At 41.0% G+C, this 53,575-nt stretch carries 31 protein-coding genes and 2 pseudogenes; 17 read left to right on the forward strand and 16 right to left on the reverse strand.

From position 1 onward, the window contains the following. The 4 genes from CV014_RS18505 to CV014_RS18520 form a co-directional block, all read right to left on the reverse strand. Positions 1–1,182, reverse strand: a 1,182-nt coding sequence (locus CV014_RS18505) for a YcaO-like family protein (RefSeq protein ID WP_236143365.1), incomplete at its 3' end; no start/stop codon positions are given. 117 nt (positions 1,183–1,299) lie between these two features. Next, complete coding sequence (locus CV014_RS18510; RefSeq protein ID WP_236143366.1) at positions 1,300–1,485, reverse strand: hypothetical protein; 186 nt, start codon at positions 1,483–1,485, stop codon at positions 1,300–1,302. Between the two features lie 68 nt (positions 1,486–1,553). After that, entirely contained in the window at positions 1,554–1,919 is a 366-nt protein-coding gene (locus tag CV014_RS18515) for a hypothetical protein (RefSeq protein ID WP_236143367.1), read from the reverse strand. 245 nt (positions 1,920–2,164) lie between these two features. Then, positions 2,165–3,016: a thiopeptide-type bacteriocin biosynthesis protein gene (locus CV014_RS18520; RefSeq protein ID WP_236143368.1), complete on the reverse strand. Its 852-nt coding sequence runs from the start codon at positions 3,014–3,016 to the stop codon at positions 2,165–2,167. 130 nt (positions 3,017–3,146) lie between these two features. Here CV014_RS18520 and CV014_RS18525 point away from each other — a divergent pair, with 130 nt between their 5' ends. After that, positions 3,147–4,169 (forward strand): cupin-like domain-containing protein, encoded by a 1,023-nt coding sequence (locus CV014_RS18525; RefSeq protein ID WP_236143369.1) that lies wholly within the window; start codon positions 3,147–3,149, stop codon positions 4,167–4,169. A gap of 117 nt (positions 4,170–4,286) precedes the next feature. Here the strand turns inward: CV014_RS18525 and CV014_RS18530 are convergent. Next, a pseudogene (locus tag CV014_RS18530) lies at positions 4,287–4,394 on the reverse strand (zinc ribbon domain-containing protein); the annotation flags it as partial. A gap of 235 nt (positions 4,395–4,629) precedes the next feature. Between CV014_RS18530 and CV014_RS18535 the strand changes: the two are divergent. The 6 genes from CV014_RS18535 to CV014_RS18560 all read left to right on the forward strand — a co-directional run bounded on the left by CV014_RS18535 (position 4,630) and on the right by CV014_RS18560 (position 11,895). Beyond that, positions 4,630–5,262: a ParA family protein gene (locus CV014_RS18535; protein WP_236143370.1), complete on the forward strand. Its 633-nt coding sequence runs from the start codon at positions 4,630–4,632 to the stop codon at positions 5,260–5,262. After that, a complete protein-coding gene (locus tag CV014_RS18540) occupies positions 5,262–5,822 on the forward strand; it encodes a hypothetical protein (protein ID WP_236143371.1) in 561 nt (186 codons plus the stop codon). The genes CV014_RS18535 and CV014_RS18540 overlap by 1 nt, the downstream gene beginning before the upstream one ends. 640 nt (positions 5,823–6,462) lie before the next feature. After that, positions 6,463–8,163 (forward strand): hypothetical protein, encoded by a 1,701-nt coding sequence (locus CV014_RS18545; RefSeq protein ID WP_236143372.1) that lies wholly within the window; start codon positions 6,463–6,465, stop codon positions 8,161–8,163. Positions 8,164–9,182: 1,019 nt separating this feature from the next. After that, positions 9,183–11,159 (forward strand): AMP-dependent synthetase/ligase, encoded by a 1,977-nt coding sequence (locus CV014_RS18550; protein WP_236143373.1) that lies wholly within the window; start codon positions 9,183–9,185, stop codon positions 11,157–11,159. Positions 11,160–11,201: 42 nt separating this feature from the next. After that, positions 11,202–11,654 (forward strand): YlqD family protein, encoded by a 453-nt coding sequence (locus CV014_RS18555; RefSeq protein WP_103137400.1) that lies wholly within the window; start codon positions 11,202–11,204, stop codon positions 11,652–11,654. Between the two features lie 10 nt (positions 11,655–11,664). After that, positions 11,665–11,895: a hypothetical protein gene (locus tag CV014_RS18560; protein WP_236143374.1), complete on the forward strand. Its 231-nt coding sequence runs from the start codon at positions 11,665–11,667 to the stop codon at positions 11,893–11,895. Here the strand turns inward: CV014_RS18560 and CV014_RS18565 are convergent. From CV014_RS18565 to CV014_RS18575, 3 genes are all read right to left on the reverse strand, one after another. Next, the gene (locus CV014_RS18565; protein ID WP_236143375.1) at positions 11,845–12,210 is read right to left on the reverse strand and encodes a hypothetical protein; all 366 of its coding nucleotides are present in this window, start codon (positions 12,208–12,210) and stop codon (positions 11,845–11,847) included. The genes CV014_RS18560 and CV014_RS18565 overlap by 51 nt on opposite strands. After that, positions 12,176–12,415: a hypothetical protein gene (locus tag CV014_RS18570; protein WP_236143376.1), complete on the reverse strand. Its 240-nt coding sequence runs from the start codon at positions 12,413–12,415 to the stop codon at positions 12,176–12,178. The genes CV014_RS18565 and CV014_RS18570 overlap by 35 nt, the downstream gene beginning before the upstream one ends. A 171-nt stretch (positions 12,416–12,586) precedes the next feature. Continuing rightward, a complete protein-coding gene (locus CV014_RS18575) occupies positions 12,587–12,907 on the reverse strand; it encodes a hypothetical protein (protein ID WP_236143377.1) in 321 nt (106 codons plus the stop codon). Between the two features lie 131 nt (positions 12,908–13,038). Here CV014_RS18575 and CV014_RS18580 point away from each other — a divergent pair, with 131 nt between their 5' ends. The 3 genes from CV014_RS18580 (at position 13,039) to CV014_RS18590 (ending at position 17,216) form a co-directional block, all read left to right on the forward strand. Beyond that, complete coding sequence (locus CV014_RS18580; RefSeq protein WP_236143378.1) at positions 13,039–14,337, forward strand: dihydrolipoamide acetyltransferase family protein; 1,299 nt, start codon at positions 13,039–13,041, stop codon at positions 14,335–14,337. 161 nt (positions 14,338–14,498) lie between these two features. Next, a complete protein-coding gene (gene hcp / locus CV014_RS18585; protein ID WP_236143379.1) occupies positions 14,499–16,133 on the forward strand; it encodes a hydroxylamine reductase in 1,635 nt (544 codons plus the stop codon). Between the two features lie 72 nt (positions 16,134–16,205). Further along, complete coding sequence (locus CV014_RS18590) at positions 16,206–17,216, forward strand: formylglycine-generating enzyme family protein (RefSeq protein WP_442946923.1); 1,011 nt, start codon at positions 16,206–16,208, stop codon at positions 17,214–17,216. On the opposite strand, the gene CV014_RS18595 is transcribed toward CV014_RS18590, so the two are convergent. From CV014_RS18595 to CV014_RS18630, 8 genes are all read right to left on the reverse strand, one after another. After that, entirely contained in the window at positions 17,203–20,142 is a 2,940-nt protein-coding gene (locus CV014_RS18595; protein WP_236143380.1) for a poly(A) polymerase, read from the reverse strand. The two genes, CV014_RS18590 and CV014_RS18595, sit on opposite strands and share 14 nt — an antisense overlap. Positions 20,143–20,358: 216 nt before the next feature. Continuing rightward, the gene (locus CV014_RS18600; protein WP_236143381.1) at positions 20,359–22,362 is read right to left on the reverse strand and encodes an ABC transporter ATP-binding protein/permease; all 2,004 of its coding nucleotides are present in this window, start codon (positions 22,360–22,362) and stop codon (positions 20,359–20,361) included. A 75-nt stretch (positions 22,363–22,437) separates the two neighbouring features. After that, positions 22,438–22,671: a hypothetical protein gene (locus CV014_RS18605; protein WP_236143382.1), complete on the reverse strand. Its 234-nt coding sequence runs from the start codon at positions 22,669–22,671 to the stop codon at positions 22,438–22,440. A gap of 88 nt (positions 22,672–22,759) precedes the next feature. Further along, on the reverse strand, positions 22,760–23,374 hold the full coding sequence (locus CV014_RS18610) for an acyltransferase (RefSeq protein ID WP_236143383.1): 615 nt from the start codon (positions 23,372–23,374) through the stop codon (positions 22,760–22,762). 176 nt (positions 23,375–23,550) lie between these two features. Further along, positions 23,551–35,907, reverse strand: a complete 12,357-nt coding sequence (locus CV014_RS18615) for a non-ribosomal peptide synthetase (protein WP_236143384.1) — start codon at positions 35,905–35,907, stop codon at positions 23,551–23,553. A 1-nt stretch (position 35,908) separates the two neighbouring features. After that, the gene (locus tag CV014_RS18620; protein WP_236143385.1) at positions 35,909–40,099 is read right to left on the reverse strand and encodes an SDR family NAD(P)-dependent oxidoreductase; all 4,191 of its coding nucleotides are present in this window, start codon (positions 40,097–40,099) and stop codon (positions 35,909–35,911) included. Positions 40,100–40,948: 849 nt separating this feature from the next. After that, on the reverse strand, positions 40,949–41,764 hold the full coding sequence (locus CV014_RS18625; protein WP_236143386.1) for a DUF3598 family protein: 816 nt from the start codon (positions 41,762–41,764) through the stop codon (positions 40,949–40,951). 131 nt (positions 41,765–41,895) lie between these two features. Further along, the gene (locus CV014_RS18630; protein WP_236143387.1) at positions 41,896–42,801 is read right to left on the reverse strand and encodes a cell division protein FtsX; all 906 of its coding nucleotides are present in this window, start codon (positions 42,799–42,801) and stop codon (positions 41,896–41,898) included. Between the two features lie 167 nt (positions 42,802–42,968). Between CV014_RS18630 and def the strand changes: the two genes are divergently transcribed. The 7 genes and pseudogenes from def to CV014_RS18665 all read left to right on the forward strand — a co-directional run. Further along, complete coding sequence (gene def / locus CV014_RS18635) at positions 42,969–43,532, forward strand: peptide deformylase (protein ID WP_236143388.1); 564 nt, start codon at positions 42,969–42,971, stop codon at positions 43,530–43,532. 12 nt (positions 43,533–43,544) lie between these two features. Continuing rightward, positions 43,545–43,748: a hypothetical protein gene (locus CV014_RS18640; protein WP_103136319.1), complete on the forward strand. Its 204-nt coding sequence runs from the start codon at positions 43,545–43,547 to the stop codon at positions 43,746–43,748. A 271-nt stretch (positions 43,749–44,019) separates the two neighbouring features. Further along, positions 44,020–44,823: a PD-(D/E)XK nuclease family protein gene (locus tag CV014_RS18645; RefSeq protein ID WP_236143389.1), complete on the forward strand. Its 804-nt coding sequence runs from the start codon at positions 44,020–44,022 to the stop codon at positions 44,821–44,823. 147 nt (positions 44,824–44,970) lie between these two features. After that, positions 44,971–45,597, forward strand: a complete 627-nt coding sequence (locus CV014_RS18650) for a GNAT family N-acetyltransferase (protein WP_236143392.1) — start codon at positions 44,971–44,973, stop codon at positions 45,595–45,597. 319 nt (positions 45,598–45,916) lie between these two features. Then, positions 45,917–48,211 carry a single-stranded-DNA-specific exonuclease RecJ gene (gene recJ / locus CV014_RS18655; protein WP_236143390.1) on the forward strand — a complete coding sequence of 765 codons (2,295 nt, stop codon included), beginning with the start codon at positions 45,917–45,919 and terminating at the stop codon, positions 48,209–48,211. Between the two features lie 1,176 nt (positions 48,212–49,387). After that, a complete protein-coding gene (locus CV014_RS18660) occupies positions 49,388–51,361 on the forward strand; it encodes an HlyD family efflux transporter periplasmic adaptor subunit (RefSeq protein ID WP_236143391.1) in 1,974 nt (657 codons plus the stop codon). Positions 51,362–51,475: 114 nt separating this feature from the next. Further along, a pseudogene (locus CV014_RS18665) lies at positions 51,476–53,575 on the forward strand (peptidase domain-containing ABC transporter); the annotation flags it as partial.

Below are 53,575 nucleotides of genomic sequence, written 5' to 3' on the forward strand. Positions count from 1 at the left end.
AATAAGACCCAGGAAGATGCGTTCCCGGTACAACACATGAACTACTGGAAAGCCAAACTGCGATCGCGTGTGATTAACAAACACAGCTTGATGAAACCCCAGATTACTGAGACAGTCGAGGATTTGCTGAATTTCTGCTTCAAAAGTGGCGGTAGGGGGAAGTTCCGGCTGAGTTTCAAAATCAATCAGGGTGGCGGTTGGTCTTTTGCCGCTAAATTTGGGAGTTGGGCTGCCGGGTAACTTGAAGCGTCCTAGCGCATAACTTTCAGGATGAGTGTCATCCCGACTACCAGCAATCAGTGTGACGCGTGACTGAGCTGCTTCAGTAATTGCCCGTGCTAAGGCTATTTCTTTAGAACTATGACACCCCCACCCTACGGTTGTCGGTCGTCCATGCCAATTTTCAATATCACTAATCAGACATTTATAAGTAGGTATCCCCACCGTCAAGGATAAGTCTGTAATCACAGCTTTTGCCCCGGCCAGTTGAATTTGCTGGAGTAGTGATTGTAATAAAGGAGACTTAATACTTTGAATCTCCACCAAACAGTTAATCCGTTGCTCCATCGGCAATTGCCACCAACGCCACTCGGCTTCACGCTCTATAACTTCCAATAATCCATGTGCGATCGCCTCTAGCAAATGGTTGCCTGATGCTAGTCCATTGCTAGAAGTGCTGAATATCCCTGTATCACGTTTTTCTGTTGTAGTATCTAAATCAAGATAAGCCTGCGGAATATACACAGGTTGATTGGTGAATAAATCTGTCCCACAAATCCAATCTAAAGGTTTAGTAGGATCATAAGCTGCCCATCTTTTACCAGGTTCTAATTTATCAGGTGCGATCGCCTGATGATGCCGACATACTTCTTCATAGGAGGCGACTATCTCTGGCTCTGGCAGATTTTCAGCATGATAAGACTCTACTGACTCCATCGCGGCGGAAATCATCGCCAATAGCAGCGAAATTCCCTTACCTTGAGAACTAGAAAAGGCTTTCCCATTCGGACGAATCGCTTGAGCTACCGGAATCCCAATGCAGTCCAAGCCAGTAATATCCGCAACACGCGTGATGCCAAAAGCAGGTAAAAATTCTTGTAGCCGTTCCCAAGTCTGATGGGGTGCTTGTGTGCGGAAGGTACCATCAAGATTTAGCTTTGGTGCAGTCAGATTTTGCCACATTTGTTCATCCCAAGTTGCAGTCGAAGATGGTTAGGGACTTCCAACTTAAAAAATATATGGTCGTTGTGGTGAGCAGGGGGCAGGGAGCAGGGGAAAAAGAGATTTTTTTTGCGGCTATTAACCTTGCAAAGTCCTCTTGGAAGCCACTAGAGAGTCAGGATATTCCGTATAGTCTTCTTGATCAAAAGCACCTCCATTAGCCTTGATGGAAGTGCCTGGAAATATAATTGCTGTCAGGCATTGCACAATTGCGGTGTGATTGAGGTCGCTATCATCTAGCTGTTTTGTTGTCAGTCCAGACATATCTTGATTTAGTCAAGCCTTGAGTGACTGCAATCATCCGAACTTACACCGCCAACACGAAATCAAGACTACCAGCAACACATAATTGTAGATTTGGGAGTGTCAGAAGAAGCAAGCCCACCAGCTACGCTTTCCAATTCATCTTCTGATAATTCTCGGTTAGCTGGTCTAGCTTTAATACCATTAACACTCTCAATAGAGCGGATATTCACAGTTGGGGCAGAATTTGGTAAACCGAGAACCACTCTCTCGGCAGCAATCATCACGTCTCTCACATCATCAGCATTAAAATCAAAACCGTTGGCTGCACCTTGCTCAACAGCAATTCTGGCAAAATCACCTGCTTCCGAAGCATCTAAAGCTTCACGCAGAGCAGAATTAGCTGGTTGCCCTAAAAAATTTTCATAATATTCCACAAAACTCTGTTGAGACATTTTGAATTCTCCTTGAGATTTCAGAAAGTTGGTATGGGGAATCAACTAAATTAAGTATTTGTCCCATTAAAATGCTTTAACTTACACAGATTGATTGTATGTATACATAGATAAATCAATCATGATTAATACAATAATGGAGGTATATTCTTATGTCTAGAGAATTTTGATAAAATTTTGTGACAATAAATACAGAAAAATGACACTCTCACTGCAAAGATTACTTCTAACCTATTCTCTTATGGTCAATTTTCTCTACCTTCAAGAGTGCGGATGATAGCTTTAATCAGCTTTCCAGACCGTTGCCCATCAAACCCATGACGATGGAAAGTGAACATAGCTACAGCCGCAAGTATATCAGGCAAATCCTGGCATAATTGACCAATATCTCGGAAATTAACTAATTTTTGGGCAAGAATACTGTTACATTCTGTGTATACTTTCAATACATCTTTTTCTTGTTCTGTAACTGTGTACATCTGGTATAAATTATCCACCAAAAATAGTTCAACTTTGGGAATTGTGGCTTCAGGATCTGGGGGAATCAAAGCACCTAAACTGTGCCAAGCTGTCAAAACAGATGCCTGATCTGATATGCCACGGGTAAAGAGATCATGTAACAAGCTGGGAAGAAGTACATCTGTGGGGACAACACTCCGATGATGTTGATGGAGGTAGTCAAGGATGAGCCATTGGGAAGTATCTATGTCGAAGTGCTGATGAACCCATTGCATGGCTTTTGTGCCACCAAACCGCTCGGTTTCAGGCTGGTATTCGCTAAAGAAAAAGAGATGAATATAGTTTTCTTGTTGAAGAGAATACATTAGCTTGGATATTTCTGCGATCGCTTGTTGCTGATCCACTTTGGTAAAAAACCGGATTCGCACATCTGGCGGTTTTCTCATAAAGAAAAACCAACGCAACAAACCTTGACTCCGCCAGCTATTCACTAAAGGTACTATCTTGGCAAACAAGACACGCGCACTTGGTAGGGCATCACCCTGATGTCTGACAAGTCCTACATTGAGTTGTAGCCATTCTCCGGTTTCCCAGTGATCACTACTGGGTACTTGAGTTGTCTTTGATTCGTCAATCATAGAAAGCTTTTGATCACAGTTCGTTAGTGCTTGCCGATATAGAAGTTGATGTTAAGTCAAGAAAAGAAATATTGACAAAAGAAACTAGGTTACATCAGTATTGCGCCATATTAGCAACAAAGAAAATCAAGTGGTTCTCGACAACATTGAACGAATTACTGCACCTCCAAAGGATGTGTTTTACCGTGAGTATATCCTTGCCCAGCGTCCAGTGATTATCACTAATCTCTTTGAAACTTCATCACTGTGTAAAATGGATACGCTAGAAAAGGCCAGAACTGGACTTAGCGACATTCCGGTTCAAGTCTGTCCCAATTACATCGCTAATCTGCTGTATGCAAAATCAGCCGATGCGCCTCGGATGATGAACTTAGGTGCATATCTTGACTTTCTGCAAGCACAACCCACAAGTCTTGATATTTGTGTTGAGTATCCAACGCCCCAAACTTTGCAGGAGTTATTACCCCTGAATTTATATCAAGATTTAAGTGATGAGAATGATTTATATTCCAATATGTTTGTCGCTGGCAGTAACAACTATGCTCATCTCCACTACGATGCTGATCAACGTAACGTTTTGTTATTTCAAGTGTTTGGGACAAAGCGATTTATATTAATTCATCCCCGTGAAACTCACAAAGTAGATGCTATTGATCAGCCAAATTTATGCCGTACAAGTGGCTTATTTTTAGAAAATATGTCAGAAGCGGAGAAAACAGATTTTATCCGCTATACCAATGCTATTGATGTGGTACTTTATCCCGGTGAAACTATTTTTATGCCGATGATGATCTGGCATTACATTGAGTATTTAGAACCAGCTATGTCAATTGCTTACCGTTTGGGACGTAACTCTTATAATCGGCGATTGGCTCAAATGTTTCCTGCTCCGTCTGTTGATGTTCAGTCCTTGTCGCTGTTGCTGATGGACGAGACGGTTGCACAATCACATCATACAGAATGGTTAAACAAACTAGAACATACTAGTAATTTATTTGGCGAACATGAAAGCGATCGCAAAGCTGCCTTAAACTATCTTTGTCTCAAAATTCGTGGACAATATTTGGGTTTTGAGCCTATTAAGAACATGGGGGAATTGAGCAGACGGCAAATGATTCTGGAACAAGCTCCCTCATATAAGAATTCTATTTAATTTAGTCAACAGGCTAGGGGCGAGAAATTTAGGTTTTATATGTAGCAATTATGACCTTTACCTGATGGCGATCGCTCTCACGATTGTTTATGTAGTGGCGGAAAATTTCTGGCGTACCACGGCTGAACCTTCCGCCTTGAGCATTCTGATTCCCTCTGTTCTGATGTTGATAGCTGCGTTACCATCCCTATCATGATGAGTACCACCGTGAGGACAAGTCCAATCAGGTCAAGCTGTGGGCAAAGTCGTTGTCAGTTGGTAAGAGACACATACTGTAAACATATTGAATTGGATAGTTGACAGAGCGATCGCAATTTCGTCAGTCTTGATAGAGATGCGATCCTTTTTTGAGTTGCATCTGACCTAAAATCTATAAAAAATAATTTTCGGAAAATTTCAATTTTGGATTTTGAATTAAAGAAAGCGGTATATTCATGTAAGTCAGGGTCGGGAGTCAGCAGTGCCAAAAATCGTCGCTATTCTCAACGGTAAAGGAGGAGTCGGTAAAACGACTACCGCAGTTAATTTAGCTGCTCAGTTTGGGAAGAAGAAAAAAGTTATTCTCGTTGATACAGATATTCAAGGTTCAGCTAGTTGGTGGTTTGGGCGCAATCAGAATGGTATGGGATTTGACCTGTCGCAAGAAACCAATCCCCAACTTTTAAGCCGGTTAAAAACCATCCAAGGTTACGATTTAGTAGTAGTAGATACGCCACCGGCACTGCACTCAGAAGCCTTGACGACAGTAGTTGCGATCGCAGATTATCTAGTGTTACCTACACCTCCAGCCGCTATGGATTTAGCCGCCCTCATTGAAACCGTCAAAGCGGCTGTAGTTCCTGCTGGCGTTTCCCATCGGGTATTACTCACAAAAGTCGATACACGGAGTATAAATGAAGCAATAGAAGCCCAAAATACTCTCCAACGTTTAGGAATTCCGGCTTGCAAATCTTTCATTCGGATCTATAAAGCCCACGAACGAGCCGCTTTGGAGGGTGTAGCAATACATCAATGGCGAGGCAAAAACGCTAGAGAGGCGGAGTCAGACTACCGCCGCGTAGCAGAAGAAATACAGCGTGATTGGAGGAAATAATGGCTAGAAAACAGAGTCTTTCTGACTTAATTCAAGCAGAAGCACAAAAATTTGAACCACCAGCCGGCGAACCTACAATTGAGGTGTCGGCTCAAGCAGTAGAAGAAGAAGATACTAAACCAACAGCAGAAGCATCAGCTACTAAACGTAATAATCCCACCAAAGCTGATTTAGAAGTAACTATCAAGGAGTTACAAGCTAGTTTAGCCGCATCTCAACAAAACGAAAAAACTCTTCAGCAAGAAATAGCCAATTTGCAATCAGCCTTAGCTGAACACAAAGCGACGGTAGAAAGAGTCACAAAAGAACTCTACGAAACCAAACAAACCGCACTGCAACTTGCTGAAGCGAATTCTCAACTAATAGAAGAAAATAAATCTGTTAAACAAGAACAGGAAGCACAACTGCAAAAACAACAAGAAAAAGAAAAGGCAAAAGAACCAAAACCCTATCAACCAGTTCTTTACAGAAAATCTCATCGCACACCTGAACAATATCCAGTAGTGCAGACAAATGAATCAAAAGATGATTTTTCTTCAAATACTTGGTTGTATGACTAGAAAATAGGGCATTGGGAATAGGGCATTGGGAATAGGGAATAGGGCATTGGGAATAGGGAATAGGGCATTGGGTAAGAAATTCTCCCTTGTCTCCCTGCCCCCTGCCCCCTGCCTAGAAACCCCTTGCCTAGAAGTCCCCAATCTTTGTCCAACTGGATTAGAATTTAATTAGGTGCTAGAAGGTTTAGGACTGACTGAATTATCAAGTATTTTTTCATTGCGAAATCAGGTAAGCGATCGCACGAAAAAATTGTACTTGATTATGATGAAAAGTCCTGTGATTGCGGCGAGTTGCTTCAGTACCATAACATCAATTCATCATTACAAACCTAACCCCCTAACCCCCTTCCCTACAAGGGAATGGGGAACAAAACTCCCCTTTTTTTGCAAAGAAGGGGTTATTCTCAGAATAGTTAATTTGGTGTTCTAGGTGGTAATTTTATACCAATTTGAAAAAAGAATGCGACAGATGTACAGCCCCAAATGCTTGCTCTGTCTTGATTCTTAATTTTGAATTTTGAATTTTGTAGCTTGCTTACCGTAGGGTATTTTGAATTTTGAATTGGTATTACTGTGCAGATATTTTCAGGACTGAAGACTCGCAAGATTGATAACAGCTTCTAAATCCTGAGAATAGCTCATGAAATATTGGATATTGTCTATATTATTGCCTGTAGTGGTCATTGCTCATCCTTTCGCAGTACAGGCGGCTAGTAGTATAGTTATTGAACCTAGTAATCAATCACTTCAGATTACTGGTTGGTTGGGTGAAGAAAGTGCTTTAATTGGCAATTTGCGCTTGACTGCTCCAGGTGAAAATATTGAGAAAGTTGTATTTTTAACTTCCGATTTGCGCCGGAAAGAAGGCGGTGAAATCGTCAACCGTCAACAAATTACCATCATCGGTGAACCACAACTGTCAGCAGGAATTCCCCAAGATTTTCAAGTGCGAGTCAATAATATTACGCTACCAGGAACTTATGAAGGGACAGTGCAAATATTTCTTCCCAGTCAATCCCAACAGCCAGTAGAAACGATTCCCGTTGAGGTAATTGCCAAAGTTAGACCAAATCTGATTCCTGTCGGTGACACAGAACAAGTACAATTGCGTCTAGTCAACTGTGATGGGTGGCTAGGTTGGATTGATTGTTCGATTGCTAGGGGTTTACTTCCAGCAAGTGCATTTTTAAATCAATGGGAACTGCAATTTGATAACCCCACCCAAGCACCAGTCACCATCATTGATAGTAAAGTCATCCTCAAAGGTGAGCAAACGGGATACCAAATCACCACACAAGCCGTAAGTTTACCCAAAGGTGATATCAATATAGCCAGCGATCGCATTATCAGTTTACCTCTCAACATCAATCGCTGTATCATTCCCCCAGACCGTTACGTCGGAGCAATTTACTTAACATTATCAGGACAAAATCAACGATTAATCATTCCAGTCGATTTAAAAATGCGTTCTGGGCCGATTTTACCTTTGTTGGTGTTAATTTTTGGTGTGCTTTTGGGACGTTTATTTAAATATATGCAAGAATCTGGTGGTGATATTACCAGAGCTATTAAAGCCGTTTATCGTCTCAAATCTCGTATCAAAAAAGAAGTAGAACACCCAGACGACCAAAAAATCTTAGAACGGATGATTGATTGGGTAGAGCAATTAATCAGATGGGAAAAAGTTGATAAAGCTTTTGCTGAAATAGATGCCATAGAATCACGATTAGAGGCTTTAAGTAAGCTCCGAGAAATAGAGAATCAATTAATAGAGATGAAAAATAAATCTAATTTAGAGGAGATGTTGCAAAGTTTGCAGAATAATATTGCCAAAATCCGTGTTTTCATCGCCCAGAAAAATGATATTGCTGCTAATAGATTGATGCAATCAGTTATGAAAGATTTAGCAAATCTCCATTACCGAATGAATGTTAATAATAGTTTGACATCAAATGAACCTTTTTTACCTCTGGAGTTAGCCAGTAGTGTTAATGAATTATTAGTTCGTGCTGATGCAGTTTCTCCTCAAGATTTACCCAACCCTTCTAAATGGGAAGTCCGTATGCAAGATTTGCTGATCCTAATATCTGGCGTTTCTGATGATGTTCGCATCGGTGCTACCGTTTTTCTCATCCGACCTTTTTTATCACTGACGTTACTGGTAGGCTTATCTTTAGTCGGTCTTGGTTCGTTATATGTAGATAACGGTATCACCTTTGGTTCTAGACCATTTTCTGATTATTTAGGTTTAATTTTATGGGGGATTAGTGCTGATGTTGCCAGCCGGAATATTAGCAGTTTGCAAAGTAAGAATGGGGATAATAATTCTAATATAAATTGAGTTTATAGATGATGCTATAAATCGCAATTTCAATAAATACTGATTCCCAATAATCCAATACGGTTCATACCAATTCACAATTCGCAATGGACTTCGTCCCGCTTCGCTAACGCAATTCGCAATTGATAAATCCTGACTTGATAAGGTTTTCTGGGTTTCGATCTGTGTCAGAATTTTAGTAAATTGGTATCAGTTAGTGAAATTTAAACATTACAGATGAAGACTTTTCCACCACCCTCTGCAACCCTATTGCATTAAAAATACCTTGTGACTACTTCATGAAAATCCTGACAAGATCATCATCATGAAATAATTACAAGGTAGAACTTGAAAAATGCTCTAGAAATCAAATGTTCAGCGAATTGATGTGAGTAAATGTCAGCGAAAATAGTCCATCAATGCGGAGAACATCTAGCACAAAAATGTGGGCTGAATTTGCAAAAATGATTACCAGTCAACTTATAAGTAGTGCAGTAAGGAAAACTGGTAATCCCCCTACTAGGTTGTAGCGATTTTGCATCCTTGAGCAATCTGTAACTTTGTTTGTTTCTTGGTGGAGAGAGAATCAATGATAAAAGTTTAGGTAAACCTAAACAGGCGATAACATTGATGAGAGTCAACAAGAAAGCATCTAGTAACGCTATAGGTAATCACCCCCGTACAATTATTAGGTGGTCGCTATTGATAGTGAAAAATTGGATTTAGCAGTCGGGATTTGAGAGTCAGATTTAATTGCCTATACTGGTAGATGATTTTCCTGATGAGTTGAGCAACCATAGCAAAATGCTGATTGATCAGTAGTCCTGACTTCTGTATCCTGAATCTCTAAAGCATAGAGAAAGCATAACCATTGATTTGGCTTTATATAAATTAACTTTAGCATAAACTTATATCAATCCAAATGTTTAAGTTGCGAAACTGACTACATAGTGAGTGATGTAGATCAAAAGAAGCGATATTGTAGCGTAATAGCAGAAATAATTTAGACAAAGCCTATTTACAGTTGAGGTAATATTTACATGGTCAGCACTACACCGGGGTCTTCTTTCCTGGCTAACATAACTAAACAAGAAAGTTTATCAATACAGCATTTGGTAGATTACAGCAGTGTCGAGTCACTCTCAGAAATCTGGCCGTTGGCTGCCAAACAATTTGGTAACATTGTGGCACTGCACAATCCCCATGCTAAACCAGAGGTAAAAATTACCTATGCCCAGTTAGCTGAAAAAATTCAGCAATTTGGGGCTGGTTTGCAAGCGTTGGGAGTACAAGCAGGCGATCGCGTTTCCCTAATCGCAGATAATAGTCCACGCTGGTTTATTGCTGATCAAGGGATTATCACCGCCGGCGGAGTAAACGCAGTGCGGAGTTCCCAAGCCGAACGGGAAGAATTATTATTTATCGTGGCTAATAGCGGCAGTATAGCGTTAGTCGTGGAAGATTTAAAAACCCTCCAGAAACTCCGCGAACGTCTTCACGACTTACCCATCCAGTTCATTATCCTGCTTTCTGATGAAACGCCACCTGCTGAGGAAACTATCAAAATCCTCAACTATAACCAATTACTGGAACTGGGTAGTAACCATACCCTAGTAAGAGTTAAGCAAACACTACAAGACCTAGCTACCTTAATTTATACCTCCGGCACCACAGGAAAACCCAAGGGTGTCATGTTATCTCACGGTAACTTACTGCACCAAGTCAAAACCTTGGGGACAGTCGTACAACCCCAACCAGAAGATGTAGTTTTGAGTATTCTACCGACTTGGCACAGCTATGAACGGAGTGGTGAGTATTTCTTACTTTCTCAAGGTTGTACGCAAGTTTACACAAATATACGTTCTGTAAAAAAAGACTTAAAAGACTTCAAACCTCATTACATGATTGCTGTTCCCAGATTGTGGGAATCCATTCATGAAGGCGTGCAGAAGCAATTCCGCGAACAACCAGCCAAAAAGCAACGCCTAATTTACTTTTTATTGGGCGTAAGTGAGAGATATATTAAAGCCAAGAGAATTGCTGAAGGCTTAAGTTTAGATCATATCCACGCGTCGGCGTTAGACAAATTATTTGCCAAAATAGTCGCATTTGCTTTATCCCCCATACATAATCTCGGAGAAAAACAAGTTTACGGCAAAGTCCGGGAAGCCACAGGGGGACGTTTCAAACAGATCCTTAGCGGTGGTGGCGCATTACCCAGACATATAGATACATTTTTTGAGATTGTGGGCGTAGAAATTCTACAAGGTTACGGTTTAACAGAAACCTCACCTGTAACTAATGCGCGTCGTCCTTGGCACAATTTACGCGGTTCATCCGGACAACCAATAGCTGGTACAGAAGTGAAAATTGTAGACCCAGAAACTCGCAGACCTTTACCCAACGGCCAACGAGGTTTGGTGTTATTGCGAGGCCCACAAATCATGCAAGGTTATTACCAAAATCCCGAAGCCACAGCCAAAGTTCTGGACGCTGACGGTTGGTTTGATAGCGGTGACTTAGGCTGGGTAACGCCATATAATGACCTAGTATTAACAGGCAGGGCTAAAGATACCATTGTCTTGACTAACGGGGAGAACATCGAGCCACAACCCATCGAGGATGCTTGCTTGCGATCGCCCTACATCGACCAGATTATGCTAGTGGGACAAGACCAACGCTGTATCGGTGCTTTAATTGTCCCCAATGTGGAAGCCTTGGAAAAATGGGCGGAGGCGCAAAATCTCACTTTAGTCACAGACGACAATAATTTAACCTCTTCATCAGGTGAAACAATAACCCTGGAGAGTAAAATGATCCAGGATTTATTCCGTCAAGAATTGAATCGGGAAGTGCAGAACCGTCCAGGTTATCGTCCAGATGACCGTGTAGGGCCATTTCGACTGATTCAAGAGCCATTTTCCATCGAAAATGGCTTAATGACGCAAACACTCAAAATCAGGCGGCACGTTGTCATGGAACGCTACCAAGCTATAATTGCCGCCATGTTTGCCTAATAATTCCACACCTACCAACTATCGAGTGAACGTGAAACTTTTATGACAGATGTCTCCAATTCTCATTTGCTTCTCAAGCGCGTCATTAACATCAAAGTGATTGTTACCCCCCTGTGGAAAGAGGAAATGCAGCAACAACTGCAAGCCCAAATCAATCAACTTGATCAGCAATTGCAACAGTTAGACATTGAAGGACAAAGAGCGATCGCCGCTATTCAAAAACAAAGTCTCCAGCCACCAGGGCCTCAAACCCTGCAACAAATCGATAACATCCAACTGCAAGTTAATCAAAAGAAAAGCGAATTCTTAGAACAGAAAAACCAAATGCTGCAAAACCTCCAGCAAGTACAACTGCTGGAATTAGATCAAGAAGTCAATCAAGGTCAAATGGAAAGCTTTTTCCGTGTCGAACGAGGCGATAACCTAATCAGCAAAATCCAAGTAGAAATTGTTTTGCGCGATGGAGTTGTCGAAGACATTCGCGGCGATGTCTAGATAGGAGGGAATGGGGAATCGGGAATGGGGACTGGGGATGGGGAAAGCAGGGGAGGCAGGGGGAGCAGGGGGAGCAGGGGAGGCAGGGGAAGTAGGGGAGGTAGGGGAGGTAGGGGAAGTGGGGGAAGTAGGGGAAGAAAAACTTCACTCATTACTCATTACTCATTACTCATTACTCACTACTCACCACTCAGCACTCTTTATCAAACCCATCTTGCACAGGCTTGGTGGGGGTTTTTAATTTGGGATTATTCTTTTTTGCCAGGTTTTTAGTAGGACATTGAACTTGAGAACCTACCCACACAATACGCCAAATCGGGGGTGAACTGGATAAGAGCGATCGCCCGAAACTATTCATCTCCAACCGATATCTCATCACCTCAGATGTAGCATCTTGAGACTTGGTTTTTTGAATCACCGTGACGATAGACTGATGCGCCTGTGGGTATTCAACCTCTATTTTGCGATCGCCTTTTGTCGGTCTGACATCATCTAAAAAATTCTGTGCCAGCTTGATGGGATCACTCCCTTGTAAAATAGAGTTCAGATTTTCCAAAGGCATATTTTGGTATTTTTTCGCGTTCCAAATCTTCCACAACCGCTTGAGTTTGCTGCACAGGTGATAACTGCTGTGGTGGCTGAGTAGTAACAGTGTCTGGAATTGGCATAGCTGTTTGATGCTGAATCAGATATACACCAGCACCAGCAGTAGCAATCACACTGAGCATCAAAATCAAAAAAAACTTCAGTTTTACTGGCATAAAACTAAACAGGTATTTTAAAAGTCAATATTCAAAGGTCAAAATTGCTAACTTTATGATTTTTTAACTATCCTTCGATGGTAACTTGATTTTGGACAACATAATCGTCTGTAACAATTGGTGACAAGAGATACAAAATTACACAAAAATTGAATGTGAACCGTGAAAAATTCATTCCCTTGAGCGATCGCCAGCACCAACAGCGAATAAACGACATGAAATAGGGGTATAAGGGTATAGGGGTTTAGGGGTATAAGGGATCGCCAGCACCAACAGCGAATAAACGACATGAAAGCATAGACATAAAGGTCGCCTAGATGTTCCAGTGAGGCAGGGAGCAGAGGAGGCAAGGGGGGCAGGGGGCAGAGGAGGCAGGGGGGCAGGGGGCAGGGAGCAGGGGGAGAAAAACTTTTGAATTTTGAGTTTTTCTGCCCAATCCCCAATCCCCAATCCCCAATCCCCAATCCCCAGTCCCCAGTCCCCAGTCCCCAATCCCCAATCCCCAATCCCCCACACTCGATTTAAAATAGAAAATCTTAAATATAAAACTCTCTAGCCAAGATACAATTCGATCTGGCAAAAGCTGTTAAAGTCCATAAACCCATTGATTCTAGAACCACCATATGAGCATTCACGAAGTATTCATGCCAGCCCTGAGTTCCACCATGACGGAAGGTAAAATTGTTTCCTGGGTCAAATCGCCAGGGGATAAAGTGGAAAAAGGCGAAACAGTGGTGGTTGTGGAGTCAGATAAGGCAGATATGGATGTAGAAACCTTCTATGAAGGGTATCTCGCACATATCGTAGTGCAAGCCGGTGACAGTGCGCCTGTAGGAGCTGCGATCGCTTATGTGGCTGAAACTGAAGCGGAAATTGAAGCTGCTAAATCTATGGGTAATTCTGGTGCGGCGGCTGCGGCTACTCCCACCCCCGAACCAATTCCTGCTACAGCCTTAGTTGGTGCAACCACTACAGCATCTCAAAACGGTTCTAACCACAAAGACGGTAGACTTGTAGCATCACCCAGAGCGCGGAAGTTAGCCAAAGAATTAAAAGTAGATTTAAACAGCCTCAAGGGTAGCGGCCCTTACGGTCGGATTGTCGCTGGTGATGTCGAATCTGCCGTTGGTAAAACTCCTGCACCAGTTGCACCAGTTGCACCAGTTACTCCCGCACCCAGCATTACCCCAGTTGCTCCAGCAGCACCCGCACCCCGCACACCCGCACCTGCACCAGTTGCAGCCGTTCCTGGTCAAATCGCGCCATTCAATACTCTACAAAATGCCGTCATTCGGAATATGGTTGCTAGCCTAGCAGTACCAGAATTCCGTGTGGGTTACACAATCACCACTGATGGATTAGATAAACTTTACAAACAAATTAAATCGAAGGGTGTCACCATGACAGCGTTACTTGCGAAAGCAGTAGCGGTGACATTACAAAAACACCCACTTTTAAATGCTAGTTATTCAGATCAAGGTGTTGTTTACCACTCCGACATCAATATTTCCGTAGCTGTCGCAATGGATGACGGCGGTTTAATTACACCAGTATTAAAAAATGCTGATCAAGTAGACATTTACTCACTCTCACGCAACTGGAAATCTCTAGTAGACCGCGCTAGAGCTAAACAACTCCAACCAGATGAATACAACAGTGGCACTTTCACCGTGTCCAACTTGGGAATGTTTGGTGTAGATACATTTGATGCCATTTTACCCCCAGGACAAGGTTCAATCTTAGCGGTTGGTGCATCCCGTCCCCAAGTTGTCGCTAGTCCAGACGGCTTGTTTGCAGTCCGTCAACAAATGCAGGTTAATATCACTTGTGACCACCGCATTATTTACGGCGCACACGCAGCCGCATTCCTACAAGATTTAGCCAAGTTGATTGAAACCGACGCTCAATCTTTGACTCTCTAAGGGAACAGGGAATAGGGAATAGGGAATGGGGAATAGTGAACAAGTAAGTGATAACCTCAATCCCCAGTCCCCAATCCCCAATCCCCAACTTTTGACTTAAATCAAGGACTTACCTGAAAGTAAACAATACGCTGGAAGCATGAAGAGTTGAGAAACGAACTATGTTCTGTAACCAGTGTGAACAAACTACCCGTGGCGATGTCTGTCATCAGTGGGGAGCTTGTGGTAAAAGTCCAGAAGTTGACGCTTTACAAGATTTGTTGGTGCATTGTTTACGCGGATTATCCCAGGTGGCTCTACAAGCTAATTCTTTGGGAATCCCTACCCGTGATACCGATGAGTTCACCTGTGAAATGCTCTTCTCCACGCTGACGAATGTGAATTTTGCGGCGGATGATTTTGTAGCTTTCATCAATCGCGCGATCGCTTTACGTGATAGTCTCAAGTTAAAAATTCAAGCAATCAGTAATACTGTTGTTAATTCGGCGATTGCTAATTTTCAACCTGCTAGTAATCTACAAGTACAAATTCAGCAGGGAAAAGACCTAGAATTTGAATTTATCAGTCAATCGGCTAAAAATATAGATATTTTCTCCCTCAAGCTCACCGTATTATATGGACTCAAGGGTGTAGCTGCTTATGCTTTCCATGCTCTGGAACTTAACCAGCATGATGAAGACCTCTACAGATTTTTCCATGAAGTATTGGCACACCTCGACGACCAAGATAAAACTTTACAGCATTGGTTAGATTTAGCCCTAAAAGTTGGGCAAATGAACCTCAAAGCAATGGAATTACTGGATGCTGGCAATACAGAAACCTTTGGTCATCCTATCCCAACATCTGTACCTCTGGGACATATTGCAGGTAAAGCCATCCTGGTTTCAGGACACGATTTATTAGCATTGAAAGCGATTCTCGAACAAACAGTGGGAACTGATATTAAAGTTTATACTCACGGTGAATTACTGCCAGCACATGGCTATCCCAAACTCAAGCAGAATTACCCACACCTGTACGGACATTACGGGACTGCATGGCAAAATCAAACACATGAATTTGAAAAATTTCCTGGTGCGATCGCCATGACTACCAATTGTCTCATGCCTCCCCATGAATCTTACAAACATAAAGTATTCACATTGGGGCCTGTTGGTTTTCCTGGGTTGCCAAATATCAGTATTCGTGACGTTTCGCCAATCATTGAGAAAGCTTTAGAACAACCAGGATTTACTGATGAACAAGATGGTGGGAGTGTAACTACAGGTTTTGCGCGCAATGCCGTGTTGAATGTTGCTGATACGGTAATTGAGGGTGTGAAACAAGGTCAAATCAAACACTTCTTCTTAATTGGTGGTTGTGATGGTGCCAAACCAGGACGCAATTACTACACCGAACTTGTGGAACAAATGCCGAGTGATTGTATTGTTTTAACGTTAGGCTGTGGTAAATTCCGTTTCTTTGACAGAAATTTGGGTGATATCGGCGGAATTCCCCGACTCCTAGATTTAGGTCAATGTAACGATGCTTACTCAGCCATTCAGATTGCGGTAGCTTTAGCCAATGCCTTTGGTGTCAGTGTCAATCAATTGCCATTATCCTTAGTATTATCTTGGTATGAACAGAAAGCGATCGCGGTTCTATTGACATTACTGCATCTGGGCGTTCAGAATATTCGCATCGGCCCAACACTACCAGCTTTCCTCACACCTAATGTAGTCAAGTTACTGTCAGAAACCTATCATCTCAAACTGATTACTACCCCAGAACAAGATTTAGCAGCGTGTTTGTCTTGATCCTCCGAATTTTAGATTTTGGATTTTTTGGAAGGCTGACTTATTCATCCTTATCCTTAGAACAGTTCAACCATGAGGAAAAAAGCGTTAACCAGACCAGGTAACTCTACTTTATCGTTAATCAAGCGCAGACAATTTTTGCAATGCCTGGGTGGAGGAGGAGCCAGTTTACTGCTATCTGTTGTAGGGCATCCAGTCAGTGCAAATTCCCGCCAAAATGGAAATACTGAACTCAATCCTAATTCTATTCCGTTACAAAATTTTGAGTTTGAAACAGTCAGAGTCAATGCCCAAGGTAGAATCAATGCCAGAGCTAGGCAAATAGCGCAATATTTTGTAGAAAATTTAGGTAATGGCGTGACATTGGAAATGGTGGCGATTCCTGGTGGTGCTTTTATTATGGGTTCACCAGAATCAGAGCTAGGACGAAGCGCAGATGAAAGTCCTCAGTATCATGTCACACTGAAACCTTTTTTCATGGGCAAATATGAAATTACCCAAGCACAGTATCAAGCAATTATGGGAAATAATCCCGCCATTTTCAAAGGTGAAAATAGACCTGTAGAACAAGTGAGTTGGGATGATGCGGTAGAGTTCTGTAAAAAGTTAAGCAATATCACAGGTCGCAATTATCGCTTGCCTAGTGAGGCGGAATGGGAGTATGCCTGTAGAGCAGGAACAAATACACCCTTTCATTTTGGGGAAACCATTACAGCAGAGTTAGTTAATTATGATGCTAGTCAAACTTATGCTTCTGCACCCCAAGGTCAATTTCGGCAGCAAACAACACCAGTAGGCAGTTTCCCTGCTAACGCCTTTGGTTTATATGATATGCACGGTAATGTTTTGGAGTGGTGTCAAGACACTTGGCATGAAAATTATCATGGCGCACCTGTAGATGGTAGTGCTTGGATAAATGAGAACGACAATCTAATTGGGGTGCTGCGCGGTGGTTTTTTGAGCTTCAGTCCTGTAGACTGTCGTTCTGCTGCTCGCTACTCATACTACCGCGATGAGCGCGTCAACTATTTCGGTTTTCGAGTTGTGTGTGATGGTGAAGAGGCGAGAACTACTGAATCCTAGAAGCATCATGAACTATCATCACCTCAAAACTACTACTTTGACAATTTAACTGCGCTAGAAAATCTCTCGCTAATTGTTCTACAGTAGTGCTTGGCAAATCAGCAGTCAGATGTAAACCCAATACTAAACGCGCTGTATTTCCTATCTGTTGAATATTTGTCCAAGGTCGCACAAAAATGCCGATTTGCTCAAGTTGAATCATTAAACTAATGATGTAAGCTTCTAAAATACCACAGCATTTTGCTAGCGCGTGTTTATCTTGATTACTCACCTTTAATATCAAGAAAATCTCTGATTCTTGGTGTAAATCAATTGGCTCAAATAAAGTCGTCCATTTCTCTTGACCGGCTAAAATTCGTTGAGTGAGTGTTGCACCTCTAGCAAATTCACTTTGGATTATCCTGGCAGTAGAACGAGTAACATTACGAGCAGTATTCTGACACGGCTCTATTGATGTGACTATAGGTAGCCAGTCTCGTGGTGATTGTACTTTATATCGTCTACCTACATCAGTAAGTGCGATCGCCTGTTGCCAGTTGTGATTGTGCAGAACTTGGAAAAAATTACTCAATAATTTCTCTAAACTTGTTGCTGATTTTTGATCAAATGTATAACAAAAGGAACAAAGCAACGCCCAGGAGAAACCACCAAGGAAACCCCAAGTATTGCTGTAAATACCTCTGGCTTTAGCCCAGGCGCGTACTGCTCGCAATAGCTGCCGGAAGGTGTCTAGAGATACATATTGACTGACTACCTCAGTAATTACATCTGCTTCCCAACAACCGGCAATAGCCTTGAAGCTAATTGGGTCAAGGTTTTGCGGATTTTTCCTCGCCGATTGGTAGTTTTCCACCCGTGCGTAAAGTAAATCGAAAGATATTCCCTCTAATTGCAGGCGCAGTACCGATACTCGTGCATCTAAGACTAGTTGAGTGTGGCACAATCCTTGCAGCTTTTGTTGGACGCTAGCTAGAAACCCTTCCCCAGATAAATAAGTGGGAATCACACACACAGCATCCAAATCGCTGTCGGGACTTTGTACCCCAAGACGCGCCGAACCCAATAACTGTAATGATGGTGGAAAACCCAAACATTCAGCACAAGCTTGAGTCACCACTTCTAATACGGTGTCACGCTGTAATTGCTGTGCGGAAGTTAATTCAGGTTCCCACTTCTTAACCAACTCCCCTAATTCACTTCCCCCTTGTCTCTCCTGTCCCAAATACACAATATGTCTCACCTCAAAAGGCTCATCACCCCGACGGCTAATTAAGGCGATCGCATCCACCGTAAAATTAACTGGATGCCATTGCGGTAACTCAGCTAAGGCTGCTTCAGGACTGGGGAATTGTCCGACGCTGAGGTGGGGTGTAAAACCTGCTTTTGTTTTGCTGCTTTGTTCATCACATTGGGGAAACAGATTTTCCAGTACCGCCTGTAACTCATGCAATGCGTTTTCTGGCTGAACAACAGGACGTAACCAAGCTGTAGAACTTTTACGGTGTGTAAATGTTTGGAAGTCGGCTAAGGTAATTTGAAATGGTTGTAGTTGAGCCAGTGCAGGTGCAATAATTTCTACCGCCTCAGCAAAATAAGATTCTGGTAGGAAGCCGTAGACTAAATTAATGTGAGCCATCCAACGCTCAACTCTAGCATCATAACGCTCACGGATGGCTTGAATAGCAGGTAAAACATGATCCGGTGCAATCACGACTACAGCACTTTGATAAACTGGGCGCACTGTACTTAAGGCGGAGGCTGGAAAAGACTTGGCAAATTTCAGAACTGCACGCACACCAAAATGATCGGATGGATAAATTTTCCCCTCTGTCCCTGCTATCGGTTCACAAGCAAATAAGTCAATTGACTGTGGTAGCCAATCACTGTTTTGACTCCGCAGTAAAATGCGATCAAGTCTAACTGGTATTCCCTTTAAACTCATCAAAGCTGCTAAGGCGTTGCGTTGCGGGTCAAATGTATAACCTGCTCCATCTGGGTGTAGTTGTTCCCAAATATCGACACATCCAGCAGCTGTTAGTATGTCTTCTTGTTCGTTACCTCGTGTATTGAAGTCACCAGCTATTAAGCTATTTCCTGGGAGCTTTTGCAGATATGCCAATATAGTAGCTAGCTGACGTTGGCGTTTTTCTTGGGCATTTTGGGCGTAATCACTGGTTAAATGCAGGACGGCAATGTGCAGTAATTGACCGTTAATTGCACAACTTCCTACCAATACCCGTTTGTGTCCAGAAAATTGATGCTCAACCAGTGTAAAAGGTAGACGCGACAATAATAAATTACCGTAAGGTCGCACTGTTGCGGCTTTGCTATCATCAGAGATGTAATAATTGCGTACCCAAGTTTGCGATAAAAGTAACTCTAATAAAGGCGGTGTAGCTTCTTGGATGGCGATAATATCGGCGTTACATTGACGTAACTGCTCAACAATTACTGGTAATCTTTTTTCAGTGGCGATTTTATCTTTCTCATAGATATCACAAAGCACGTTAAAACTAGCGATCGCCAAAGTTTCTAAGTTGACTGCGGCGGACTTTTGTGTATCTGCTTGCCAACCTGAGATATTGTATTTATAAACAGGTCGCGGAGTGAATATCGCTGTGCTATCCAATACAGTGAAAACTTTCTCTACTAGATTTTCTGTAGTCTCACTTTTCCACGCCGCCGCAGGTAAATCTCCAGAGGAAATCAAATCTAAATGCTGTTCTCGATCCCAAACAACCACGTCTCCACAACGGATGTAGCGGATGCGATGCCAAGGAATATCCCCATCTGTCGCCCATTGTGCCAGAGGTTTTTCTCTGATACCTATAGATGAAAGACGTTCTTGAAAACCGACAACAAAAGCACTAGTATCAAGGCGCACATCCCAGATAATGCGATCGTAAACCTCGCGACTGGTGGCCATTTTTCTCTTTTCTGATTTTGACATCTTTCAACGCTTGAACCCCCTATGCCCCTAATGAGTGTTGTTTACCCAAGGTATTACACTAATAATACATCATACTTCATAAACTAGGGTAATCCCCAATCCCAGAAAAAGTAAAAAGGCAAAATAACCTTTTCTTTTCTTTTTACTTTTACTTTTTGCCTTTTACCTTTATCCCCAATCCCTGAGTAATGGCTAAACTCTCAACCATTTCGCTACTTTGGGGTCTTTGTTATAGCGGTAAGTCACGCCGTCTTTAGTAGTGATGGATTTTCCTTGACTGGCTCGGCTTCTAATTGTGCCGAGTGAATAGTCTGTTAATATCTGCATTTCTTTGTGAGAAAACCCTGTGATGATGTTTGTTGTTACAGTGGTTTCTGTAGGCGGGTTATTGATAGTAATTGGAACATTTTCTGGAGGAGGATTAGTGACGATTTGTTTTTGCTTTTGATAATCTTCTACAGTGACAAGTTGCCAAGTGGAATTTTCCGATAGTTCTAGAACCCATTGATGATATTGAAATAAACTTTCTCGGTGTCCAACACTGATAAACGTTGTTTTTGTCTCTTGTAATTGTTGATATAAATGCCCTTCGTTAGTTAAATCTAAAGCACTCGTCGCTTCATCTAAGATAGTGAAGCTAGGATGAGTAATTAATAGTCTTGCAAATGCTAGGCGTTGCTGCTCTCCCAGCGATAATATATTCTCCCAAGGCACTTCTGTATCAAAGCCTTCGACGCGATTTAACACATTTTGTAGGTTAACTTTTTGTAAAACCTCTTTTAGTTGGTTATCGGTCAATTGAAGATTGGTATTAGGATAAAGTAACTGTTCACGCAGAGTGCCTAAAATGATGTAAGGACGTTGGGGTAAAAATAAGACCTCTTCTAGAGGCGGCCGGACTAAACGACCTGTTCCGGCATTCCATAAACCTGCGATCACTCTCAATAAAGAACTTTTACCGCGACCACTAGGCCCCACAATTAATAAACCCTCTCCTGGCTGCACAGAAAGTGATAAATCCTCGACAATCACCTGTTCATAATTGGGTGTTTGTAAGGTGACATTGTCAAAAGTGAGATGGTTTTCTTCTACTGTTTTGATGGTACTAACATTTGTTGGCTCTTTCGCCACTTCTTCTAAAGCCGAAGAAAACTCAGATAATCTCTCAACATAAATAGAAAATCGACCAGAAACTCCAAATTCGTTGATTAATTCTGCAAGGGCATTAGCAAACAAATATGCACACAAGGAAGCTTGACTAATTTCTCCAAAACCTAGTCGATTTGTAATATATAGAGGGCCTAGTATAAGAAATGGAAATATTTCAATTACAGCCTGATATCCTCTATTAAAAACGTCTTGATTTCTTTCCCAGTCAATCCTACGCTGAACATTTTTGACCAATTTACTAAATCTTTTACCAATGATATTAGACTCTTGTTTTTCTCCCCGAAAGAAAGCAACTGATTCAGCATGGACTCTGACATGAGTCAGACAATAGTTGTAGTCAGCCTTAGATTCTAGTTCTTCTTGGTTAATCTTATTTAACTGTTGAGTCAAATATACAGCGACCACATTACCTATAACTGTATAAATAACTAAAATGATGGCAACTTGATGAGAGATTGTCCAAATAATTACAATATAAGCTATGATTTCTAAGATTTTTTCTAAGAAAGTAGTTACGAAGGTTAAAGCATTATTAATAACTGGTTCGATTTCTTGAGACAAACGTTGGTCAGGATTATCAATATCAGATTTAAAATTTATTTTGTAGTATGCTCTTCCGTACAAATATTTGGCGAGAATGTGATTATTTAGCCATTGATACCAATCAAGCGAAATTTGCTTTCTCACAAATTTAGAGAACCCGACAAAGGCTGTGACAAATACCAGAGCTATACTATAAATAAATACGGTATCAAAGAACTTAGAAACGTCCCTGCCTGTAATAGTAATATCAACTAAATATCGATAAATAAAATTAGTAAATACATTTAAACTTACAAGTCCAATTATTAGTAGTATGAGGATAATCAGCATTCCCCAGGAACGAATCACTGCTGAAAATGCTCTTCCTCCTGTCTGGGTTGGATACCAGTAAGGTTCAGTAAGAGCTTTGATATTTTCCCAAAATTGAGAAAAATCTGAAAAAGAATTTTTCGAGACTTGAGATTGAATCACTTGGGCTGGCATATTTGAGAAATAAATTAAGTGTCTGAGAATTAAATTTAATACCTATATCAAAATAACACTGAGTGGACAGCTTGTTTAACTAACATTACTTAATTGTTGAGTGTGGCTAAAAGCAGTCAGCACCGCATTAGAAACAACAGTTCTGAGGCTGCCTTGAGTATCACATTCTTGACCTAGTGCTTGTAAAATGACTTGAGAAAGCGATCGCTGTCTTTCTGTGACATTCTCCGACGCACTCCATAGGCCAACCTCTACTGGCAGATTAAGCATTGTACGGACTACAGCAGCGTGATTTAACCCTTGGTACAAAGATGGAATACTTGCTCAAGCCACAATACTAATGACTAAAGCTTCAAAACCTTCAAATTCAATAGGAAATCACTATTCTAAATCATTATTAATTGGGTAATTTCTTAATAACTTTAGCCGGATTACCCGCAACGACAGTGAAAGCTTCCACATCTTTAGTAACAACAGAACTAGCACCAATAATAGCTCCTTTGCCGATATTAACTCCCTTAAGAATAGCTACATTAAATCCAATCCAAACATGATCTTCTATGATTACTGGGGCTGATTTTACGTCTACCTCTTTAGCATCTTTAATCATATTATTTAAAATGACGACCTCAACAAATTCTTTGTATCTTAAAATATGGTTTAATGAATGGGCATCTGTATCATAGATTGTAACATTATCTGAGATTGCCACTTTATTACCAATTTTTATAGAGCTAGCTGATCTAATTCGCGTTCCTTCACCGATATAGCAATCTTCACCTATTTCTATTTTTCCTCCATGAGAAAATACGACCAATTCACCAAGAATTAGTCCATTTTTGCCGATTGTGATTAAGCTTTTATCATTCATCCAATTACAACAATTTCCCAGAAATTTCACGGAACTATCAAAAGTTGCACTATTGGATAATTGTTTGAATTTTTCTAATTTTTGATGCTTCTCCAAGAAATTTGAAATTAGTAAATATAATTGGTGGGTTAGATTTAACATTAAGACCTCCTATCTAGCTGAATAATTAACATTGATGTTTCTATTAAATTAATATCCTTGTTAAAGGTAATTGGGACTAATATGCAAAAGGGAAAAGGATAAAAAATCTTTGCCTTCCTCCCCTATCTACATTCATTCTCTAATTTGAGTTTGTCAAACTACTGATTTGATATAGTTTAGTTAGCCTTATTACCAAATGCCATTTGCTCTGTCATCAATTGGTCATCTATAAAACCGCTACTTATGAAGTAAGAAATGTAAGTTTTCAGTAGGTTTTTGTCTAATGTAGGATACATGATATCAGTATTTACTAACCCATTTATAGTGTTTTGATAGTCTAATTCTGGTTCTTTGTAAGTATCTGCCGTGGTTTTGGGTATGATATGAGACAAAAATCTTAAGTTATCTGGATCAGACATCTGTTGATGACGTGTAATTTCTGAATGCCATTGCTCTACAGGAATCAGTTGCACAGGGTATCCTAAAGCACGAAGCAAATTAAACAAATGCTTAAGAGAAGTAGAGTCTGGATTAACTAGGTGAAATGCTTTTCCTAGAGACGGCTTTTGTCCTGATAGATGAACAATGATTTTGCTGACATAGTCTACAGGGGTCAGGTTATCTTTTAAGTCAACATCAGGGGCGATTTTTGTTTGTAAACAGCCTTTCACTAGCCTGCACCATAAATCATCTGTGTTACTCACCCCAGTTCGGCTATGTCCTGTGATTCTTGCGGCTCGATAAATAGCTACAGGAAGTCCTAAATCACGAGCTTGCATAACTAACTGCTCTGCTACCCACTTGCTTTGGACATAGCCATTATCAAGGACTTGATATTGCTCCAGGGGGTCTGATTCCAGAATTAATCCATCTTCATTGGGAGACGATGCTAATAAAACAGATGTTGTGGAGATGAAATGCAAAGGTTTGACTTTGGTTTCACTAGCTAATCGGATGATTTCTTGTGTCCCCAGGACATTGGCTCCTTTTAAAACAGAGTAAGGATAGATCACATTAATCAAAGCACCACAGTGATAGATCACATCTATTTCACTAGCCAACTGCTGAAACTCTGATTTAGAAAGACCTAAATAGCTTTTTGCTAAGTCTCCAGCTACGGGAATGATCCGCTTTGTGTCAATTCCTTCCCAAAGTTTGTAAAACTTGAGTTGACTTTGCAGCCTCTGCTGCGCTTGTTGAGTATTGCTAGCTCGAATCAAGCAATAAATATCCGCCTGGGTTTGTTGTAGCAGTTCATCCAGCAAATGAATTCCTAGAAAACCTGTAGCTCCCGTTAAAAATATACGCTGGGGCTGGTGGTAATGATCACAATGCTGTCTGGGGATGTGAATGTTGGGATCTAAGACAGCTTCTGCTTTTAAATCTGGAATAGTTCCTCTGGTAATGGTGTCTTTCTGACTGATTTGTAAGCTATCAATCCCTGCTGCTATTTCTGCGACTGTAGGGTTTTCAAACAGATAACGTAGGGGTAAATCTAGTTGCAAAGCTTCTCTTAATAGAGACATCACCTGTATCGCCCGTAAAGAATTTCCCCCCATGTCAAAAAAGTTGTTGCGAATACCTAGCTGTGTTGTGCCTAAAACACTGCTCCAAATATCTGCTATGAGTTTTTGTGTGGGAGTGGTGGGGAAAACAAAGTTGCTTAGGTCAATCTCTTGGGAGGGTGCGGGTAAAGCGCGACGGTCAACTTTGCCATTAGTCGTGACTGGTAAACCCTCCAACATCACAAAAGCTGTAGGAACCATGTAATTGGGTAGCTTTTGTTTTAAGAAACTTTGTAATTCACTTTGGGTTAAGGATGGATTATCAGAGACAACATAAGCAACCAACTGTTTATGTCCTGGTTGGTCTTCTCTGACTATGACCACCTGACAAATTACATCAGGATGTTGAACTAACAGACTTTCGACTTCTCCCAGTGCAACCCGAAAACCTCGGATTTTCACCACATCATCAAGGCGACCGATAAACTCGATGTTACCGTCAGGTAAATAACGTGCCAAATCTCCAGTTTTATAGAGACGATGGGATTTTCCATCTTTAAACGGGTGAGGAATAAATTTTTCTTGTGTCAATTCTGGACGGTTGAGATAACCCCGTGCTATCCGCACACCACCAATGTACAATTCGCCTTTAACGCCAATTGGTACTGGTTGCAGATGAGAGTCCAAGATGTAAATTTCTGTATTAGCAACAGGATGACCAATGGGGACTGTATTGGTTTTTTCTGGGTGGAAATTCTGCACATCATAGACTATGGCTGTCACCGATGCTTCAGTGGGGCCGTAGGCATTGAGACAAGTGATTCTATCGCCAACAAACTGCTGCCACATAGCCACTGTTTCTGGCAAAACTGTATCTCCACCCACAGTCAATAAACGTAAACTTGGTGGCACGGTGGCATAGGATTGAGATACTGCCACCATCCATTCATGCCAATAGGCGGAAGTGAGAGTTAAGACACTCAGCTGTTGTTGTGCAATAAACTGGGCAAAATTGCCAAAGGAAGAAAACATTTGTGTCGGTCTTAACACGACTGTTCCGCCTTTAAACCAAGTGGGGAAGATTTCTTCCAATGCCACATCAAAGCCGAAAGCAGCAAATTGTAAAACGCGATCGCTACTTGTGAGACTAAAGGCTTCACTAATGGCACTACAATGATTTACTAAGGCAGCATGGGTCAACATCACACCTTTGGGTCTGCCGGTCGAACCAGAAGTGTACAATACACAGGCTAAGTTTTCTGGTGTTACTGCACTCACGGGATTTTCTCGATGTTGAGAATTTAGTACATCCCACTGTTGATCTAAAGCAATCACTTTCACCCCTGCAACTGGCAAGGTATTGAGTAAGCTTTCCTGGGTAATCAATACAGAGATTTCTGAATCTTCGGATATGTAAGCTAATCGCTGTTGGGGATAATCAACGTCTAGGGGGACATAACCACCACCAGCTTTGAGGACGGCTAACAGTGCTACAGTCATGGAGAGCGATCGCTCTAAATAAATCCCCACTAGAGTTTCTGGCTTCACACCAGCAGATTGTAGGTAATGTGCTAATTGATTGGCTTGAATGTTCAACTGTTGATAAGTCAGTTGTTCATTCTCAAACACCACAGCCACAGCATCAGGTGTCAGTTCTGCTTGCTGTGCAAATAATTCATGCAGACATTTACCGGCAGGATAATCAGCCTGAGTATCATTCCACTCAAATAGTAACTTTTGTTGCTCGACTGTTGTTAATATGGGCAACTGGTCAATGGGTGCTTGGGGATTATTCACCACTGCTTCTAACACAGTCACAAAATGACTAATCATCCTTTCAATAGTGCTGTGGTCAAATAAATCAGTGTTGTATTCCCACACTCCCACCAGTCCGTTAGCAGTGTTCTGCATGAATAAGGTCATATCAAATGCAGCTGTCATACCTGGAATTGGCAGTGAACTAACAGTTAACCCATTTAACTCCAACTCAGATACAGGGGCATTTTGCAAGTTAAACATAACTTGGAATAGTGGTGTATGGGATAAGTCCCGTTCTGGCTGCAATGCTTCCACCAACATTTCAAAAGGCAAATGTTGATGAGCATAAGCACCCAAAGCCATGTCCCGCACACGAGTCAGCAATTCACTAAAACTGGGATTACCTGCCAAATTGCTCCGCATGACTAAGGTATTGACAAAAAAGCCAATTAACCCTTCTACCTCTGTGCGATCGCGGTTAGCAATGGGCGAACCCACCAAAATATCTGATTGTCCCGTGTAGCGATAAAGTAGGGTATCAAATGCTGCTAACAGCGTCATGAACAGAGTACAACCTTGCGCCTGGCTAAGTTTCACTAATTTATCGGTTAACTCCACTGACAAGGCAAATTCATGGGTTGCACCAACTACAGTCTGTACAGCAGGTCTGGGTCGGTCAGTCGGTAATGATAATACAGTGGGTGCGTCTTTTAGTTGCTGTTCCCAGTACGAGAGTTGGTTTTGTAGCACCTCCCCTTGCAACCACTGTCTTTGCCACAATGCAAAATCTGCGTACTGAATCGCTAGTGGTGCTAAAGGTGAGGGCTGACCTTGAGAATAAGCGTTATATAGTTGTGTGAGTTCCGAGATAAACACACCCATTGACCAACCATCAGAAACAATGTGGTGCATACACACTAACAAGACTTGTTCTGTCTGGTTCAGTAGTATTAATTTCACTCTAATTAACGTTTGTCTTACCAGGTCAAATCGTTCAATTAGTTGTTCTTGCACTAATTGTTGTACCAATATTTCCTGTTCTGTTCTGGGTAAATGCTGTAAATCAACAATTGATACTGTTCCCTGTTCCCTAATAACTTGAGTTGGTTGTCCATCAATGGTGATGAAGTTAGTACGTAGAGCTTCGTGGCGATGAATAATTGCTTGTAAACTTTGCTCTAACGCCACAATTTGCAGATGCCCTACCAAACGCAAAACAGTGGGTATATTGTATAGGACACTCTTTTGATCAAATTGGTCTAAGAACCACAAACGCTGTTGAGCAAAAGACAGTGGTAATTCTGCGTTACTTGCTCTTGGTAAAATAGGTGGTGCAGAGATTTCTAACGTTTCTTGTTGCAACTGCCCAATGATATGCGCCAACTCACCAACTGTAGGGGCAGCAAACAACTCATACAATGGTAGTTCTACTTTGAAAATACTGCGGATACGTGAAACTAATTGTGTTGCTAGTAGTGAGTGTCCCCCCAATTCAAAGAAGTTATCATCAATACCCACTGGCTCTACTTTCAGCACTTGCGCCCAAATTTGTGTGAGCAGTTCTTCTATTGGGGTACGTGGGGCAAGATATGTATTAGAAGTAGTGCTTTGGGCTGGTGCAGGTAAAGCACGACGGTCTACCTTACCACTGGGAGTTAGTGGTAAGGACTCCATGATCACAAAAGCACTGGGAACCATGTATTCTGGTAAGTTGGCTTTCAAAAACTGCCGCAGTTCACTAACTGTGGGCGCACAGTTCTGATGTGCTACCAGATATGCAACTAAACGTTTATCGCCCCTGGTATCTTCACGGACAATGACACAACACCCTTCTACACCCTCAAACTGACTCAGTGCTGCTTCCACCTCGCCCAACTCAATGCGGAAACCACGTATTTTTACTTGACTGTCAATGCGTCCTAAGTATTCAATATTGCCATCTGCTAAATAACGAGTTAAGTCTCCAGTTTTGTAGAGGCGACCAGCACCAAAAGGATTATTGATGAATCTTTCCTGTGTTAAGTCTGGGCGGTTAAAGTAGCCTCTAGCTAAAGCGACACCACCGATGTACAACTCTCCAGGCACACCAACGGGTACAGGCTGTAGATTTTTGTCTAAAATCTGAATTTGTGTATTAGCAATTGGCTTTCCAATGGGAGGTAGTAGAGGCCAAGTTTCTACTGAATGAGAAAGTGTAAAAGCCGTAACCACATGACTTTCCGATGGCCCATAATGATTGTGCAGAGTGCAATCGCCTAGCTGACTGAACCATTGAGCAATCGCGGGAGTAATTTGCAACTGTTCGCCAGCCGTAATGATTTCTCTTAGATGACTAGCAAATTTTCCACTACCAACGGCTACTTCCGCTAGTTGTTGTAAAGCGACAAAGGGAACAAACAATCTGGCAACTGCTTTTTCTTCCAGAAAACCTAATAAAGCTAAGGCATTCCGGCGCAATTCCTCTGTAATCAAAACTAATGTACCACCAGAACACCAAGTAGAGAAGATTTCTTGGAAGGAGACATCAAAGCTAATAGGAGCAAATTGTAGGGTTTTGGCATCCTGAGCAATTGTTGTCTTCTCCAGTTGCCACAGAATTAGATTACACAAGGGTAACTGATTCATGGCTACACCCTTGGGTCTGCCTGTAGAACCAGAGGTATAAATTACATAAACTAAATTATGGGTTTGTACATCAGAGATAGGGTTTTCTCGACTTGATTGGGAAATTACTGGAGCATCAGTATCTAAACAGACAATTTTTGCTTGATGCAGGGGTAGTCTGTTGAGGAGTGACTGCTGAGTTAGCAACACTGAAACTTCGGCATCTTCTAACATGAAAGCCAAACGCTCAGTCGGATATTCTGGGTCGAGTGGCACATAAGCACCACCAGCTTTGAGAATACCCAAAAGTCCCACAACCATTTCTAAAGAACGTTCAACGCAAATCCCTACCAAAACATCGGGTTCTACGCCCAAAAACTGGAGGTAATGCGCTAACTGGTTAGCACGGCTATTTAATTCATAGTAGGTTAATTGTTGGTTGCCACACTCCACAGCTATGGCATGGGGTGTACGTTTCACCTGTTCCTCAAATAACTGATGGATAAATTTATCTTGGGGATAGTCTACCTGAGTATCATTCCAGTCAACTAATAATTGCTGTTTTTCAACTGCTGTGAGTGATGGTAATTGGGAAATTTGCGCTTTGGGGTTGGCAACAATTCCACAGAGCAATGTTTGGAAATGTCCTAACAAACGAGCGATCGCTGCATCATCAAATCGGCTAGTATCATAGCTAATCCTCACTAGTAATTGCTGACCAGGAATCACTATGATTGTCAGGGGATAATTAGTTTGCTCAATGGCGTGAAAATCGTCTATCGAGAAACCATAATTTTTCTCTGGGGCTGCTTCATCAACTGGATAATTATCAAAAACAACCAGACTTTCAAATAAAGGTGTTCCTCTAGGAACATCACTTAGCCCTTGAATATCTACCAATGAGCTATATGAATACTGCTCAGACTCAACTTGTTGATTCTGCAAATCTTGCAACAAAGCTAAAACTTCAGTTTCATTTCCTAGCTGAACTCGCACTGGTAAAGTATTGATAAATAGTCCTACCATCGACTCTACACCAATCAAAGATGCGGGACGGCCGGAAACAGTAGCACCAAAAACTACATCTGTTTCTTGACTGTAGCGATACAGCAGTAATGCCCAAGTCCCTTGCACAACGTTATTCATTGTTAATTGATGCTGTCGGGCAAAAGTCGTTAGGGCGGTTGTCTGTGCTACTGTCAGTTGAATTTTCTGCTCTCTGTAACTAGCATCTAACTGTTGACGCTGGGATGAGGGTTTATCGACTGTTAAAGGAGTAGGTGCGGTAAAACCTTGGAGTTTTTGTCGCCAAAATTCTTGGGCTTTGGTCAAGTCTTGCTGCTGTAACCAAGCAATATAGTTGCGGTAGCTTAAAACTGGTGGTATTGTCTGAGTTTCACCCTGGAGAATTGCTCGATAAAAATACAATAAGTCTTGGAAAATAACAGGCACTGACCAACCATCAAGCAATAAATGGTGAAAATTCCACACAAATTGATAGCTATCTGCACTCAATTGTATGAGACTCAAGTGCATTAATGGTGCAGTAGACAGTTGGAAACCCTGGTGTCGCTGAGACTGCAATAAAGATTCTATTTTTTGTTGTTGCTGTTGTGCAGATAGGTGCCGCCAATCATAAGTCTGTAGTTTAACATCTACTTGCCGATACACTACTTGCAGTGGCTGTGGCAATTGCTCCCAAACAAAACCAGTCCGCAAAATTGAGTGTCTTGCTATCACTTGCTGCCAAGCTTGTTCAAAGGCTGACAGGTTTAGCTGGCCACTCAAATTGTAAATTGACTGCTCAAAATATGTCGGAGAATCAGGAGCATAAAGGCTCTCAAATAGCATCCCCGCTTGCATCGGCGAGAGCGGATAAATATCTTCAATATTTCGCCAGTGAGTTTTGCCTGATTGATGTTTGCAGACTAAAGCCAAGGTTTGGTCTAGTTCTAGCTGGTTGAACTTCACGAGTGAGAAATCTGAAGGTGTATAACCTCCATTCTCACCAGATGCACAATGAGCAATGAGTTGCTGCAATGTCTTGACAAATTCTTGTGCCAGATTTTCGATTGTCCCGTGCTGGTGCAGATTTGTGCTGTAAGTCCACTCTATGCGTAACTGTTCTCCCGCAATAATGCTGTCTATCTCTAGCAGGTAAGGGCGGTTGTTCTGCAACCCGTGCATTTTTACCGCCGACTCACTAGCTGGCTGCATCCAGGAAGATGTATTGACTTGTTGATCAAATTGACCCAAATAATTAAAACTGATTTGCGCTTGGGGAAATGCCTGTAGTTGGTTAGCAATTTCTGGATCTTGACTCAGATAGCGTAATAAACCATAGCCAATACCTTTATTGGGAATAGCCCGCAGTTGTTCTTTCACGGATTTTAAGACATCTGCTAGCTTTTCTGTGGCGGGAAGTTCTACAAGCACGGGAAAGATAGTTGTAAACCAACCTACAGTGCGTGATAAATCCACATCATCAACAATATCTTCTCGCCCGTGACCTTCTAAATTAAACAGTACACTACGAGAATCAGTCCATTTGCTCAAAACCAACACCAAGGCAGTTAGCAGTACATCGTTGATTTGGGTGTTGTAAGCTTTCGGCACATCGTGGAGTAAAGCACGAGTTTCTGACTCACTTAAACATAAGAATATGCTGTTGGCTGTGGCAAAATTATTGACTCCTTTTGTAAAGTCTACGGGGATAGAAGGAACTTGGAGGCGAGCTTCGTCAAGCCAATAAGCGACTTCAGATTTGAGGGCTGGTGATTGTGCGTAAGCTGTTAATTTCTCAGACCAATCTTTAAAAGAACTGGTTTTAGGAGGAAGCTGAAGAGTTTGACCTTGAGCAAGTTGCTGGTAAGCGGTTTGCAAATCATTTAATAAAATTCGCCACGATACACCATCAATTGCTAAGTGGTGGATGACTATGAGTATTTTCACTCTTTTGTCAACCCCTAAATGAAAAAAGGCTACTTGCACTAGATTTTCTGACAGATGCAAATTTCCCTGCAAGAACTCCTCTTGCTCGGCAATGGCTGCCTGTTGCTCACTCTCTGAAAGTGCCGATAAGTCTATGTAAGAGAAAGCGAGGTGATCATTAGGCGCAGAATAAATTTGTTGCCAAGTTGCATCAGATGGTGTGAAGCGTAGGCGTAGAGCATCATGATGTACCAGTAATTGCTGGAATACTTGCTTTAATATTTCTGGCTGGAGGTCACAAGGAAATGAGAGTAAAAATGCTTGGTTGAAATGGTGTGCTTCTACCAAATTCTGCTCAAAAAACCAGTGTTGAATGGGAGTTAGAGGAACTAAGCCTGTGACTAGTTCCTGTTTGACCTCGATCGCCTCAATTGTACCTGCTACTGCTGCTAAATCCGCGATCGCTTGATGGGCAAATAGTTGTTTAAGTGTCAGTTGCAGCCCTGCAAGCTTGGCTTTGGCCAGAATTTGAATGCTGAGAATGGAATCGCCACCCAGTTCAAAGAAGTTATCGTAAATACCTACTTGCTTTACCCTCAGCACTTCTGCCCAAATCTGCGCTAAGATTTTTTCGGTTTGATGACGCGGAGCGACGAAACTGACTTCTAGTCCCTCACGAGAGTCTGGTGCTGGCAAGGCGCGCCGGTCTATCTTGCCGTTGGGAGTCACAGGCAAAGACTCTAGGATCACAAAAGCATGAGGCACCATATAATCTGGGAGTTTTTCTTTGAGATATTGGCGCAGTTCACTTATAGTTACTGTATGATGTGGCACTACGTAGGCGACTAGTTGCTTCTGCCCAGGGATATCTTCACGAACAATGACACAGGATGTCTGTACGTCAGGATGGCGGTTGAGTGCGGTTTCCACTTCGTCCAACTCAATGCGGAAACCACGTATTTTTACTTGATTATCAATGCGACCCAAGTATTCGATATTGCCATCAGCACGCCATCTTGCTAAGTCGCCAGTTTTGTAAATTCGCTCAACTTGACCAAATAGATCAATTTCAATAAATTTTTCAGCAGTAATTTCGGGACGATTTAAATAACCTCTAGCTAAACCAACCCCAGCAATACACAATTCTCCAGGTATTCCTGGCGGTAATGGTTGATAATGTCTATCTAAAATATAGATGCGGAGATTAGATATTGGTTTACCAATAAGTGGTTTTTTGCCATTGGGTTGACACAGAAATATAGCAGCCGTCACTGTAGATTCTGTTGGCCCGTAGCAATTGTAGAAACGTCTCTCCGTTCCCCACTGATTAACTAATTCAGTTGTACAAGCCTCACCACCGACTGTGAGACATTGCAAATCAGGTAAACTCACCTTCGGTAAGACAGATAAGGCCGAAGGCGATAAAAAGCTATGGGTAATTTTGTTGGCTGTTAAAAAGTCAACTAAGCTTTGACTAGGCAATAAAGTTTCTTTATTTCCTAAATACAAACAAGCACCTGTGACGAAAGCCGTGGTAATTTCAGCTACAGATAAATCAAAACTAAAAGAACCAAATTGCAACAAGCGGCTGTGGTTTTGAACTTGGAAAGTTTTAGCCCATGTCAAACTTAAATTGACAATGGCGCGATGCTCAATCATCACCCCCTTGGGTCTTCCTGTAGAACCGGAGGTATAAATTACGTAGGCTAAATGATTAGGCTGACTTTGGCGACTGGGATTTTCAGTTAACCCTAAGTTAAATGTGTCTTGGTCTAAACAAATTACTTGATAGGGGTTTTCTCGGTTATCTAAGGGTAATTGACTTAATAGTGACTTTTGAGACAGCAACAAAGACACTTGAGCATCTTCCAGCATCAAGCTCACACGCTCAGGAGGATATTCTGGGTCAATTGGCAGATAAGCCCCACCAGCTTTGAGAGTTCCCAACAATCCTACCACCATTTCTAGCGATCGCTCGACACAAATACCCACCAGTCCGTCTGGTTTTACACCCAAAGACCGCAAGTGGTGTGCTAACTGATTAGCCCGGCAATTCAATTGGTGATAAGTTAATTGTTGATTTTCAAACACCACAGCCACAGCATCCGGTGTTTTCTCTACCTGTTCCTCAAATAACTGATGCAGACATTTATCTTGGGGATAATCTGTGTGAGTATTATTCCACTCCACTAACAATTGATGCTTTTCTTTTTCAGTCAGCAAAGGTAATTGCCGCACTTTCTGTTGGGGATCTTTGACTATTGCTGCTAACAAAGTCTGGAAATGATCAATCATCCTGGCAATTGTGTCGGGTGCGAATAGGTCACTGTTATATTCCCAAAACCCCTTTAATCCCTTTTTAGTCTGCCAAGCTGAGACACTCAAGTCGAACTTGGATGTACCCCGGTCAATGATTTCTGGAGTCAGACTAATACCAGGTAACTCTAAAGTTTCCAGGGAGAAATTTTCTAGAACAAATAACGCCTGAAACAAGGGATTATAGCCCAGAGAACGTTCTGGCTGTAATGCTTCTACTATTTGTTCAAATGGGATGTCTTGGTGTGCGTGGGCATCCCAAACCACAGACCGGACTTTTTCTAGCAACTGTGAGAAACTAGGATTGCCTTCTAACTGGGTACGCAAAACCAATGTATTGACAAAAAAGCCAATTAGTGAATCAATTTCTCGGCGATCGCGGTTAGCAAAAGGTGAACCAATGCAAATATCATCCTGATTACTATAACGATGCAGTAAAACAGCAAAAGCTGTTAACAGCGTCATAAACAAGGTGACACCTGACTGTTGGCTGAGGGTAACAAGCTCAAAAGTTAAATCTTCATCGATTTGAAATTCAATCGTCGCACCAGCAAAAGTCTGCACTGGGGGACGGGGATAATCTGTTGGTAACTCCAACAAAGGCGGCGCGCCAGCTAACTGTTGTTTCCAGTATTCTAGTTGCTTTTCTTGGACTTCTTGAGTTAACCATTCTCGCTGCCACACAGCAAAATCAGCATATTGTATTGCTAACTCCGGTAAGGGATTTGACTTTCCTTGAATAAAAGCTGAATACAATGCTTCTAATTCTCGGAAGAATATCCCCATTGACCAACCATCTACAACGATGTGGTGCATGGTGATGATCAATAGGTGAGATTCTGGTGTTTGCTGTAGTAAAGTGGCTTTTACTAAGGAATCGGTACCTAAATCAAAAGACTGACTTACTTCCTGAGTGATGATTTTTTGTACAGCAGTTTCTGTGCATTCCTGCACATCTATTACAGGAATGCTGATAGTTAAATTAGGTCTAATAACCTGAAAGGGAACACCTTCTAGCGTTGGAAAGTTAGTACGTAAAGCTTCATGACGACGAATAATTTCGTTGATGCTCTGTTCTAAGGCTGTCACAGAGAGTTTACCAACTATTCTTAATTGAAAACTCTCATTATAAAATGTACTTTTCTCATCTAATTGAGAAAGAAACCACATTCTCTGCTGTGCAGAAGATAAAGGTAAATCTTTATCTTTAGACACTGGAACTAAGGATAAAGAAGTTAATTGTGTAGCTGTTTGTGCTTCCTGTAAAAAAGCGATGATCTCTGCTTTACGTTCCTTAAGTTGCTGTTTGATTTCTGCTGTCATTGCTCCTTTAGGAGCGCGATAACGTAACTGAGCATCCTCAATCCAGATTTTAATATCTAAAGTATTTAGTAAAGATAAAAATTCAAATATAGCCATTTTATAAATAATCCTCTTCGTATTCTTCTGCGAGTGTTTCAGTAAAAGAACTTTTATTTTGAGTTACTGCTTGAATTGCTACAATTGTCTGAGCTAAATCAGCAATAGTAGGTGTTTGAAACAAACGCTGCAAAGATAATTCCACAGCGAAATCTTCGCGTAAACCAGCAATTACTTGACTGGCAAGTAAGGAGTTTCCCCCCAACTCAAAAAAGTTGTCGTGAATGCCTAACATTTGCACTTTGAGAACTTGCTGCCAACATTGAGCAATTTTCATCTCTATTTCGTTGCGTGGTTCTATTTGCTTTCTATTTTCCTGAAACTTAATGTTGTTAATGAGGCTAACACGATCAATTTCACCATTTTCTAAACAAGGAATTTCTGGAATTTGTACCAAGTTGCAATTACAAGCATTACCAAAGCGGTCTTGCACTCGTAAATTTGATAACTTAACTTCATTAATACTAGAAGTAAAATAAGTAGTTAACTTTTGTAAATTAAAAATTTGAGACTGCCAACATTGAATGTTTTGATTGCTCCCATCTAAACCTATCAATACATTTTTTTGCTGATGTTGTAAACTAGCAAGCATTGAAGATATGGCTTGAGAAGCAGACATAATATAAAAACCTTTAGCGCGGATCAGATTCTTCATCTGATATCCCTGGCTCATTCCTTTGTCATCCCACATACTCCAACTGAAACAATAGCTGGCTAATTTACTCTGGGCATTTTGGTAATGAGAAAAACAATCTAAAAAGCTATTAGCAGCAGCATAAGCTCCGACAGCGATGCTACCAAAAAAGCCGTGTGCTGAAGAAAAGTTAATAAAAATACTGTCTTGATTGTGTTTAATTAATTCATTGAGTACCCAAGCTCCCAAAACTTTAGGACGAAGTATAGAGTTTAAGCTTTCTTGAGTCTCATCAATTACCAGTTGCTCATGAAAAGTTCCGGCTAAATGCAATATGCCATCTAGGTTTTTACCCCATTGGGCTTGAGCTTTTTCAACTGTAACTTGCATCTGTTTTAAATCACAAATATCCACAGCTTCGTAGATTAACTCTCCCCCAAGTTGTTTTAATTCTTGATAGAGTTTGAGACGTTTTTCTGAAGTTAACGGTGTTCTGCCAACCAACAGTAATTTAGCTTGATAATGCTGCAATAAATACCGAGCAACTTCGACACCTATACCACCAAGTCCGCCGGTAATTAAATAAATCCCACCTTGTTTGAAGGTAATTGCAGGTGGAGATTGGCTGATAAAATCAACTTGTTCTAGACGAGGAACAAAACGCTGCCCATTTCTGTAAGCCACTTCTCGTTCCTTGGCAGAAATTTGAATCTCTTTTAAGATAAATTCTCCATTTATTTCTACTTCAGCAAAGGGTAAATCAATGTGGCGACAATTCAACCAAGGTAATTCTTGGGGAATGGTTTTTAGTAGCCCTAATACTGCTGATTTCTCATAAGCTATGGGGTCATTTGAGGAGATAGATTGGATATGAGAAGAAATAAATAGTAATTGGACTGAATGAGAATCACTTTTAACTTTGGCTAAAGCTTGAGTCAAAAATAATAAACTATATATCCCAGCTTCTTGTGATTTTTCTAAAGTATCAATGCTTTTGACTTCGCCAATATATTGGTTATAAGTCCATAGGTGAAGAACTTGTCCAATAATTATATTATCTGCTGCTAGGGATTCGAGTAAAAGTTGATAGTCTTTGGCTTGTCCTGGCGTAATAGTGTAGTGTGTGTGATTGATTTTGCGGAAATCTTCTCCAGGTGAAACACTTATGTATGGCAGGTTATGTTCTGATAAGATTTGACATAAATAAGAACCTAAACCGTCGGCATCTAAAAATACTAATGTGGAATTATTAACAGTGAAAGCAGAATTAATAATAATGAGATTTTTGGGTTGCCATACTTGACGGTAGAACCAATTAGGAATGGTATTGGCATTACCCAATAATATATCAATGCGTTTATTAATTGATTGAAATTCGCCTTTTTGGAAGCGTTGACTGAGTTGCGATCGCTGAATTTTTCCTATAGCAGTTTTTGGAATAATTTCTTTATCTACTGGAATTAAATAATCAGGATTTATTCCCGCTTTGTTGACAACAGCAGTGCGAATTTCTCTGAGCAGGTTTAACAAACTAACATCATCAGTCACAGAAGTTTGGAAAAAGATTGCTAGTTTATCTGTATTAATTCCTGGTTGTCTGACTGCACAAGCTGCCGTATATGAAACTTCTACTCCTGCTAATTCTTCAACAGCAGCCTCAATTTCGTGACAGTAATAGTTCAATCCATTAATAATAATGACATCTTTGATTCTTCCAGTAATAGTTAAACGTCCTTGATCAAGAAAACCTAAATCTCCTGTATTAAACCAACCATCAGCCGTAAAAACTTCTTGATTTGCTTGGGGATTTTGATAATAACCATTAGTAACAGACGCACCTTTTACTTGTAAACGACCAATGGTATTTTCTTTTACTATTTGTTCATTTTCATCAACAATGCGTAGTGAAGCTCCAGCAATTGGTAGTCCTAATTCTACAAATGAAGTTTCATCCGATGAAGATTCAAGGGAAAAACTATCAGAATAGGTAATACCTGAAGAAGTTTCACACATTCCAAAAGCTGGGTGAATAGCATCAGTTGGTAAACCGTGACGACTCAATAATTTTAAAAAATTTCTGGCTGTTTTAGTGACAATTGGCTCACCTGCGTTAATGATAAACTTCATTGAGGATAAATCCCATTGCTGATGCTCAATATCAGAAGCGCGATCGCAAATTAAAGAAAAAGCAAAATTAGGCGACCAACTAATAGTAGCTTGATGTTTATCAATCAAATCTAGCCACTGGAGTGGTTTCTGCACAATTAGGTTAGTAGGTACATGAATTTGCTGACAACCTAAACTCACAGCCATAATACTCAACGAAACTAGCGCACCCACATGATCTAAAGGCATCCAGTTTAAAACGCTTTCCTGACTGGAAAAATCACCCATTAAAATTAATCCAGTCGTCATACTCAAAATGTTGTGATGATTCAACATCACACACTTGGGTATTCCAGTGCTACCAGAAGTTAAAAGCAATATTGCTAAATCCTCTGGCTGACTTTGATGGTAGTTTAAATCTGGTTGATATTCACGTAATTTATTAATAGTTGCAATTTGAAAATTTTCTAAGTTTAACAGCTTAAAAAAATCAGCAATATCGTTGGTTAAAACAGCACTCGTCAGGATAAGAGGTTTCCCCAACATCTGCCAAGTGTTTTGCAATTTACTGGCGGTACTATTAGCTAATTCATAGCTTGAGGCAATAGATACTGGCACAGGAACAAAGCCACCTAGCACACAACCCCAAAAAGCACAGATAAAATCTTGATTATCTTTTAGTTGAAAAATTACTTTGTCTTGAGGTTTAAGTCCTAGTTTTCTCAATCCAGCTAAAATGCGTTGAGCATCTTGCCATAATTCTTTGTAAGATTGAAATTGCTCACTGCCATCAGATGTAATGTAAATAATCCCTTTAGTGGAATTTTGCGAGGCTTGTTGTAATACTTCTATTAAAGTTTGAGGAGCATCTTGAGAGTATTTGAGTGGTTCGCCGCAACTAATCGCTAACTTTTTGGCAGAAGATAAATTTTTGTTTTCTATTGTCTGACTCTGGGTGTTTATTTGTATCGCTTGGTTATTTTCATCAAGATTTATTTGAGCTTCACCTAGTAAATCATCTAAATGTAGAGGGAGAATTTTGTTAACAACAGGTTCAGCAACAACTGCGACACGCTCAATTTCTGGTAATGACTCTAATTCTTTTTCTAAACTACGCATTAACTCAGAGTCAATCACTTCTAAACTGGCTAGACTCACTTCGTCTACTTCCCCTGCGGCGGTTAGGGGTATGGTGGAGACTGCTACAAATGCTGTAGGTATTAATTCTTGAGGCAGAATTGTTTGCAGATGAGACGATAATTGCTCTGGTATAAATAAACCCGATGGAACTACAAAAGCAACTAATTCCTGTTGTTGCTTTTGTGTTTGTTTCTCTCGGACTAAACAATCACTTACAGTCAAACTCGACAAGATAGCAACTTCTATTTTTCTATAGAGAAAAATTTTATCATTTGAGGTTGCTAAAATTTGACTATGATTATTTAACTGCATTAGCCTCTATGTCCTTATTAATATTTATTATTTATAAAGTTAATATAGGGTTCTAATTGGGATTTATTGTTCTTATTTATTAGTTTTTATGATTATTCAGCAGATAGATAATCTCAGTTTTAGCAGTAAAATGCAATAGTAGTTAAGACATTTAATAAGACAGTTAAGAAATTTAAGGAGACAGTTAAGACATTTAAGGAAATTAAAAATATCTAAAAATCAGAAACTATATTGATGATTTGTAAGGTCGGCTTCTGTGAAATATCTACGTTAGAAAAACAGATTTTTTTGAAAACCCGCCTTTACTGTTTTGCTCACTATCTTGCGGGACTAGTATTAAAAACAATTTTATTATCCAAAATTTTAAATTTAAAATTCGCAGGTTCAACAGTCTACTAGTCTGCCAAATAAATTATGAGATGTCAGAGATTCCCGTAAAAAGTCTATAGTGTATACACAAGTCTTATAATTTTGTCTCACATCGTTGTGATCCCCGCTAATACCAATTCAAAGTTCAAAATTAAGAAAATGAGACTCAGCATAGCTTGTGGCGGTTGCATTTGAATCACATTGTTTGTGAATTGGTATAACCCCCCTTTTTAACTTTTTAAGGGCAGGGTGGTTTTATACAACCAGAGAAAAAATAAAACTAGCTTTCAAAGCCTCTCACCCCGTGGGAGATAGGTTTGGAGAGGGGTCAAAATCTGGGCTACAAAACGAAAAATCAAAACTTATAGATTTTTATTTTTTCGTATGAAACTACCCTGCTTTTTCACTTTTTCAGGTGGGTTAGAGGGGATCTAAATGTACTAAATAGCACAGCCAAACACTTTTCAAACAACCTCTAAACTACTGCTTAACTCGCTGTTCTGTTACAAGAGTCAGACTCACCCATTCGCCTTTATTGTTATAGCTGCGAATCATTCGCTGGCGGAGGTTTGGTTGAATTAACCAACCGACTTCTAAAATTAATCCTTGATTGAACTGTGGGTTGAGAGGAGAAGTTGCGGAAGCACCATTGGGGAGGAGTAAAACTTGTACTTGTTTTTGGGGATTTTGGTCAAAGATGATGGTGTTACCCTGAATCGTAGCAGTTGAAGTAATTGTGCGATCGCTAAAATTCAAAGTTTGAATTAATCGTCCGTTGTTGTCTAGTGTTAGTGTGAGATTGGTTGAGAAAGTATCAGCAGGATTCAAGTTAGCATACATAGTTATCGCTTCACCTTGCCATTCTCCCAACAAGTCATTTACCTGCAAACGTGGAGTTTCGATTGGTTCAGTACCGGCTAAGTGTTCAGGAATGAGAGTGAGTTGATAGAGTTGTCCACTTTTGTTAAATAACTGAACTAGACGTAAGCGGCGATTTTCATGGATAAGTCCCAATTCTGCACCGAATTCAGTAAAGGGTGCAAGTTGAATTGTACCCTGGGAAAATGCGCCATTCGGAAAAAATAGCGTAGTTCGGGATAAAGAACTATATTCTAAAACCAAATCAGGTTGTCCTTCGCGACGTACAACCTGATGAATAGTTTGGTTATTGTTCAACCCTTCTAAGGAAACTGTACTTTTTACACCTTCTAGATATTCTCCTTGGGGTGAAAAGCGAATAAATGCACCTTCCCAAGTACCAAGATTTTTTAATAGAGATTCCCATTGAGATGTCATGGTTAGTCAATAGTCAATAGTCAATAGTCAATAGTCAATAGTCAATAGTCAGTAGGGGCGGGTTCTGTGGGATATTCATATTAGAAAACAGATATTTGGGTTAAACCCCCCCTACATTAGTCAACAATTTGCTAAATTTTCTTAACTAAGCGTCTGACTGCAAATAAGCTGCCTATTAATCCTACACCTGCGCCGAAACTTAATAACATTAGGGGTAAAAATAAAATTTGCCCTGGTGTTAGTTGTAAACCGTTGGTGATAAATTGAATGAATTCTGGTTGATTGGTGAGCATTCTAGAAATGAACTGCTGAATTACGGAAATCAAACTCCAGGCGATCGCACCTCCTAGTAAACCAAAGGTGATTCCTTGTAAAATAAACGGCAGATAAATCCACGCCGACGTAGCACCCACTAGCTGCATAATTTCAATTTCCCGCCGACGCGCCAAAACAATTAGACGAATAGTGGTAGTGGTGACGGCGATCGCGGTTAATGTCAAAATACTGGTAATCGTGACAGTAATCCAATTTAAACCCCGATGTAACTGGGCGATACGTTTGACGGCTTCATCTATATACTGCACCGTTTCCACCCCTGGTAATTTCGCCAATTGTGTGGCTAAATTCGGCACAACTTGAGGATTACGTGCTTTAACTTTCATCTCATCAACTAAGGGATTTTCCCCTAACTGTTGTGTCGCATTATCAATATCCGAAATCCCCAATTCTCTAACTAATTTAGTCCAAGCTTGTTCCTTGGTGATAGTTTTTATATGTACCACATCTGGCATTTGCGCCACGAATGTTTCAAGAGTTTGGGCGCGTGTGTCAGTATCGAGATAAACTGACACCTCTAGTTGACTACCAAATTGATTGAGGAGTTTTTCAACTTGCCAAGAAGTCTGCAAACTCAAACCAAATAAAAATAATAATACGGTGACTGTACTAACAGCCGCCCAATTCATCCACCCACCACGCAACAAACCCAGAAAGGTTTCCTTGAGGAGATAGTCGAGTTTTGTCAGGAATTTGAACATAGTCAATAGTCAATAGTCATTAGTTATTAGGGAACAGGGAACAGGGAACAGGGAACAGGGAACAGATTAATATTCAATGCCCCATGCCCCATGCCCCATGCCCCATGCCCCAGTCTCTTGATAGAATTAAACTAATAGGAATTGTCACAATCTAGCCGTCGAAAGTCATGCCCTCTGAAATTGCTGTTGAGAAAAAAAAGTTAAAAAATCCGCCTTTGAAACTCCACTATCTAGGCGATCGCGTTCTGCGTCAACCTGCCAAGCGGATTAATAAGGTAGACGATGAAATTCGTCAACTTATACGCGAAATGCTACAAACTATGTACAGCAATGATGGCATAGGTTTGGCTGCACCCCAAGTTGGAATTAATAAGCAGTTAATTGTAATCGATTGCGAACCGGATAACCCTGATAATCCGCCATTGGTGTTGATTAACCCCACCATTAAACAAGTCAGTCAGGAAATTTGTACGGCGCAAGAAGGCTGTCTGAGTATTCCTGGTGTGTATATGGATGTTAAGCGTCCTGAAGTGGTGGAAGTGTCTTATAAAGACGAAAATGGCCGCCCCCAAACACTCAAAGCTACTGACTTACTCGGACGCTGTATACAGCATGAAATGGATCACCTCAATGGTGTAGTGTTTGTAGATCGTGTAGACAACTCCTTGACTTTGGCACAAGAGTTATCTAAGAATGGCTTCTCGTATCAAGCAGTCAAACCAGTAGAGTAGGGTGGTCTAGTAGTGTATTTAACTCCAAAAAGTGGTTTTTTTCTAGCTAGCTCTTGTGTAACAGCGATCGCAGCTGTTGGTTCAGTGTTTGAATTAAGTTCAGGACAGCCAGATTTAGGCGTACAAATCACCGCCATCATCTTAGCTTTGAGTATTCCTCTAACTGGTTTATTTTTTGTTGCCGCAGTTAGGGATGCAAGGGCTAACATTAAATAAGCATCAGGTACATAAAAAGGGAAAAGGATGAAGTTCACTAGTAAGGTTCATTCTTTTCCCTTTTCTCATGGTTTTAGGGGTGTAGGGGTTTAAGGGTGTAGGGGTGTAAGGGTATGAGGGTGTGGGGGAAGCAAGAGAAGAAAAACTTCACTCAGCATGGGCTAAACGCCGCACTACCGCTAACAGCACTTTCAAGACGGGTATATAATCATCTTCTTATTCACCCCTACACCCCTATACCCTCACACCCTTACACCCCTACAATGAGAGAATGCTGACAACTTCTACTCAACTATTACGACTTTCTCAAGGACATCTCAATTTACTAGAGACTTGTCCCCGTAAATTTCAGCACACTTATTTAGAACAACTCAACTCGCCTTTAGATCCTGAACACGAAGCACGTCAGATTTTAGGGAGTCGCTTTCACTTGCTGATGCAACAGCGAGAAATGGGTTTACCAATTGATCATCTCTTAGCCGCAGACACACAATTGCAAAGTTGGATGTCTGCTTTTGCTGACGCAGCACCAGAGATTATCCAAACCACGACGAATGCTGAAGTCTTTCGGGAAAGTGAACATTACCGCACTCTGCAAGTGCAAGATTATTTACTAACTGTTATTTACGATTTACTCATTGGGGATAACCAACAAGCTCAAATCTTAGATTGGAAAACTTATCCCAAGCCGCCAGATAAACGCAAGTTAGCCCAAAACTGGCAAACTCGGCTATATATGTATGTCTTAGCGGAAACTAGCACCTATTTACCAGAAAATATTTCTATGACCTATTGGTTTATCCAATCTGAAGGTAAACCACAAAATCTGAAATTCACTTACAGCACTAGCGAACACGAAAAAACTGCGAAGAAACTTCATCAGTTGTTAAATAAATTAACTAATTGGTTAGCACTTTATCAACAAAATCAACCTTTCCCCCAAGTGACGGAAGGTAATAAAGCTTGTAACTATTGTCAGTTTGCCATGAGGTGCGATCGCATTCCCAAAACGGAAGATACCAACACGCAAGATACTTTACCAAATATCGCTAACATTCAAGAAGTAACTATTTAATTGGGGACTGGGGATTGGGGATTGGGGATTGGGGACTGGGGACTGGGGACTGGGGAAAAGGTAGATTTTATACCCATGCCCTATGCCTTATGCCCCATGCCCTATGCCCTATGCCCCATACCCAATTCTCTTACACCCCTAATATTTATGACAAATTTTGATCAAAATGATGCTGTTTATGTTCGCGAATTAGGGATTGATGATATTGCTCCCGTTTATCATCTAGGAGAAGGATTATTTACTAGTGATTTATATCCCTATCTATACCGTACCTGGGATGAATGGGAAGTCATCGGACTTTACAACACAGATCCAGAATACTGTTTAGTGGCGGAAACAGATGGAGAATTAGCAGGATTTATTTTAGGGACGATTATCACTAAAGCCTCCTGGACTTATGGTTATATTTTATGGTTGGGTGTCAATCCTAAATTTCAGCGTCAAGGAGTTGCAGATAAGTTAGTTGATAAAGTTGTTGCTCGCATGATTGAAGATGGGGCAAGATTTATGTTAGTGGACACTGATCCTACTAATATACCCGCCGTGAAGTTTTTCAACCGTAAGGGTTTTGGCAATATCCGCCAACATATATTTCTATCAATGAATTTAAGCAAACACCCATATTATGGCAGACTAATTGATTATGAACATCAAAAAGCAGAAAGGGCAGGTTATAGACGTTCTCGTCCTGCAATTCGCGCCCGAAAGCCTGATGGATTTGCCAATGAAGTAATTTTAAATCCTCTCGTCAATGAACCTATAAATAATGAATAAATGTTTGTAGTTAGGACTTTAGTCCTCTCTTTACTCAAAAGATAAAAATCTTGACTAAGAGATGATTTATAAAGTAAAGCTTAAATTGTAGGGTGCGTTAAAGCAACGCGTAACGCACCGCACCATAATCACACGGTGCGTTACGGCAATTTATACTGTCGCTCATACTCAAATCCTGACAACGCCGTAACACAACGGCAATAAAGCGGGAGGAAAATCCACACTGCTTTTTGCCTCCCCTACTTAATATTTACTTTATCAACAATCTCTAAATTTCTGAATACTAATTTTAAATAATATCCAATTTTGAATTAATGCAATGCAGTGGATTTTAGCAACAACTGAAGAACCACCAGCGTGGTTTATCCAATTAATCAAACAGTACGCGCCTGCATCGTCAAGTGGATTATTTGCAGCCCAATTGTTATGGCAACGGGGAATTCAAGATAAATCACAATTAGCTGCTTTTCTTAACCATAAAACATATCAACCAGCTAGCCCCTTTGAGTTTGGGCAAGAAATGCACCTAGCAATGGCACGTTTGCAACAAGCACGCAACGCAGGTGAAAAAGTAGCGATTTGGGGTGATTTTGATGCTGATGGAATTACATCTACTTCTGTGCTTTGGGATGGCTTAGGACAATTTTTTATTCAACATCAACAGTTAACTTATTACATTCCCAATAGATTAAAAGAATCCCACGGCTTGAACGAAATTGGTATTAATAACTTAGCGGCACAAGATTGTAAATTAATTGTCACTTGTGACACTGGCAGCACTAATATTGATGAAATTATCTATGCTCAAAATTTAGGTATAGATGTCATAGTTACAGACCATCATACTTTACCTGCTGAACGTCCACCAGTGACAGCAATTATTAATCCCCGTTATTTAGCCAAGGAACATCCACTGTATAATTTGTCTGGGGTAGCGGTGGCTTATAAATTGGTGGAAGCCCTTTATCAAACTTTACCTGATATTCCCCAAGACCCATTAGAAAATTTATTAGATTTAGTTGCAGTTGGTTTAATCGCTGATTTAGTCCAGTTAAGTGGTGATTGTCGATATTTAGCACAGTTGGGAATTCAGAGGCTACAAGCGGATTTGCAACAACCACCAGCACTGCGCCGCAGGCCAGGAGTAGGACGATTATTGGAATTGTGCCAGAAAAGTGGCGATCGCCCCACAGATATTTCCTTCGGTTTAGGGCCACGCATCAATGCAGTTAGCCGCATCCAAGGTGATGCGAGTTTCTGTGTGGAATTACTCACTAGTCGCGATATAAAACGCTGTAGTGAACTTGCAGAGGTCACAGAATTAGCCAATGCACGCCGCAAATCTCTGCAAAAAGATGTACAAACCCAAGTCAACCAAAAACTCAGCCAATTAGACCTTTCAACTACTAGTGTCATTGTTCTCGAAGACTCCCAATGGCCAGCCGGTGTCTTAGGCTTAGTCGCTGGACAAGTCGCCCAAGAAACAGGCCGCCCAACGATTTTGTTGAGTACGGAAGGGACTGGGGAACCAGCACGAGGTTCAGCCCGTTCAATTAACTCCGTTGATTTATATCAGTTGGTGAAAGACCAAGCTTATTTATTGCATCGTTTTGGCGGACATCCCTATGCGGCTGGGTTGAGTTTACCAGTGGAAAATATTCCTTTATTTCGAGATGCGATTAATCAGCAATTACGGCAAACTTTAGGTGGAATTAATCTTACGCCTACGGTACAAGCAGATATTGTAGTGACAGTAGCCGATTTGGGTAAAGAATTATTTTTAGAACTCAAATTATTAGAACCTTGTGGGATGGGAAATCCTGTGCCTAAATTATTTATTAAAAACTGTTGGTTTGAAAATACTTGGCATCGCAATCAACAAGATTCACAAGGGAAAAAAGTACAGTATATTAAAACCGATTTTGATATTCGCGATGATTCTACTAGAAATCCTTTTCCTGGAATTTGGTGGGGACATTATAAAGAAGAATTACCCGTAGGTAGATGTGATTGTATTGCTGAATTAGACTATAACACTTTCAAAAAACGCTATGAAATTAGATTAATTGCTGTTCGTCCTAGCGAAAATTCAACACCACAAACCCAACATTCCGCGAATATTCTAGATTGGCGCAATCTCTCCAAATCTCTCGTCCATAATTCCCCATCTCTGATATTAGAAGAATGTCCGACTCATTGGGATGATTTGCGTGCTTGGTGGCGGCGATCGCTCTATAATCATCAACAATTAGCTTTAGCTTGGTCTAAACCTAATCATCAACCACCCAAGGAAATTTGGTTGATACTGGTGGGTATTGCTAAATACCTAAGCCGGACAAATCAGTTAGTCACCCGTGTACAAATTTTAGAGAAATTGGGAATCAGCGATCGCGCTTTATTTTTAGGCATTAAGGCTTTAAAATATTGGGGATTTACTGTCACAAGACAAGACCGTCATTTGCAGTTTACTTGGGATTCTAGCAGCGTTTTGGAGTCAAAAAGTGATGTAGCTGTAGCAGAATTTCTCGCTGCTGTAAGTGAAGAACAATTTCAACAGCAGTATTTTGCGGAAGTTCCTTTGTCTACTATTGTGGCGATGGTGAATCAGATTTGAAGACGCAATTCCAAGATAGGGGCTTCTAAACTAAAGACGTATACTATCACTGTTTGGGCAAGGGGGCAGGGGGCAGGCTTCCGCCGTGAGCGTCAGCCGAACGGGAGCAGGGGGAAAGGAAATTATGGCGATAAATTGGTTAGTTTAGGCTTTGGAAGTGTCTCGATATTGGGGTATCTACTTTAAGACATAATTTTACTAAGATGATTTATGTCTTCAGATTTATGAATTATTACAGAACAATGCTTATAGTTAAGTTCGTAGGTGGTAATACACCTAATTAGTAAGTGAGGTTGACAATCATGTTGATGTATTTATCCATAAATAATTTTCGGACGCATTCATCAGAAAGCTGCGATCGCTATTCAGAATAAGTTAATTATTGCAGCCGCAATCATCTAAATCTTCCCAATCGCACCGTCTAATTTGGGAATTGATCAGAAATTATGTCAACGTGAATATTCCAGATAAATTTTTACTTGCCATCATCTCATCATCGTTCAAGGAAATGCCAAGATGAATCGCATATTCTGATGATATCTTGCACTCGCATCAGAATATATATAACTCGGAAATTCCTTGTGTTGTCAATAATTTAACTAGCATGATATTGGATAGGGTTAATCTGTCAATATAACTCTTATTTGATTTTTGCAATGCACATTCCCCAAGGCTTGGTGAGTTAAGACTTACGCTTAACACACCCGACTTAGATTTGTGCAGAAATCAAGTGTGAGAATTTAGTTATCAAGAAAATATGACAATTAAACATGAATCATGTGTGTAATTTAGTTGGCTAAATTACCAATTACTTTATCCTAAAAAAAAGGGGGAGAGGAGATTATATGAACTCGCTCAACGTAAGTGAGGATTTTGAGGGAGTTTGAGCGTTCTCCTCTGTGTTCTCTAGACGCTACCAACGCTAGATTTACAAGAAAAATAATTACCGCAGTAGGCAATATTTTCTTGTTCCCCTGCGATGATTATATCAATAATCATCCATAATGTTTGCTAATATTAGTAGCATTTTTCAGTTGATGCCTTAATTTACCCCGAAAGAAATAGGTATCAGTCAAAAGATATGCAAAATTGATTCCTAAAACTTTGTCGTGAACCACAAAACCTGCCACCATTATTCTGTTTTTTTACACATTGAGCAACAGAAGGTGCAATACTGTGAACACCTTACACCGCCAAGAAAATAATTTTTGGCATCAGTCTAATGAACAGATTCCTGAGCAACTTCCTATACTAGAAGCCAACGAATTTCTGCCCCACTTGGGTAAATGGACAAGTATCGGGGGAGGGATAATATTAACTATCTTTCTAGCAGGAATTGCTCTAACATCGATTTTGAAATATAACGTGACGGTGAAAGTCCCGGCTACAATTCGGCCTGTAGGAGACATTAAGGTTGTACAGTCATTAATCAGTGGCAAAATCGCCAAAATTGCGGTGACAGAAAATCAGACAGTAGCAGCAGGAGAAGCCATTGCATATATTGATAATTCTCGTTTGCAAAATCAAAAAAGTCAGTTAATAAATACTATTGGACAAAGTCAATTACAATTCAATCAAATAGATGCTCAGTTAAGAGAAATTGATACACAAATTGCGGCACAGAGGAACTTAAATCAACGCCTCACTACGGCTGCACAAGCTGAACTGAGTGGGACACAACGCAACTATACAGATCAGCAAGTTAAAGCTATGGCTGATATGGGACAAGCACAGGCAACTCTGACTTTAGCTAGAATACAACGCGATCGCCTGCAACGGGAAAACCTACTGCAAGCCACCATTCAAGAAACAGAAGCCGCTTTAGAATTAGCCAAAGTCCAACGCGATCGCCTGCAACGGGAAAACCTCCTCCAAGCCAACATCCAAGAGGCGGAAACAGCTTTAAAGCTAGCCAGAGAACAACGCGATCGCCTCCAGCGTGACAATCTTTTAAGGACAACAGTAGAAGAAACAGCCGCAGCCCTTGACTTAGCGAAAGCCCAACGCGATCGCCTACAACGGGAAAAACTTTTACAATCTACTATCCAAGAAGCTGAAGCCGCCTTAAATTTAGCCATAGTGCAGCGAGATAGAATGCAGCCGATAGTTACATCCGGTGCGATCGCGCGTAATGTCTATGAGGAAAAAGTCCAAGCCGTCAAATCCGCCGAGGCTAAACTAGCACAAGCCCAAGCTAACGCTAAAAATCTCCTCGAAGAAAAAGCCCAAGCTGTAATTTCCGCCGAAGCCAAACTAGCACAAGCCAAAGCCAACGCTAAAAATCTCCTCGAAGAAAAAGAACAAGCGGTGATTTCCGCCGAAGCCAAACTCGCACAAGCCAAAGCCAACGCCAAAAATCTTCTCGAAGAAAAAGCCCAAGGCGTAATTTCCGCCGAAGCCAAACTCGCACAAGCCAAAGCCAACGCCAAAAATCTCCTCGAAGAAAAAGAACAAGCCTTCACCACCGCCCAAGCTAATTTACTCAAAGCCAGAACAGCCCTTAATCCCAGTCATGCACCCGTGATTGTTGCCTCTGAACGCATTCAACAAGAACAGGCTAAAGGTGAAGGGACATTAGCAGCTTTAAATAAAGAAAGAGAAACAATGCTGCAACAACGCCTAGAATTTCAGACACAACTAGATAAAACTCGTAAAGAACTCCAACAAATTGAAAACGACATCAATCAGAGTGTCATTCGCGCCCCAATTGCCGGAACAGTCTTGCAATTTAACTTACGTAATCCAGGACAAGTAGTGCAACCGAGTGAAGCGATCGCCCAAATTGCCCCTCTCAATGCCCCCATCTTAATCAAAGCTTATGTCCCATCACAAGAAATCAATAAAGTCAAGCCCGGTCAACAAGTCCAGATGCGAGTTTCCGCCTGTCCCTATCCAGACTACGGCACTCTCAGAGGCACAGTCAAAACCATCGCCGCCGATGCCCTCCCCATTGTCAATAACACCCCATCACCCACCCCGCCCAAAGCTGGATACGAAGTGATTATCGAACCTCAAAACCCCTACGTCGGCAGAAGTGACAGGCCATGTCAACTCAAATCAGGCATGGAAGGCCAAGCCGATATCATCTCCCGCCAAGAAACCGTTCTGCGCTTCATTCTCCGCAAAGCGAGATTAATTGCAGATATGTAGGGATGGGGCATGGGGCATGGGGCATTGGGCATTGAATATTAATCTGTTCCCTAATGACTAATGACTATTGACTATTGACTATTGACTATTGACTTTCTTCATGTTGAATTAATTATGCTTGGTTTCAAAAAAACTTACCCCTGTGTTTTACAGTTCAGTGAAGAAGACTGTGGCGCAGCTTGTCTGGTGACGATTTGCAGGCGTTATGGACGCTTTTTGAGTTTAAATAAAAGTCGAGAAGCGGTAGGAACGGGACAACTAGGAACAACTTTATTAGGCTTGAAACGTGGTTGTGACAATCTCGGTTTTCATAGTAGAGCCGTGAAAGCTTCGCCTGCTATCATCGACAGAATCAAAGAACTGCGTTTACCAGCAATTATTCATTGGCAAGGCTACCATTGGGTAGTTTTACACGAAAAGCGGGGACGAAAATACGTCATTGCTGATCCTGCTGTGGGTTTGCGTTACGTTAGTCGGGAAGAGTTAACAGCCGCTTGGAATGGGGTGATGCTGTTACTTGAGCCTGATCCTCATCGTTTTGCTCAACAACCCCAAGAAAAACCCCAAGCCGGTTTTATCCGCTTTCTTCAGCGTCTTTCGCCCTATCGGGGGCTATTGTTTCAGGTGTTTCTCCTCAATATTGTCATGGGTGTTTTGGGTTTAGGTACTCCGGTACTGATTCAATTACTCACGGATGATGTGTTAGTGCGCGGAGATACAGATTTACTTACTGTTGTAGTTATCGCTGTGATAGCGATGACTTTATTTAGTAGCACGCTGGAATTATTAGAATCAACGATGATTGCTCATTTTGGGCAACGGTTGCAATTAGGTTTAGTGTTTGAGTTTGGACGCAGAATTTTACAATTACCTTTAACTTATTACGAATCACGGCGCAGTGGAGAAATCACCAGCCGACTCAGAGATATTAATGAAATTAACCAGTTGATATCACATATTGTGGTGATGTTGCCGAGCCAATTTTTTATTGCTGTGATTTCTTTGGGGTTGATAATTTTCTATAGTTGGCAGTTGGCGATCGCCGTCATTTTAATCGGTGGTTTAATGAGTTTATCTAGCTTGCCACTTTTACCAGTTTTGCAACAAAAAACGCGTAATCTCTTAGTTTTAGGTGCAGAAAATCAAGGTGTGTTAGTCGAAACCTTTAAAGGCGCACAGGTGCTAAAAACTACTAATGCTGCGCCGCAATTTTGGGATGAATTACAAAGTCGTTTCGGTCGTTTAGCGAATCTCACTTTCAGCACAATTCAAATTAGCATTATTAACAATACTCTTGCTAAGTTTCTTTCGACAATTGGCGGTGTAGTTTTACTGGCTTGCGGTAGTATTCTAGTAATTCAGGGACAATTAAGTATTGGGCAAATGCTCGCTATTAATGCCCTTCAGTTTAATGTGTTGGCATTAATTAGTACATTAGTGAGTTTAGTTGATGAATATTTCCGTTCTCAAACTGCTGTTTCGCGTTTGCTAGAGGTAATTGATGCAACTCCAGAAGTCGATGAAAAAATCCACAAGCCAGTTGCACAAATAGCAGGGGATACAGATATTCGTTTTTCTCATGTAAATTTCCACCATCCTGGAAGAGTTGATTTATTAGAAGATTTTTCGCTGAAACTTCCTGGCGGAAAAGTGATTGCTTTGATTGGTAAATCAGGCTGTGGTAAAAGTTCCCTAGCCAAACTCCTTGCGGGTTTATATCAACCCAATTCTGGTAATATCCGCATTGGTTTTTATAATATTCACGATTTATCCCTTGATTGTTTGCGACAACAGGTAGTTTATGTACCCCAAGAAGCTCATTTTTGGAGTCGCTCAATTTTAGAAAACTTTCGTTTAGGAACGCCACACATTGCTTTTGAAGAAATTGTCACAGCTTGTCATGTTGCTGATGCAGATAGTTTTATTAGTCAACTACCGAATAAGTATCAAACTGTGTTAGGAGAATTTGGTGCAAATCTTTCTGGTGGACAGAAACAACGATTAGCGATCGCTAGAGGAATTCTCACCAATCCACCTATATTAATTTTAGACGAATCTACTGCCGGATTAGACCCAGCGAGTGAAAGTAATGTTTTAGATCGCCTCTTAGAATATCGTCAGGTAAAACTACGATTTTAATTACCCATCGTCCGAGTGTTGTGCAGCGCGCTGAGTGGATTGTCTTATTAGATCAAGGTAAGGTGCAACTACAAG

Origin of the sequence: Nostoc sp. CMAA1605, assembly GCF_021596505.1 — a bacterium.
Taxonomy (GTDB): Bacteria; Cyanobacteriota; Cyanobacteriia; order Cyanobacteriales; family Nostocaceae; genus Trichormus.

Coding starts and splice junctions, on each gene's coding strand:
- CV014_RS18510 (WP_236143366.1), bottom strand. CDS start 1,485: ATGTCTGGACTGACAACAAAACAGCTAGATGATAGCGACCTCAATCAC.
- CV014_RS18515 (WP_236143367.1), bottom strand. CDS start 1,919: ATGTCTCAACAGAGTTTTGTGGAATATTATGAAAATTTTTTAGGGCAA.
- CV014_RS18520 (WP_236143368.1), bottom strand. CDS start 3,016: ATGATTGACGAATCAAAGACAACTCAAGTACCCAGTAGTGATCACTGG.
- CV014_RS18540 (WP_236143371.1), top strand. CDS start 5,262: ATGGCTAGAAAACAGAGTCTTTCTGACTTAATTCAAGCAGAAGCACAA.
- CV014_RS18545 (WP_236143372.1), top strand. CDS start 6,463: ATGAAATATTGGATATTGTCTATATTATTGCCTGTAGTGGTCATTGCT.
- CV014_RS18550 (WP_236143373.1), top strand. CDS start 9,183: ATGGTCAGCACTACACCGGGGTCTTCTTTCCTGGCTAACATAACTAAA.
- CV014_RS18555 (WP_103137400.1), top strand. CDS start 11,202: ATGACAGATGTCTCCAATTCTCATTTGCTTCTCAAGCGCGTCATTAAC.
- CV014_RS18560 (WP_236143374.1), top strand. CDS start 11,665: ATGGGGAATCGGGAATGGGGACTGGGGATGGGGAAAGCAGGGGAGGCA.
- CV014_RS18570 (WP_236143376.1), bottom strand. CDS start 12,415: ATGCCAGTAAAACTGAAGTTTTTTTTGATTTTGATGCTCAGTGTGATT.
- CV014_RS18580 (WP_236143378.1), top strand. CDS start 13,039: ATGAGCATTCACGAAGTATTCATGCCAGCCCTGAGTTCCACCATGACG.
- hcp (WP_236143379.1), top strand. CDS start 14,499: ATGTTCTGTAACCAGTGTGAACAAACTACCCGTGGCGATGTCTGTCAT.
- CV014_RS18590 (WP_442946923.1), top strand. CDS start 16,206: ATGAGGAAAAAAGCGTTAACCAGACCAGGTAACTCTACTTTATCGTTA.
- CV014_RS18595 (WP_236143380.1), bottom strand. CDS start 20,142: ATGGCCACCAGTCGCGAGGTTTACGATCGCATTATCTGGGATGTGCGC.
- CV014_RS18600 (WP_236143381.1), bottom strand. CDS start 22,362: ATGCCAGCCCAAGTGATTCAATCTCAAGTCTCGAAAAATTCTTTTTCA.
- CV014_RS18610 (WP_236143383.1), bottom strand. CDS start 23,374: ATGTTAAATCTAACCCACCAATTATATTTACTAATTTCAAATTTCTTG.
- CV014_RS18615 (WP_236143384.1), bottom strand. CDS start 35,907: ATGGCTATATTTGAATTTTTATCTTTACTAAATACTTTAGATATTAAA.
- CV014_RS18620 (WP_236143385.1), bottom strand. CDS start 40,099: ATGCAGTTAAATAATCATAGTCAAATTTTAGCAACCTCAAATGATAAA.
- CV014_RS18625 (WP_236143386.1), bottom strand. CDS start 41,764: ATGACATCTCAATGGGAATCTCTATTAAAAAATCTTGGTACTTGGGAA.
- CV014_RS18630 (WP_236143387.1), bottom strand. CDS start 42,801: ATGTTCAAATTCCTGACAAAACTCGACTATCTCCTCAAGGAAACCTTT.
- def (WP_236143388.1), top strand. CDS start 42,969: ATGCCCTCTGAAATTGCTGTTGAGAAAAAAAAGTTAAAAAATCCGCCT.
- CV014_RS18645 (WP_236143389.1), top strand. CDS start 44,020: ATGCTGACAACTTCTACTCAACTATTACGACTTTCTCAAGGACATCTC.
- CV014_RS18650 (WP_236143392.1), top strand. CDS start 44,971: ATGACAAATTTTGATCAAAATGATGCTGTTTATGTTCGCGAATTAGGG.
- recJ (WP_236143390.1), top strand. CDS start 45,917: ATGCAGTGGATTTTAGCAACAACTGAAGAACCACCAGCGTGGTTTATC.